Source organism: Hoylesella enoeca JCM 12259 (assembly GCF_000613405.1).
GTDB classification, from domain to species: Bacteria; Bacteroidota; Bacteroidia; order Bacteroidales; family Bacteroidaceae; genus Prevotella; species Prevotella enoeca.
In genome coordinates, this window is the sequence record NZ_BAIX01000016.1 from 1 (window position 1) to 44,926 (window position 44,926).

The 44,926-nt window shown below is 45.5% G+C and carries 38 protein-coding genes, 1 tRNA gene and 6 pseudogenes; 18 read left to right on the top strand and 27 right to left on the bottom strand.

Translation table 11 applies throughout. The features are described 5' to 3' along the window. Window positions 1-247: 247 nt before the first annotated feature. Window positions 248-676, bottom strand: coding sequence for a hypothetical protein (locus tag JCM12259_RS06495; protein ID WP_025065844.1), 429 nt, complete (start codon window positions 674-676; stop codon window positions 248-250). Next, complete coding sequence (locus JCM12259_RS06500) at window positions 660-998, bottom strand: FtsB family cell division protein (RefSeq protein WP_025065845.1); 339 nt, start codon at window positions 996-998, stop codon at window positions 660-662. The genes JCM12259_RS06495 and JCM12259_RS06500 overlap by 17 nt, the downstream gene beginning before the upstream one ends. Before the next feature lie 90 nt (window positions 999-1,088). Here JCM12259_RS06500 and JCM12259_RS06505 point away from each other — a divergent pair, with 90 nt between their 5' ends. Continuing rightward, window positions 1,089-2,873 carry a DNA polymerase III subunit gamma/tau gene (locus tag JCM12259_RS06505; protein WP_025065846.1) on the top strand — a complete coding sequence of 595 codons (1,785 nt, stop codon included), beginning with the start codon at window positions 1,089-1,091 and terminating at the stop codon, window positions 2,871-2,873. A gap of 183 nt (window positions 2,874-3,056) precedes the next feature. On the opposite strand, the gene JCM12259_RS06510 is transcribed toward JCM12259_RS06505, so the two are convergent. From JCM12259_RS06510 to JCM12259_RS06530, 5 genes are all read right to left on the bottom strand, one after another. After that, entirely contained in the window at window positions 3,057-5,303 is a 2,247-nt protein-coding gene (locus JCM12259_RS06510) for a cation:proton antiporter (RefSeq protein WP_025065847.1), read from the bottom strand. A gap of 47 nt (window positions 5,304-5,350) precedes the next feature. Further along, window positions 5,351-6,574, bottom strand: coding sequence for a peptidase T (gene pepT / locus JCM12259_RS06515; RefSeq protein WP_025065848.1), 1,224 nt, complete (start codon window positions 6,572-6,574; stop codon window positions 5,351-5,353). Between the two features lie 156 nt (window positions 6,575-6,730). Next, window positions 6,731-6,804: transfer RNA gene (locus JCM12259_RS06520), tRNA-Arg, on the bottom strand. A 366-nt stretch (window positions 6,805-7,170) separates the two neighbouring features. Next, complete coding sequence (gene trxB, locus JCM12259_RS06525; RefSeq protein WP_025065849.1) at window positions 7,171-8,118, bottom strand: thioredoxin-disulfide reductase; 948 nt, start codon at window positions 8,116-8,118, stop codon at window positions 7,171-7,173. Between the two features lie 177 nt (window positions 8,119-8,295). Further along, window positions 8,296-8,847, bottom strand: a complete 552-nt coding sequence (locus JCM12259_RS06530; protein ID WP_025065850.1) for a glutathione peroxidase — start codon at window positions 8,845-8,847, stop codon at window positions 8,296-8,298. Between the two features lie 218 nt (window positions 8,848-9,065). Between JCM12259_RS06530 and JCM12259_RS06535 the strand changes: the two genes are divergently transcribed. Then, the gene (locus JCM12259_RS06535) at window positions 9,066-9,611 is read left to right on the top strand and encodes a hypothetical protein (protein ID WP_025065851.1); all 546 of its coding nucleotides are present in this window, start codon (window positions 9,066-9,068) and stop codon (window positions 9,609-9,611) included. Between the two features lie 85 nt (window positions 9,612-9,696). Next, the gene (locus tag JCM12259_RS06540) at window positions 9,697-10,278 is read left to right on the top strand and encodes a hypothetical protein (protein WP_025065852.1); all 582 of its coding nucleotides are present in this window, start codon (window positions 9,697-9,699) and stop codon (window positions 10,276-10,278) included. A gap of 128 nt (window positions 10,279-10,406) precedes the next feature. Here the strand turns inward: JCM12259_RS06540 and JCM12259_RS06545 are convergent, their stop codons facing one another. From JCM12259_RS06545 to JCM12259_RS06565, 6 genes are all read right to left on the bottom strand, one after another. Then, window positions 10,407-11,318 carry a DNA/RNA non-specific endonuclease gene (locus JCM12259_RS06545; protein ID WP_234396571.1) on the bottom strand — a complete coding sequence of 304 codons (912 nt, stop codon included), beginning with the start codon at window positions 11,316-11,318 and terminating at the stop codon, window positions 10,407-10,409. A gap of 77 nt (window positions 11,319-11,395) precedes the next feature. Beyond that, window positions 11,396-11,647, bottom strand: a complete 252-nt coding sequence (locus tag JCM12259_RS06550) for a type B 50S ribosomal protein L31 (protein ID WP_025065854.1) — start codon at window positions 11,645-11,647, stop codon at window positions 11,396-11,398. 90 nt (window positions 11,648-11,737) lie between these two features. Next, window positions 11,738-13,066: a hypothetical protein gene (locus JCM12259_RS06555; protein ID WP_025065855.1), complete on the bottom strand. Its 1,329-nt coding sequence runs from the start codon at window positions 13,064-13,066 to the stop codon at window positions 11,738-11,740. A 37-nt stretch (window positions 13,067-13,103) separates the two neighbouring features. Beyond that, window positions 13,104-13,472 carry a choice-of-anchor J domain-containing protein gene (locus JCM12259_RS17270; RefSeq protein WP_036888669.1) on the bottom strand — a complete coding sequence of 123 codons (369 nt, stop codon included), beginning with the start codon at window positions 13,470-13,472 and terminating at the stop codon, window positions 13,104-13,106. Then, on the bottom strand, window positions 13,469-14,470 hold the full coding sequence (locus JCM12259_RS16150; RefSeq protein ID WP_234396572.1) for a DUF5689 domain-containing protein: 1,002 nt from the start codon (window positions 14,468-14,470) through the stop codon (window positions 13,469-13,471). The genes JCM12259_RS17270 and JCM12259_RS16150 overlap by 4 nt, the downstream gene beginning before the upstream one ends. Before the next feature lie 13 nt (window positions 14,471-14,483). Beyond that, complete coding sequence (locus tag JCM12259_RS06565) at window positions 14,484-17,048, bottom strand: TonB-dependent receptor (RefSeq protein ID WP_025065856.1); 2,565 nt, start codon at window positions 17,046-17,048, stop codon at window positions 14,484-14,486. 177 nt (window positions 17,049-17,225) lie between these two features. Here JCM12259_RS06565 and JCM12259_RS06570 point away from each other — a divergent pair, with 177 nt between their 5' ends. The 4 genes from JCM12259_RS06570 to JCM12259_RS06585 all read left to right on the top strand — a co-directional run bounded on the left by JCM12259_RS06570 (window position 17,226) and on the right by JCM12259_RS06585 (window position 20,057). Beyond that, window positions 17,226-18,275, top strand: coding sequence for an endonuclease/exonuclease/phosphatase family protein (locus tag JCM12259_RS06570; RefSeq protein ID WP_025065857.1), 1,050 nt, complete (start codon window positions 17,226-17,228; stop codon window positions 18,273-18,275). Further along, window positions 18,272-18,853, top strand: coding sequence for a uracil-DNA glycosylase family protein (locus JCM12259_RS06575; protein WP_025065858.1), 582 nt, complete (start codon window positions 18,272-18,274; stop codon window positions 18,851-18,853). Before JCM12259_RS06570 ends, JCM12259_RS06575 begins: the two co-directional genes overlap by 4 nt. Before the next feature lie 80 nt (window positions 18,854-18,933). Next, on the top strand, window positions 18,934-19,554 hold the full coding sequence (udk, locus tag JCM12259_RS14250) for a uridine kinase (RefSeq protein ID WP_036888671.1): 621 nt from the start codon (window positions 18,934-18,936) through the stop codon (window positions 19,552-19,554). Window positions 19,555-19,628: 74 nt separating this feature from the next. Next, window positions 19,629-20,057 carry a hypothetical protein gene (locus JCM12259_RS06585; protein WP_025065859.1) on the top strand — a complete coding sequence of 143 codons (429 nt, stop codon included), beginning with the start codon at window positions 19,629-19,631 and terminating at the stop codon, window positions 20,055-20,057. 431 nt (window positions 20,058-20,488) lie between these two features. On the opposite strand, the pseudogene JCM12259_RS14255 reads toward JCM12259_RS06585, so the two are convergent. The 8 genes and pseudogenes from JCM12259_RS14255 to JCM12259_RS06625 form a co-directional block, all read right to left on the bottom strand. Beyond that, window positions 20,489-21,669: pseudogene (locus JCM12259_RS14255) on the bottom strand (GDP-L-fucose synthase family protein). 6 nt (window positions 21,670-21,675) lie between these two features. Then, window positions 21,676-22,755, bottom strand: coding sequence for a GDP-mannose 4,6-dehydratase (gene gmd / locus JCM12259_RS06595; protein WP_025065860.1), 1,080 nt, complete (start codon window positions 22,753-22,755; stop codon window positions 21,676-21,678). Window positions 22,756-22,770: 15 nt separating this feature from the next. Beyond that, window positions 22,771-23,838, bottom strand: a complete 1,068-nt coding sequence (locus JCM12259_RS06600; protein WP_025065861.1) for a mannose-1-phosphate guanylyltransferase — start codon at window positions 23,836-23,838, stop codon at window positions 22,771-22,773. A gap of 447 nt (window positions 23,839-24,285) precedes the next feature. Continuing rightward, window positions 24,286-24,630: a hypothetical protein gene (locus JCM12259_RS06605; RefSeq protein WP_025065862.1), complete on the bottom strand. Its 345-nt coding sequence runs from the start codon at window positions 24,628-24,630 to the stop codon at window positions 24,286-24,288. Window positions 24,631-24,682: 52 nt separating this feature from the next. Continuing rightward, window positions 24,683-24,979, bottom strand: a complete 297-nt coding sequence (locus JCM12259_RS06610; protein ID WP_025065863.1) for a winged helix-turn-helix domain-containing protein — start codon at window positions 24,977-24,979, stop codon at window positions 24,683-24,685. A 144-nt stretch (window positions 24,980-25,123) separates the two neighbouring features. Continuing rightward, a complete protein-coding gene (aspS, locus tag JCM12259_RS06615; protein ID WP_025065864.1) occupies window positions 25,124-26,890 on the bottom strand; it encodes an aspartate--tRNA ligase in 1,767 nt (588 codons plus the stop codon). Between the two features lie 386 nt (window positions 26,891-27,276). Continuing rightward, window positions 27,277-27,789 carry a hypothetical protein gene (locus JCM12259_RS14260; protein WP_051559223.1) on the bottom strand — a complete coding sequence of 171 codons (513 nt, stop codon included), beginning with the start codon at window positions 27,787-27,789 and terminating at the stop codon, window positions 27,277-27,279. 72 nt (window positions 27,790-27,861) lie between these two features. Continuing rightward, entirely contained in the window at window positions 27,862-29,265 is a 1,404-nt protein-coding gene (locus JCM12259_RS06625; RefSeq protein WP_025065865.1) for a C10 family peptidase, read from the bottom strand. Between the two features lie 288 nt (window positions 29,266-29,553). On the opposite strand from JCM12259_RS06625, the pseudogene JCM12259_RS14265 reads away from it, so the two are divergent. Beyond that, window positions 29,554-29,944: pseudogene (locus tag JCM12259_RS14265) on the top strand (DUF1573 domain-containing protein). Between the two features lie 333 nt (window positions 29,945-30,277). Here the strand turns inward: JCM12259_RS14265 and xseB are convergent. Both xseB and xseA read right to left on the bottom strand, forming a co-directional pair. After that, window positions 30,278-30,481 (bottom strand): exodeoxyribonuclease VII small subunit, encoded by a 204-nt coding sequence (gene xseB, locus JCM12259_RS06640; protein WP_025065866.1) that lies wholly within the window; start codon window positions 30,479-30,481, stop codon window positions 30,278-30,280. Between the two features lie 20 nt (window positions 30,482-30,501). Next, window positions 30,502-31,811 (bottom strand): annotated as a pseudogene (gene xseA, locus JCM12259_RS14270) (exodeoxyribonuclease VII large subunit). A 130-nt stretch (window positions 31,812-31,941) separates the two neighbouring features. Between xseA and JCM12259_RS06650 the strand changes: the two are divergent. The 8 genes and pseudogenes from JCM12259_RS06650 (at window position 31,942) to JCM12259_RS06685 (ending at window position 38,448) form a co-directional block, all read left to right on the top strand. Further along, window positions 31,942-33,327, top strand: coding sequence for an MATE family efflux transporter (locus JCM12259_RS06650; protein ID WP_025065867.1), 1,386 nt, complete (start codon window positions 31,942-31,944; stop codon window positions 33,325-33,327). Beyond that, a pseudogene (locus tag JCM12259_RS14275) lies at window positions 33,302-33,927 on the top strand (cytidylate kinase-like family protein). The gene JCM12259_RS06650 and the pseudogene JCM12259_RS14275 overlap by 26 nt, the downstream one beginning before the upstream one ends. Then, on the top strand, window positions 33,924-34,409 hold the full coding sequence (locus tag JCM12259_RS14280) for a metallophosphoesterase family protein (protein WP_036888674.1): 486 nt from the start codon (window positions 33,924-33,926) through the stop codon (window positions 34,407-34,409). The pseudogene JCM12259_RS14275 and the gene JCM12259_RS14280 overlap by 4 nt, the downstream one beginning before the upstream one ends. Window positions 34,410-34,464: 55 nt before the next feature. Next, window positions 34,465-35,613, top strand: coding sequence for a dTDP-glucose 4,6-dehydratase (gene rfbB / locus JCM12259_RS06665; RefSeq protein ID WP_025065868.1), 1,149 nt, complete (start codon window positions 34,465-34,467; stop codon window positions 35,611-35,613). Then, entirely contained in the window at window positions 35,610-35,912 is a 303-nt protein-coding gene (locus JCM12259_RS06670; RefSeq protein WP_148299589.1) for a histidinol dehydrogenase, read from the top strand. Before rfbB ends, JCM12259_RS06670 begins: the two co-directional genes overlap by 4 nt. 19 nt (window positions 35,913-35,931) lie before the next feature. Further along, a pseudogene (locus tag JCM12259_RS14285) lies at window positions 35,932-36,335 on the top strand (sugar 3,4-ketoisomerase). Continuing rightward, window positions 36,328-37,269 carry a GNAT family N-acetyltransferase gene (locus tag JCM12259_RS06680; RefSeq protein ID WP_025065870.1) on the top strand — a complete coding sequence of 314 codons (942 nt, stop codon included), beginning with the start codon at window positions 36,328-36,330 and terminating at the stop codon, window positions 37,267-37,269. The pseudogene JCM12259_RS14285 and the gene JCM12259_RS06680 overlap by 8 nt, the downstream one beginning before the upstream one ends. 84 nt (window positions 37,270-37,353) lie before the next feature. Then, window positions 37,354-38,448, top strand: coding sequence for a DegT/DnrJ/EryC1/StrS family aminotransferase (locus JCM12259_RS06685; protein ID WP_025065871.1), 1,095 nt, complete (start codon window positions 37,354-37,356; stop codon window positions 38,446-38,448). A gap of 211 nt (window positions 38,449-38,659) precedes the next feature. Here the strand turns inward: JCM12259_RS06685 and JCM12259_RS06690 are convergent, their stop codons facing one another. The 4 genes from JCM12259_RS06690 to JCM12259_RS06700 are packed head-to-tail and all read right to left on the bottom strand — an operon-like array spanning window position 38,660 to window position 41,093. Then, the gene (locus JCM12259_RS06690; protein ID WP_025065872.1) at window positions 38,660-39,931 is read right to left on the bottom strand and encodes an outer membrane beta-barrel protein; all 1,272 of its coding nucleotides are present in this window, start codon (window positions 39,929-39,931) and stop codon (window positions 38,660-38,662) included. Next, a complete protein-coding gene (locus tag JCM12259_RS14290; protein ID WP_309546410.1) occupies window positions 39,928-40,314 on the bottom strand; it encodes an RNA polymerase sigma factor in 387 nt (128 codons plus the stop codon). The genes JCM12259_RS06690 and JCM12259_RS14290 overlap by 4 nt, the downstream gene beginning before the upstream one ends. Continuing rightward, window positions 40,311-40,469, bottom strand: a complete 159-nt coding sequence (locus JCM12259_RS17620; protein WP_309546411.1) for an RNA polymerase sigma factor — start codon at window positions 40,467-40,469, stop codon at window positions 40,311-40,313. The genes JCM12259_RS14290 and JCM12259_RS17620 overlap by 4 nt, the downstream gene beginning before the upstream one ends. After that, complete coding sequence (locus JCM12259_RS06700; protein WP_025065873.1) at window positions 40,470-41,093, bottom strand: hypothetical protein; 624 nt, start codon at window positions 41,091-41,093, stop codon at window positions 40,470-40,472. A 156-nt stretch (window positions 41,094-41,249) separates the two neighbouring features. Here JCM12259_RS06700 and JCM12259_RS06705 point away from each other — a divergent pair, with 156 nt between their 5' ends. Both JCM12259_RS06705 and JCM12259_RS14295 read left to right on the top strand, forming a co-directional pair. Further along, window positions 41,250-43,307 (top strand): DNA topoisomerase 3, encoded by a 2,058-nt coding sequence (locus JCM12259_RS06705; RefSeq protein WP_025065874.1) that lies wholly within the window; start codon window positions 41,250-41,252, stop codon window positions 43,305-43,307. A gap of 155 nt (window positions 43,308-43,462) precedes the next feature. Then, window positions 43,463-44,652 (top strand): annotated as a pseudogene (locus JCM12259_RS14295) (serpin family protein). The last annotated feature ends 274 nt before the right edge of the window (window positions 44,653-44,926 follow it).

Sequence of the window (44,926 nt, forward strand, 5' to 3'; positions counted from 1 at the left end):
CTTGGAAGCGCTGTTTTTCTGATTTTCGAGTTTTCCAACTACTTGGAAGCGTCGTTTTTCTGATTTTCGAGCTTGTGTGTGTTAAGACTTTTCCGAGATTTGCAAATATATGACTTTAAAGGGTGCAGAGAAGTCGGGAGGGGGCTTTGCATGGATGCGCTGCTGGTTATATTTGCTTTTGTTTTATCATATTCTCGCTCGTTCAGACTCCCAATCCCCTAACTTAGAGGGCGAAGGGAGCGAAAGCTCATAGCCCTTTTTCTTTCTTCAATTCGCTGCTGATCCGATGCGTGGTATAGATTTCGAGGAGGGCTGCAATGAGGAGCAACAAGACCCATTTGTTGTAAACATATTGTATGTAATTCATATAGCCAGAACCTCCGTGTCCTCCGAAGAGTGGCAAGAGAAACTGATAGGCTGAGTCGATCATCAGAAGGGCAGACAAGATAAAGAAGATATCGGCTATGGTCTGAATGCGTTTCAGGCGCTTGATCACGAAATTGTTGCCCGCATACAGTTGCATCGCTTGTATTACTGTGAACATCAATGTGCCTGTGGCAAAAAGCCAACACACGATCTTCTGCTGCCACATAAATACGTAACAGCCTGTTCCGATTACCATCAGTAGTCCTCCGATGAGGAAAATGGCACTTTGTATCTTATTTTGTTGTCTCATTGTTGTTATCTGTCGGTTGTTCGTCATCGCTCAGGACATAGATGTCTTCATCGTTGGCTTTCATAAAATAGCGTTCGCGTGCAATCTTCTCAATGGCTTTTGGATTGCGTTTCAGTTCGCGGAGTTTCGTTGAGTCGGTCTCGTGTTGCGCTTTGTATGCCTTGATTTGCTCTTTCAGTTCGCTGATCTGTAACTCGTATTGCACGCGTTTCATGAAACTGTTTTCATCGAGAAATCCAATGACGATCACACCAATAACTATCACAATCAAATATTTGTGACGGCCAATGAATCTCCAAAGAAAGCCCAAATGATAGTTCATTCCGATTTGATTTACGGCTGCAAAAGTAGGAAATAATATCGATAATGTCGAGTTTTTTACGTACTTTTGCCTCGAAAAATTCATTTCTATATGGACGAATACATTGTTTCTGCGCGCAAATACCGTCCGATGTCTTTTGATACTGTTGTTGGTCAGTCGGCTTTGACGACAACGTTGAAGAATGCGGTCAGGACCGGTAAATTGGCGCACGCTTATCTTTTCTGTGGCCCGAGAGGCGTTGGTAAGACCACGTGTGCCCGTATTTTCGCCAAAGCCATTAATTGTTTGACACCCACCGAAGATGGAGAGGCTTGCAATCATTGTGAGAGTTGCGAGGCTTTTAACGAACAGCGGTCTTACAATATCTTCGAACTTGATGCCGCAAGCAATAACTCTGTGGAGAACATCAAGGCTCTGATGGACCAGACCCGCATACCGCCGCAGGTGGGGAAATATAAGGTTTTCATTATTGATGAGGTGCACATGTTGTCTACGGCAGCGTTTAACGCTTTTCTGAAAACACTCGAAGAACCGCCGGCACATGTTATATTCATTCTCGCAACAACCGAGAAACATAAGATTTTGCCCACGATCCTCTCTCGTTGTCAGATTTATGATTTTGAGCGAATGACCGTTCAGGGCATCATCAATCATCTAAAAATGGTGGCCGAACGTGAGAACATCGCTTATGAAGAGGAAGCACTCAATGTGATTGCTGAAAAGGCCGATGGCGGAATGCGTGATGCGCTGTCGATATTCGATCAAGTGGCGAGTTTCAGCCAGAGCAATATCACTTATCAAAAGGTGATAGAAGATCTCAATGTGTTGGACAGTGACAATTATTTTCGTATCATTGATCTGGCTTTACAAAATCGGGTGAGCGATGTGATGGTGTTGCTCAACACGGTTATTGGTAAAGGATTCGATGGCGGAAATCTGATCACGGGTCTTGCAATGCACGTCCGCAATGTGCTGATGGCTAAGGATTCGGCAACACTTCCGCTGCTCGAAGTGAGCGAAAAACAGCGTAGTCGTTTTCAAGAACAAGCCGCGAAGTGTCCCACACAGTTTCTTTATAAAGCTTTGGAACTGATGAATCACTGCGATATCAACTATCGACAAAGCAGCAATAAACGCCTGTTGGTGGAGCTGACGCTGATTCAAGTGGCGCAGATCACGCAATCCGACGATACCGAGGGTGCGGGGCGTAGCCCCAAACGATTGAAATCCCTGTTTCAGAATTTAGTTCTTTCTCAACCGAAACCGGCTATACAGGTGGCCGGGGATGAGAAACCGACTGTGCATCAGACGAAGGCGGTGCAACACCGGGCAGACAATCCTCAGCCTTCCGCATCTCAATCCAATCCTCTGTCGATCTCACCGGCTCCGTCTCCTGCGGTCGGAGCGCGTCTGAATTTAGGTTCGATGGGACTGACGTTCAGTGATTTGAGGGGGCACACACCCTCAGTCACTCCCCAAGAAACCGTGGAAGACACGGCCATGGGCGAACATCAATCGTTCACGCAAGATGCTTTGGAATTGCAATGGATGATGATGTGTAACCGAATGCCGCAAGAAATGACCGGTCTTGCGGCCCGGATGAAGAACATGATACCCCGAATCACTACACTTCCGCATGTGGAAGTGGTGGTGGATAATGATTTGATCCTTGATGAAATCAGTAAGATTAAAGGAAAAATACGATTAACGCTGGTCCGGAATTTGCATAATGACGACATTCAACTCAATATTCGTTTGGCCGAAGGAGGCGAAGTGCGCAAGGTTTTGACCAAACGTGAACTCTTTGAGGAGATGAAACAGAAGAATCCCGCTATCGAAAAGTTGTGCGAATTGCTCAGTTTGGAATTATCTTAACGTGGTGAGTTTGATGCAAAATCTGTTTTAACAATGATCAAAGTCGCTACGTCGTTACGACAAACGTCACAATGACGCAACGGACAAGTCTTGTTTCTTCATTACCATTAATGCTGATATCTTTGAAATACACTGATCAAAAGACATTGATGAATTGATCAAGCTCACGTTAATCATGAAAAATTATTGGATGAGTCGGCGCAGTGCGTTCTCTTCTCCGACAATCCAAATGATGTCTCCTTGCTCGAAACGACGGGAAGGATCGATGAGAGCAAGGTTTTCTTGACCTTCTTCCACACCCACAACCATACAATTGTATTGGTCGCGAATGCCACTCTCGCGCAGCGTCTTGCCGATAAACGGACTGTCGGACGTGAGAATCAATTGGCGCAGTTTCATTTCGCGCTTCTCGATATCAGGATCTTCTGCAATCTGCTCACCTTTGAGAGCCTCACCGAAAGCACGCAATTGATCGTCGTTTCCGATGACTTGAATCTTGTCATTGGGGAAGATCACATTGCTGCCGCTGGGTATGTTGATGCGTTGCCGACCGCGAAGAATACTGCTGACATGCACACCAAAACGATTGCGAAACTGTAAATCACGAAGTGTTTTACCCGTCCACGCCGAATTTTCGGGCACATCGAAATCAGAAATATGGATGTCTCGATCTAAGAGATGACCTTCAAAAAGCGGTTTCTTACGACCTTTGACTTGCGCGGCAATGTCTCGCGAGCGAAGATTCTGTATGAAAACGCGCTCGAGCATGATGCTGCGGCGTTTCAATCCACGTGAAAGCACCATCAAGATAATGGCCGTTGCAGCAATACTGATCATCAGTGCGTTGGTGAATCGTGTGAGATAATTGCACACGTAAAAGACGAATGTAACAGCAATGATCACACGCACCAAGATCGTAAAAGTCAGTGGGAGTCGGTTGAGACGACTTTGTGTCCAAAGAGATTTAAACTCTTCGCTGTGGTTTTTCTTCATGACCATTGCCCGAAGAAACGGAGCAATGAAGGCGACAGTCAATACCCCGCACACGCCATTGGCCCACCAATGCGGCAAAATGTGACGAATAAACGGCAGAAAGAAAGTAAACATCAGCGCGATCACAGCTGCACTGAGAATAGAATAAACCAAAATATAAAGCAGCAGTTGTCGAAGGAGAGAACGCCAATTGTTGACTTCGGCTGCCGAAGAGTGATGGGCAGCACCGAGATGATTGAGTCTGCGGATCCATTTCTTCGACAATCGTCGCTCGATTTGATTGTAACAAGGCTCCGCAAAGCGTATCATATAAGGTGTGAGAAACGTTGTGATGACCGAAACTGCCACCACCACAGGATAGAGAAATCGCCCGATGACGCCGAGCGAGAGTCCGAGTGAGGCGATGATAAAAGCAAATTCGCCAATCTGCGCCATTGAGAACCCACATTTCATTGATGTTTTCAAAGGCTGACCGCTCAACATAAAGCCTGCCGTTCCAAATATTCCTTGTCCTAAGAGAATGGCAAGTATGAGGATACCGATGGGGAATGCGTATTCCATAAGGATCTTCGGGTCGACCAACATACCGACAGACACGAAGAAAATAGCACCGAAGAAGTTCTTCACCGGCTCTACAAGACGGATAATTTTATCTGCTTCGATCGTCTCGGCAAGAATACTTCCCATCACAAAAGCACCGAAAGCACTGCTGAATCCGACGGCCGACGAGAAAACGGCCATGGCACAACAGAGGCCTAAGGAGACGATAATCATTGTCTCATCGTTCATCAGTCGACGTGTGCGTCGAAATAGAATGGGAATAAGGAAAATGCCGATGACAAACCAAAGAACGAGAAAGAATACGATTTTCAAGATGATTCCAGCCATCTGTTCGCCGTTGGGACTCGATCCACCAGCCACCGCACTCAGCATCACCATCATCACAATGGCTAACACATCTTCGAGAATCAGCACGCTCATCACCAATCCTGCAAATCGTTGTTGGCGTAATCCCATATCGTCGAAAGCCTTATAGATGATGGTAGTAGATGACATGGCCAACATACCTCCGAGAAAAAGGCAGTCCATCCGACTCCAACCGAAAGCATGTCCGACGCTTGTTCCCAGCATCATCATGCAAAAGATAATCGTAAGTGCAGCGATCACGGGGGCCATTCCCATCTTGATGATCTTCTTGAAAGAGAAATCCAGTCCGAGCGAAAACAGCAAGAAGATTACGCCGATGTCTGCCCACGTCTGTATATCTGCCTCATCAATGACCGACATTGTATAAGGCATGTGAGGCGAAACGAGGAATCCCGCCACGATATATCCCAACACCAACGGCTGCTTGAGACGCTTGAAAATAAGCGTTACGCTTCCCGCAACGACCAAAATAAGTGCAAGATCTTTGACCAGATTCGGCAATTCGGCCATAAAAGAAAGGATAAAGCCACAGATCGAAGTGTCCGTGGCCGAATGAATTAATCGTTATAAGCAGCGGTGATTTCGCAAATCTTCGTGATCACCTGCACTGCTTTCTCCATCACTTGAATGGAAACAAACTCGTAAGGACCGTGGAAATTCACACCGCCGGCAAAGATATTGGGACAGGGAAGTCCCTTGAAACTGAGCTGCGCACCGTCAGTTCCACCGCGAATCGGTTCCACTTTCGGCGGAACACCGCATTGCTGCATCGCCTGCAACACGATTTCGATGACGTGCATATTGGGATCAATCTTCTCTTTCATGTTGTAATATTGATCCTTCAGCTCAACATTGACAGTTCCTTCGCCGTATTTCTCGTTCATTTTGCGGGCACATTCCTCGATGAAATCCTTGCGATCCTCAAACCGTTCACGGTCGTGATCGCGAATGATATAGGTGAGTTTAGCTTCTTCCGTTCGACTTTCGATGCCCAAAAGATGATAGAATCCCTCGTAACCTTCGGTCGATTCGGGAATCTCTGTATCGGGAATGAGTGCATTAAATTCGCAAGCCAGCCGATTGGCATTGATCATCTTACCTTTGGCATAACCTGTATGAACACTCACACCTTTAATATATACTTTAGCACCAGCTGCATTGAAGTTCTCGTATTCTAAATCGCCGAGATCTCCTCCATCAATGGTGTAAGCCCATTGGCAACCGAACCGCTCTACATCGAAATGGTGAGCGCCGCGCCCGATCTCCTCATCGGGATTGAATCCGATGCGTATATCGCCGTGTTTCACCTCGTTGTGATCGCGCAACCAACACATAGCCTGCATGATTTCGGCGATTCCCGCTTTGTCGTCGGCACCCAAAAGCGTGGTCCCATCGGTCACAATCAGATCTTCGCCCACGTGTGCACGCAGTTCGGGAAATTTTTCGGGCGACGACACAATGCCTGGCGACAGTTCGATATCACCGCCGTCATAGCTTTTCACAATGCGTGCTTTGATGTTTGCTCCGCTGCAATCAGGACTCGTATCATAGTGAGAAATAAATCCGATCGTGGGTATTTCTTTTTTCGTATTGGCCCGGAGTGTAGCATAAATATAGCCCATCTCGTCCATCTCTACATCGCTGAATCCTTCCGTTTCGAGTTCTTTTTTGAGATATTCGGCAAAGATCAACTGTTTCGAAGTGCTGGGCACGCTCTCCGAATCGTCGTTCGACTGGGTGTCGAATTGCGTGTAATTGATGAATCTTTCTGCTAATTCCATACAGTATTCGTATTTATTGGTTTTGAAATTCGGTTTAGACACATGGCTCGTTTCACCCGACTCCGACGTTGTCCGGACAAAAGTTGAAATGAGGTTTTGATTTCGACATCTTTTGTTCTTCGGCCGGAAGAAAGGAAGAACCTATGTCAAAGAGAGTGACCTCGGCGGGATTCAAACCCGCGATCTCAGGAACCGGAATCCTGCATTCTATTCAGCTGAACTACGAGGCCTTATCGGTTGCAAATTTAAGTATAAAAAATGATATGAGCAAATCTTTCTTTTAAAATGTCGATTGAGACTGAAACGAAGAGTTATTGATGGCAAGTGGGAATAGTCTTGCGACTCATCAAGAAACAAACCGGATGTGACATGCCTCGTGATTGACTGTTAAATGTCTTGCAACTGGTGCTTACTTGCAAAACAATTCACCGTTAAACGCACGCCGTTTAACAGTGAATGAGAAACGATCCCATCTCTGTTCTCTCTCCCGCAAGGAGCAAGAGATAGAATAGGGCAGTGCGGATTATATTGCGGTTGGTCACACAGCAAAAAATCCCCTCACCTTGTGAGCGAGGGGATAGGGATAAATGCTTTGTTCATTTATTAATCTCCGCCAGATAGCGTTCTGCTTCTAAAGCAGCCTTGCAACCGCTTCCTGCGGCTACGACAGCCTGCCGATAGACGCGATCGGCGCAATCTCCGGCCGCAAAAACACCGGCAATCTGAGTGCGGGGAGTGCCGTTGATGGTTTTGATATAGCCCACTTCGTCAAGGTCGAGCCAGTCTTTGAACACGTCAGTATTGGGTTTATGACCGATGGCAAGGAAAAAGCCGTCGATCGGGAGATCATATTTTTGCTCGTCGGCTTCGCCTTTTCGCTTGACAAGATGCGCTCCTTCGAGTCCGTTTTCACCGTAAAGACCAAGTGTGTTGTGCTCATAAAGGATCTCGATTTTCTCGTTTTCTTCCACCCGTTTTTTCATAACCTCGGAGGCACGAAGATACGGTTTGCGCACGATCATATAAACTTTGCTGCATAACCCAGCCAAATAAGTGGCCTCTTCGCAGGCTGTATCGCCGCCACCTACGACTGCAACGACTTTCTTGCGATAGAAAAAACCGTCGCAGGTGGCACATGCACTGACGCCCTGTCCATTGTATTTCTTCTCGTCTTCGAGGCCGAGATACTTGGCAGAAGCGCCTGTTGCGATGATCACGGTCTCTGCTTTGATCTCAATTCCACGGTCGGTGGTGAGCAGATAAGGCCGTTTACTGAGGTCGGCTTTGACGATTACGCCGTCTCGAATATCTGCACCGAAACGCTCGGCTTGCTTTCTCAGATCCATCATCATCTGATTGCCGTCCACCCCTTGGGGATAACCGGGGAAGTTTTCTACTTCTGTTGTTTGTGTGAGTTGGCCTCCCTGCTGCAGTCCGACATACTGAACGGGATTGAGATTAGCCCTTCCTGCATAAATGGCAGCTGTGTATCCTGCCGGTCCGCTACCGATAATTAGGCAGCGCGTGTATTCTTTTGAGTCCATTTTGAATATTGAATTATGAATATGGAAATATGAAATGATGCCTGCGGCATCGTGAATTTTGTATATAAAATGTGGAATGATTCATGTGAGGTGATGCTGAATTTATTCTCGATTTGTCATTACGTTCATGTCGTAAGCATCATTCCACATGGATCATTCCACATTGGTTGTTGTGTGTTATTTCAGTAATTCCTCGATTTCTCGAGCTATATTTTCGATCTTTTCAGTAGGTTCGAAGCGGGCAATAACCTGGCCTTTCTTGTTGATGAGGAATTTAGTGAAATTCCATTTGATGTCGTTCTTTTGCTTATAATCGGGGTCTGCCTCTGTCAACATCTTGTCTAAGATGGGCGCAATGGGATGACTCATATCCCAACCGGCAAATCCTTTCTGCTCCTTTAAGAACTTATAGAGCGGATCGGCATCGTCTCCGTTGACCTTGATCTTCTTGAATCGTGGAAATTCCGTACCGTAATTGAGTTTGCAAAACTCGTGAATCGACTCGTCGGTACCCGGTGCTTGTTGTCCAAATTGGTTGCAAGGGAAGTCTAATATTTCAAATCCTTGTGCGTGATATTTCTCATACAGCTTCTCCAATTCTTCGTACTGGGGAGTGAAACCGCATTTTGTGGCTGTGTTAACAATGAGGAGAACCTCTTCGGAGTACTCTTTCAGAGATACTTCTTTGTCCTTTCTGTCCTTAACAGAAAAATCATAAACTGTTTTCATTTTTATCTTTTCTTTTATTGATAACGTTGCAAAGATAGCAAATTTGGGTAAGAAGCAGTGGCTTGGTAATTGTAATTAAGCATATTTAGGGAAATCCCTTGGCTGGGTAGGAGTTGTCCTATACAGAAATATGTGAAACAGTTTGCCGGGCAGTTTTCTCTTTTCTATATTTGCAGCAGAAATAAACAAGCGTATAAACAAATTAAAACGGCAGAACAATGAAACAGATTTCGACTTTGATGGCGATGATGTTGGTGACATTGTTGTCATTCACTTTCACCTCATGTGATGAAGATTCCGATATAGCTTACACCTTGGAAGGGACGTGGAGAGGTAATATGTATGTTTCATCGACGTATAATGGCCGGACATATGATGCCACTTATTCGGAGATTTGCTTCTTGCGCGATCCTTACACTTATTCTTCGGGATCGGGTTATTGGATTGATTATTACCGAAATACAGGTTGGGGTAGGAACTATGTAGCCAATCATATCAATTGGACAGTGGATAATGGCACCATTGCTGTGTATTTTGTAGAGGAAGGAACATCGGTTATGATTCGTGATTATAGATTGAATGACAATTACTTTCAGGGTACGATCTATCATGGAACACAAATGGTGGATTTCAGTCTGACGCATGTTTCATCGCCTAATTGGAATGACTTTGATTACGGTTGGAGTTATTACGGGTATAGTCGGGCCGTAACAGACAGTGCCTCTGTGAGTGAACGACCTGTCAGATTCATTCGGTCGAAATAAGGAAATAACATTGGATGCAAGGTTTGGAAATGTTTCCGATAAGTATCATAAGCATAAGAATTTAAACATTCAACGTAAAATAGCAATGAGAAAGATGATAACATGGATGGCTGTTGCGGCTATAGCTGTGCTGCCATTGGCCCTGACGGGATGCGAAGAAGATCATTATTACCAGACGGATAATTACTATTATCACTATGGCAGAGATCAACAAGGACAAAATAATGATGATGATTTCTGGATTTCGATGGCTCAAACGATGGCCGGAAAATGGCGTGGCACACTGCGAGCTTATGAAGTTGACAAGAGCGGAAAGGCAGTAGACAGCGTCGATTTCAGCACAGACATCGAATTTATACAGCGTCATAGTCGTGCCATTGGCGGCACAGGAATGCAGTATGATTTTAAAAAAGGAAATCAATCCGACAATGCAGATTATGTGAGAGCATTCTCTTGGGAAATCGATCGGCAATCGGGAGATGTTTATCTCACCTATAAAGAGCAGAAAGGGGATTACAAGATGAGAATCCCTTATAAAGAACTGAATCTCAATGATCGTGTCTTCACAGGATTTCTCTATGCTGCCGATGGGGGAGAAGTGGATGATTTCTATTTCGAACGCTACTTAACAAATGCCAAACAGATGAAAATTGTATTTGAGGAATGATGTCGACAATTCGGTCGACTCGTGTGAAATAAAACAAGCCTGACAGTATTTTTCTGTCAGGCTTATCTGTTTGTGTGACGTATTTTACCTTTTCTTGTTCGCCGTTTTTTGTTTTTTCTCCGGCAGAGTTACCTCAAACCCCACGCTCGTTTGATGTTATCGACAGACAAATTCTCCACATGACTCTCGATATTATCCGGCAAATTGCAGAAAAAATCGATGTGAGTGAGGTTCTCTAATTCGTCTATACTCTTGACATAATCGCCTAAATTGCGCTTCTTTGCATATTTTTTGTGTTCAAACCAGAAGCCGAGCGCTTTATAACCAGCCTGATTTTTGCAGAGAATGGCAACAAAAAAATACTTTGGAACGGGGATCCGTGTGGTGCCTCTTGTGAGATATTGCAAAATAAGTCCATTGTCAATGGTGCCGCCTTTAACGACATAAAGCGTGTCGCGAAAGCTTGATGTATTCCAACTACGCACTTGTTCTTCCATCTGTTCCCATAAATAGTCCACTTGGTTGAACTCTTTGAACTGCGGTTGCATGTTGGTCAAGAAGAATGTTTGCCGATTGGCTTCCTTGGAATACTGTCGATCGGCCGACGGACAGATATGCCCGTGGTCGAATCCAGACCGATAATAAGGATCGGATTGCAGTTGGTAATCTGTGGGGAGCAGTTCGTCATTGGGATAACCACTGCTGGTATCATAACGACCGACGTGTCCGCCGCTATTGCTGTCATACATTTGATAGCACGACCAACGCTGAGCCGACAGTTGCGTGTCCCATTCCGTGGAATAGTTCACGCCGTATCGGTCATTTGTCTTATGCACAAGGACGATGCTATTGCCGCCTTTGAGTTTGGGAAACTCTAATCGCTTGACTTCTTGCGGGATGCGACCTGTTACGACATTGGCATTTTCATTGGTTGCAACTTGTGGCTTTTCACTGTTCGATTCACCGTTACATGCCGTGAGAAAAGCCGTTAATGAGCATGCGAAAGCTATCTTTTTGAAAACATCTATCATATAAGTCATATAAAAAAGTGCGGCCAACCGTATATGCAACTACGGTCGAACGCACTTTGATTCCAATAAATATATCTTGCTATATTCTATTTTTTGATCTTACCATAGCGGTTCATAAAGCGATCAACACGACCTGCCGTATCAACAAGTTTGCTCTTACCGGTGTAGAACGGGTGTGAAGTGCTTGAGATTTCAATCTTAACCACGGGGTAAGTCTCGCCTTCAAATTCTACTGTCTCTGTTGTTTTGCAAGTAGACTTTGTAAGGAACATATCGCCGTTGGACATATCTTTGAATACGACGGGGCGATAGTTTTCTGGGTGAATACCTTTTTTCATTTTTAATTTAATGTTTAATCTTGATTCTATTTTGTATGGGTTGCAAAATTACGAAGAATTTTATAGTCAACCAAATATTTCCCAATGTTTTTAGTTAGCATAGGTAATTGTGATCTTCTGCACGCGAAGCTGAACACCACCTCCGCTTGCTTCGGTAAAGACATTGGTGTAAACGGCTTTCACACCATCAAACTTGATGGTTGCTTTGGCATTACCCACATAATCGGTGTCTTTAAACGAATCGCAAGTAAATACAATTTTGGCGATTGCTTTCTTACCATTGATCGTGATGGTATTGTTTTTGTAGACGCGCACTCCTTTGGTTTTAGAATGAAATAAGGGAACATTTGTCTCCCCATTAGCATCAAAGGTGATAATCGTTCCATCCGTTAGAGTGAACGTCGTGACGGGTTTGTTATGTTCAAAACCTTGTTTTGCCAAATCCACTTCAATGGTTTCCGTGCTCGCAGTGACAGTTTTGTTGGTCATTGTGACCGTTTTTCCAGAGATGGTTACAACGTCGCCTGACGGTGTCGGAGGTGTAACGCCGCCTGAAGTCTGGCCGTTCAAAGAGTAGAGATATGTCTTGTTGGTAACCGACTCGGGTGTGTTGCCTTTGAAATTGATGAACGGCCCAAAGACCACTACATCGTCTCCCACCTTGAGATCCTTGTCGGATGTGAATTTCTGATTGCCCAATCCTTTCGAGCGGAAGATGTAAAGCTGATTATTGGCAGTGCCATCGTCTGAGATATAATAGGTTGCATTGCCATATCCTACATCTATTTTATTAATCGAAACAATCTTGCCTTTTACATACATATCGCTTGAATTGACATCGGCTTTAAGTGCTTTGATCACCTTTAAAGCGCCTGCCACATTGTAAGGATCAGTCTGTGTGCCGCTACCTTTGGGATCACCCTCAGACGAAGGATCGCCGGCTGTTTGGCCGTTGAGCGAATAGATGAAATTGCCTTGTGTAAACTCGTGCGTACCATTGAAGTCAATTAGTTTACCGCAAATGATCACGTCGTCGCCGGTCTTGATTTCTCCCTCTGCTTTAAACTTGTTTTTACCGAGTGCAAAACCACGAAACACTTTCAATTGATTATTAGCCGTTCCGTCATCAGATATGTTATAGGTGGCGTTTCCGTATTTAGCGGCATCCACTTCCTGTACGGATACAATCTTACCTTTCACATATACTTCTTGGTCTAAACCTGTTCCGGCTTTGATAAAGTTATGAGCAGCAGACACATTAAATGGGTCTGCTTTCGTTCCTGTTCCTTGTGGATCGGCTATTTGGGGCTTTTCCTCATTCTTGGTTGGGTAATTGTAAGGCGCCGGTACATCTTCACAACTGATGAAAGTCATGGCTGTCATAGCCAGCGCAAACATTGAATAAATGAACTTTTTCATATTGATATTCTTTTATTGATTGCAAATAATGATGTGATTATTCGATATTGAAGTCCTTGATTTCCCAAGTTCCTGCCGCAGTTGATGATCCCTTGTAAATGAAAGCCACCTGAATCTTGTTACCGGCATACTTCGTTATGTCGATACGTTGTGTGGCTCCGGGAGTCGAGAACGTTGTAAAGCCTTTCTCGGGTTTGGCCGGATAACCGATTTTCAAGGGCTCCCATTTACCTTTTTCTGTCTTAATGCAAACAGTGGCTTCATCTTCCAGCTTTCCGAAATAGGCATTGATGACTTGCTTGAAAGACAATGTTGCTTTCTTGATTTTGCTCAAATCGATAACAGGCGATATTAACCAACTCTCGGCGTCATTATTTTTACCACTGGCATAGGAGCCGGCTTTCATATAAGAAATGCCATTATAGGTAGCGTGCGACCACACTTGATTGAGCCTCCACTTAATTTTACATTATTGATCGTGAATTTTCCTTTTCCTTTGGCAAATGTTTCACTGAAATAAGCCAATACAGTCTTTTCTATATCGGCTGTTGATCGCACCAAAACTTGCCATGTGTTACGATAACGAGTGAAGATTCCGGTGAGATTAATAGTGTCTTTTGTCACTATCTCATTGGCAAAGTTAGCAAACGTGCTGGTACGGACCACTAAATTTCCAGTGCTGATATTCGTGTCCGAAGATAAATCTTTCAATTGCCGATTAACACTTCCGGCTTTGTCCTTCTGGCTCTTGGGGGCATAAACAACCTTACCGTCAGCACCAACAAAGGCTACTTTCTTGATTGTCATCAGTTTTCCGGCGTTAGATTCCAAGTATTTGGTATCGGCGATACGGCTTAAATCAAACTCTTCTGCTAATGATTGGGCCTTAGATGCGTTTGCTTCTCCGATGAGTTTGAAGTGTTCCTGCCATGTGAATCGATTCATTCGACCCACGGATTGTGCTCCTGTTGTGGCATTAGTGTATATACCTCCGAGTTGAGCCTGCTGTCCGTAACCTCCTATGATCAAGCCTTTGAGGTTGATAAGAATCTCTTGTCCCACGGGAAGATAACCGTGGAGACCAGTTGCACCGATACCGACGATCAAGGCACCAGTCTTATCTTGTACGGCAATTTGTTGATAGAGATTGCCTTGAATATCGTTACCCGTGACGATGACTTTCAGTTGTTGATCATCTGTTATCTCCTTATATCCGTTGCCGGAGATAGCAGCTTGATAAGCGTTTTTTAGTTGAGCGACTGTGATAACATTTGATTCCGTCAGGCTATTATTGCCCCATGGCGTTCCTTTTTGATCTAAGTCGGGACCTGCGTAGTCGCTTCCCATACAGGAAGCAAGCAAAGTGCCGACTGCTATCATTATAATATATGTCAGTCTTTTCATATCGTTGGAATTTTTAGAATCTGTAAGAAACCTGGAACATACCGATTGTTCCGAAGGCATAATACTTTTTAGGATTATGAAGGAAAGAGTAAGTGCGCATCTTATTGAGCGTACCGTCATCCTTAACCGTGTAATTGCTCCGGCTGTATTCATATCCGCCGGTTACGATTCGTTGATTATTGAGAATATTGTTGACAATGAGATTGAAATTGAGTTGTCCTTTGCGGAGACGAACAGATTTACCAATGCTACCCGACATCATCCATCCGCCATGCCCTTTGGCCTGTTCCGGCACGATGAAATTGCCTTCGTTGTCAATGCTGTGCATTGTTGTCAGTGTGCCTTGATAGCGGAAACTCGGCGTGTAAGATAGATAGATGCGATCGTAATAGTTCATATTCAGATCCACATACCAGCCGCTTTGATGGAAGCTCAGTCCGATGCTGCCGGCTGTAAGCGGCGTCCCCGATTCACGCATACCCTTGTTCATGACAATGTCTTTGGTCATTTTAGCCGAGGTTGAGTTCAAGTAAGCCACACGTGAGTTATTGATGTTCTTCGCTTCACTCCAAGTGCCGAGTGTTTTCAAGTCAAGATACGAGGTGAGTTTGAATCTCATACCTAATTCTACACCATAATATTCTTTCTTAATACCTGTCATGGAGACGTAAGTAAATGAGTTTACGTCGTCGAAGAAAAAGTTTTGCCACTCCGTTATGTGGTCTAATCGACTGTAATAACCACTCAGATTGGCGTGCAGCCACGCATTTTGGTATTGGTAGCTGATGTCGCTGCTCAGCACATGCTCGTCTTTCAAGTTAGAAACGAAATCATTATTCATTTCCGGTGAAACGAAAGCTGTTGTTGCTTGAGGAGCACGCCACTCGTAACCGATACCAAGTTTAAATACATGTCCGCGTCCAGCATCAAGTGTCACAGCACCTTTCCCACCGCCTTCACCGAACTTCGCACGACCGCTTCGACCGTAAGAATTTTCCGGGAAGAGACCATTACGCATGTAACCATAGCGGCTCATATCTGTGGCTCCGATCTTCCCGGCTACCATCAAATGCCATCTGCCTGTAGTAATAGCGTAATTGCTCCACACCAAGGCCTTGTGAAGAGTGATTCGATAATCATAACCAAACTTGTCTCCTTCATACACCAATTTACCCAAACGATTGGGACCGGCTGTGTTGAGATCATAATGGATAGCATCACTTGAAGCCGGATAATCGCCCAAAGCAAAAGTATTGATATTGTGGAAAGATTTTCCGCCCAAGAGATCATCCATCGTCTGATAGTGGCGACCTTCATTTTGACCTAGTACAAGGCCCACATTCCATACCTTATTCTTATTTATATGCGTGGTTAAAACAGAAGAAAGCGTAATTGTTGCATTATTGTTGTGCTTGGCCTGAACGTAATAGAGAGCATCGTTTCCGTTCTTTCCGGCCTGTTCGTTAGCCCAATAAAGGCGATCCCAATTGATTTGCCGATTGGCTTTCGATGCTGTCCAGTAGTCATAAGCTGCTTGCCAGTCGCTCAAAGCGGCAGCATTGGTGTTAGGATTAGTGGCATTGCGCTCTCCCCAAACATCATAGAAAGAACTTGGCATGTTCTTCCAATAATCGGGTTGAGGATTCTCTGCGTTGCTATAATTGAGTTTCGTACTCTTATATATACTGTATTTCCCGAAAAGTGAAGTGGTGAGCCGCATATCTTTATTGATGTCCCAATCCCATGTGAGGATAGCAGACGGTGCGAAATCATTGATCACTCGCGAGTTGCGTTTGTGTCCATTGAGATAGCCCCAATAAGGATTGTAATAATAATCATTGGCCAGCCAATAGGCCTCATCAGTCGAAGCACCTTGCGAGGTACGTTCTGTTGGGTTTCCCCAAGTGCTGAATGACAAGGAGTGTCCGTTGTTCCATTGCTTCTGAGCAGCAAAGAAATAAGAGAGCGCATTATAGAAAGTTCCCTCTGCATAACCGCGATTTGCCCAACGATAAGTGACATTTGCGGCTATCGCCCAGCCTTTGCTGTTGAATCCCGAAGCATACGTGTACATGCCACGTAGGGTGTAATTGCCATTCGAGCCAAGTAAAGAAACACGGTGACCAGCCGCCATATTACCAGCACGGAAGTTATAATTGTTGCTTCCACCCATGCCGGCTATGGCAAAGTTGCTGTTCTCGAAAGGCAATGCAAAATCTACATTGCGTGTCTGTTGATTGAGACCACCTATCATTGAATAGCGGAATTGTCCCGATTCCATGTCATTTACCGGCATTCCATTGATATAGATGTCGTTATACTTTGGGTTGAAAGCACGATAACGGAATCTTACCGGCGAGAACAGATACCCCACTTGTGATGCGTAGACGTTGGTATTGGAATTGAGAATAGTCACGTTTTGTGACATGTCGTCATCCTCTCCCAACTGCGATTCAGAGAAAGTGAAGGCCGATTCATCAATGGATTTGGCCGTCTGTTGCTGTGTTTTGGTGCTCTGAGCAAATGTCAGAGACGTATAACACAAGGCGATTACAGCTAATCTCAGCTTTTTCTGCATAGTTGAAAATGATTAATAATTATATTCTTTATGCTGCAAAGTAACAAAATAAGTTTTAAAAAAGAAAGACTTTTTATGAGAAAAATCATCAACAATGCCTTTTTATCGGATTATTTTACGACATTTGCATCTCAGATTCACTATCTTTGAGAAGTTTACTTAACAATGAAATACATGATGAAGAAGCATCTTTTTGCGATAGCCTTATCGCTGTTAGTCTCAATGTCGGCATCTGCCGAGAAGAAATTTGCTGTTTATGCCATCGGTTTTTATAACCAGGAGAATCTTTTCGACACATGTCACGATGCAGGAAAGAATGACTATGACTTTCTGCCAAACGGCTCTTATAAATGGGATGGGTTGAAATACACTCATAAACTTCGTAATATGGCGAGGGCACTTGCTGATATGGGGACAGATGTCTTGCCACAAGTGGGATGTGCCGTTATCGGACTCAGCGAGGTAGAAAACGATAAGGTATTGGATGATCTCACAGCGCAAGCTCCTTTGCATGCACGCGGATACAAATATATACACATCGAAGGGCCTGACCGACGCGGTATAGACTGTGCGCTGCTTTATAATCCTGCACTTTTCAAGGTGAAGTCTTCGCGCCTCATTCCTTATGTACAGGAGTTGGAGAAAGACAGCGCTTTCCATACACGCGGATTCCTCACGGTGAGCGGAGAGATGGCCGGTGAATCGTTGGCGGTGGTGGTTTGTCACTGGCCGAGTCGTTTCAGTATTCCGTTTTATCGAGAGTCGGCAGCCCGACAGGTGAAAGCGATCAAAGACTCGTTACTGAAAGAGAATCCGGCTTGTAAAGTCTTGGTGATGGGGGATATGAATGATGATCCCATTAATAAAAGTATGCACGAAGTGCTTGGGGCTAAAGCGAATATCGAGGATGTGAAGGCTGATGACATGTTTAATCCTTGGTATAATATCTTAGCTAAGGAAGGAAAGGGCACTTTGCAGTATCAAGGTTCATGGAATCTTTTCGATCAAATCGTGCTGACACCTAACTTGCTCAACAGAAAGGGACAGAAAGATTTCTCAACATTGAGATATTGGAAGAATCAAGTGTGTCGTTTCGATTATCTATTGCAGACAGAAGGAGCTTACAAAGGAGGCCCTAAGCGCACCACAGCAGGTGGTGTGTGGCTCGACGGATACAGCGATCACCTGCCGGTTGTGGTTTATCTTGTCAAGGAGCAGAATCAATGAAGGAGATAGAGACACATCCTTTCGAGCCGTTTATGCCCGAGAACGCTCGGATATTGATGCTGGGCACGTTCCCACCTGCACCGAAACGCTGGTGCATGGAGTTTTATTATCCTAATTTCCAAAATGACATGTGGCGTATCTTTGGCCTCATCTTTTTCCAGGATAAAGATTATTTTGTAGTCAAAGGCCGAAAGACGTTCGATATAGATAAGATTATTGCCTTGTTGAAAGAGCGGGGAATTGCTCTCTTTGATACGGCCTTGCGTGTCTGTCGCACCAAGAATACGGCTTCAGACAAGGATTTAGAGATTGTCCAGCAGTCTGACTTAGATGCCATGCTGCGACAGCTGAAATTGTGTCGTGCTATTGTCACCACGGGACAATTGGCCACATCGGTCGTCGTTGCCCATTTCGGTATCACCTCGCCCAAGGTTGGTCACTTTACAGACTTTGTCTTCGAGGGACGCCCCATGCGTCTTTATCGAATGCCGAGTAGTTCGCGAGCTTATCCGATGCGCGTGGAAAGCAAGGCCGAAATATACAAGAGTTTGTTACTGAGTGAGTTTGTGAGCATATAAGTTTATGTGGTCTTCACAATGACCTTATAAGCTCACAGATTCACCCATTCATAAAACGCATAAATCCATAAAACTCACTCATGACCATCATTGGAATTGCCGGTGGCACAGGTTCAGGTAAGACCACCGTTGTGAAGAAGATTGTAGAAACCCTGCCGCCGCATTATGTGGCGGTGGTCCCATTGGATTCGTATTACAACGATACGACTGGTATGACAGAAGAAGAACGGCATGCTATCAACTTTGACCATCCCGACGCTTTCGACTGGAAACTCTTGATCAAACAAGTCAATGATTTGCGCGAAGGCCGTGCCATTGAGCAACCCACCTATTCCTATCTGCAATGCAATCGATTGGCTGAGACGATCCATGTAGAACCGAAGCCCGTTATCATTATCGAGGGGATTATGACGCTGCTCAATAAGAAGTTGCGCGATGTCATGGACTTGAAGATCTTCGTGGATTGTGATCCCGATGAGCGACTGATTCGGAACATCCAGCGTGACACCATTGATCGCGGACGCACTGTCTCGATGGTCGTCGATCGTTATTTGCAGGTGCTCAAACCGATGCACGAACAGTTTATCGAGCCAACTAAGCGCTATGCCGATCTCATCATTCCGCAGGGTGGTGAGAATGTCAAGGGCATCGGCATCCTTTGTAAATATATCGAGGGACTATTTCCCAGCGATCAAGGATAGAAAAAACAATAATTTGCTTGCGTATTACGAATATTTTGTAACTTTGCAGCGTTTAAGATAAAAAATATAGAGTTATGAAGAAACTATTTTTGGCATCGTTGATGATGCTTTCGTTAAGCACGGCCTGCTCCAGCTTGACACAAGGAGACACCAAGATGGAGTCGATGAAGCAACAGCAGAAGGTTCTGAAACTTAACACGCAGTTGAATAAATTGAAAATAGAACACCAGAAGGCTGTTGACGAAACAGCACAATTGCAACAGAAGGCTGCCGAAGCCAACGCTGCTGCCAATGCTTCGTCTTATACTTCTTATTCCACGTCAGATGCGTCGGCCACGGCTAAAGCAGCCAAAGAACGTGCCAAGACGCTGAATAAAGTGAAGAAGGCCAACAATAAGTTGGCTGCCAGTCAGAAGAAGATTCAGAAGTTGGAGAAGAAGATCAATGAATTGAATGCTAAGTTGGCTAAACTGACCCAGAAGGTTAAGTTTGTCAACCAATAACGTACGTCCCTCCTCCATGTAGCTGATCGCTTGATCAGCCAGCACCTATCGGAGGAGCAAGAATAACAAATGACGAACTGCTTTGATGAGCAGTTCGTCATTTCTTGTTTATGTTTCCGTATGGCACACGAATGCGATCATCCGTTTTTCTCCGCCTTTCATTTATCATTCCGGCACAGGCTGCGTGAGCAGTAGTATAGTAGTCATCGACTGTCCGTATACCTCTCCTCGACTACCAGCATACTTCTCGTGCACCACCTATATACTGCTTCTCAAAACCCAACATAGGATTTTACCAAGAGTTGCGTTGGATTTCGCGATGAGCAATATAGATCTTTTCAAAAAGCTATATAGCTCTCCTCGAAGAGCTATATAGCTGATGATGGATGGGAAAATGTGAAAGGGGGATGCCTTGCTTGTCTGCAAAAGGCTCAGGCTATTGTTGTCGCGATGCTGTTACGATACCAATCGAACAGACGACAAACGCCTTCTTCGATCTCTACATGGTGAGTCCAACCGAGATCATGGAGTTTGCTCACATCGGTGAGTTTGCGCGGTGTGCCGTCAGGCTTGGTCGTATCAAACTCGATGGTTCCGTCAAACCCGATGGTTTGGGCTATCAAGACAGACAGATCGCGGATGGTGAGTTCTTTGCCCGTTCCCACATTGATGTGGCAATTGCGAATCTCTCCTAACGAAGGGATGGCTCCACCTCGTCTGTCTGAGGAATTACGATTGATGGCACCATCGGTCTTTCGACCATAGAACACGGAGGAATAATTGTCTATTCCGATAATATCTCTGAAGTCTACATGGAGCAGGATATGTGCGCTGGCATCGGCCATATCCTCGCTCCATAGAAATTCTCGCAGTGGATGACCTGTGCCCCAGAGCACCACCTTATTGTTGTAAATGCCATAATGAGCCAGCACGTGAAGTATCTCTTCGTGGGAATGGCTGCCCGTAATGCCCTCGACCGGTCGTTTGTTCATGTCTGCCTCGATTGATCGCCAATCTCCTTTTTTGATTAGATCGGCCAAATAAATCTTGCGCATCATTGCTGGCATGACGTGGCTGTTTTCCAAATGGAAATTATCGTTGGGGCCATAGAGATTGGTCGGCATCACCGCCACGTAGTTGGTGCCATATTGGAGATTGTAGCTCTCGCACATCTTCAGCCTGCGATTTTGGCAATGGCATACTCCTCGTTGGTGTATTCAAGCGGCGACGTGAGCAGTGCGTCTTCACGCATTGGTTGGGGAGCCGCCTTGGGATAAATACAGGTGGAGCCGAGGAAGAGCAGTTTCTGCACATCGTGTGCGAAACTCTCGCTGATGACATTGCATTGCATCTTCATATTTTGCATGATGAAATCGGCCCGATACAACGAGTTGGCCATGATTCCGCCGACAAATGCCGCAGCCAAAACCACGGCGTCGGGACGTTCTTTGTCGAAGAAATGTCGGACGTGTTGCTGATCGGTTAGGTCCAGTTCGTGATGTGTGCGCCCCACAAGGTTGTGATAGCCTCGGTCGAGCAGATTATTCCATATAGCCGAGCCGACCAGTCCGCGATGTCCGGCCACGTATATCTTTGAATCCTTGCTTAACATGGTTATCTATTCCGGGAGTTGCGCTTTGAGATACAACTTCTTGACAAATTTCATATCGTGCGCTACCATCAGCTTGACTAGTTCGGCAAAGGAAGTCTTGGTGGGATTCCAGCCCAATTGCTTGCGCGCTTTGGTCGGATCGCCAAGCAATTGCTCTACTTCACACGGGCGGAAATATTTCGGATCGACTTCCACCAGCACCTTGCCTGTGGCTGCATCTATACCTTTCTCTTCAATGCCTTGACCTTCCCAACGCAAATCGATGCCAGCCTCACGGAAAGCCAACGTGCAAAATTCGCGCACGGTGTGCATTTCGCCCGTAGCGATCACAAAGTCGTCGGGTTGGGGCTGTTGCAGGATCAGCCACATGCATTCCACATAATCCTTGGCATAGCCCCAGTCGCGCCGCGCATCCATGTTGCCAAGATATAACTTTTCTTGGAATCCTTGGGCAATTCGGCAAGCTGCCAACGTGATCTTACGGGTAACGAAATTCTCGCCACGGCGTTCGCTCTCATGATTGAACAGGATGCCGTTGCAACAATACATCCCGTAGCTCTCACGATAATTCTTCATGATCCAAAAACCGTAGAGTTTCGCCACCGCATAAGGTGAACGAGGATAAAAGGGTGTGGTTTCACGTTGCGGCACTTCTTGCACCTTGCCGTAAAGTTCGGATGTGGATGCCTGATAAATTCGGCATGTCTGATCAAGTCCGCAGATCCGCACGGCTTCCAATAGTCGTAATACGCCGACAGCATCTGTCTCGGCTGTGTATTCGGGCACATCGAATGAAACTTTCACATGGCTCTGTGCTGCTAAATTATAGATTTCGGTGGGTTGAATCTCGCGGATGATGCGAATAAGTGAGGAAGAATCTGTCATATCCGCCCAATGCAGATTGATCAAACGCTGCTTCTTCGTGTCGCGCACCCATTCATCTAAATATAAATGCTCTATACGACCGGTATTAAACGAAGATGAACGACGCAGAAGTCCATGGACCTCATATCCTTTTTCAATTAAAAACTCGGCCAAGTATGAACCATCTTGACCTGTTATACCTGTGATTAAAGCCGCTTTCATGTGCTTTAATTGATCTTATTTCGTTTCTATAAACTGTGTGATCTTTTGCTCTTCCGATAATTTGCAGACGAGTAAAGCATCGTCATATTCTGCTACAATGTAATCATCCAGTCCCTGAATGATGACTTTCTTTTCCTGTGTTGTGTGTACGATGCAATTATGGGAGTCATACATCGTGATGTTATCACCGATACTGCTGTTGCCGTAAAGGTCGTGTTTCGTCTGTGTCCAAAGGCTGCCCCATGTGCCGAGATCGCTCCATCCGAAATCTGCTGGACACACGAATATTTCCTCGGCTTTCTCCATAATGGCATAATCCACAGATATGTTTTCACACTCCGGATAGCGTTCGTCAATCAAAGCTTGTTCTTTATCTGTACCATAAATATTGAGCATGCTCTCGAAGATTTTGCTAATAGCAGGTTGGTACACCCGAAAGGCATTGACGATTGTGCTGACGCTCCAAATAAAAATACCTGCATTCCAAAAATAATTACTGTTGCTGATATACTTCTGAGCTGTCTGCAAATCCGGTTTCTCGCGAAATGAGTCCACGCGATAAATCTCTTTGTTGCGTGCTGATGTCGTACTCATATCCGCTTGAATATATCCATAACCCGTCTCTGGGCGTGTCGGTTTCATGCCTAACGTGAGAATGGCATCTGTTTCACTTGTAAATTGCAGACACATTGTTATCACACGGCGGAATCCGACAGGATCTGTGATAATGTGATCGCTCGGAGTTACTACGACATTGGCTTTTGGATCTTGCGCTTTGATGCGCCAACTGACATAAGCAATACATGGGGCCGTGTTTCGTCGACATGGTTCTGTTAGGATATGATCCACAGCAATCTCAGGTAGTTGTGCCTTGACAATATCTAAATATGCTTTATTGGTAACCACCCACACGTTATCGGATGCACAAACACCAGCAAAACGATCGAAAGTGAGTTGAAGTAAGGTTCGTCCGACACCCAAAACATCAATAAACTGTTTCGGATTCTCACTGGTACTCATTGGCCAGAAACGACTACCGACGCCCCCTGCCATAATAACTAAGTGATTGTTGCTCTGTGCCATATCATTTCGAGATTTCAAGAATTTACTTTGCAAAGATAGATTAAATGTTCCAAACAACAAAATAAAAGAAAGATGAAAGGTGTTTTAGATAAAGGAAACTCCTTGGCGGCTTCCATAAACAAGTGCCAAGTTTAACTATTCTTTCTTGAATCATATCTTTGGGCTTGACAAAACTGCTCGTTGTAGGGGTACAATCGATGGAAAACAGCGAAAACTGGTCTTCGTAGGCCTACGAAGATCAAAAAGCGAGAGAAACTGCTCGTCGTAGGGGTACAATCGATGGAAAACTGCGAGAACTGCTCGTCGTAGGCTACGACGAATCAATAACGATAAAAACAACTCGTAGTACCCCTATTATTTGCAATTTATTAAGAATTAAACCCCAAAGGTGGCTTCCCTTTTATTTAATCTGAACAGAAGTGCAGGCTGTTTTATCTGCACCGAACATCAGAATAGAGACAAAGATAGGTCTTCTTCCGAAGAAGTATGATCAATAAACGGATCGACAACAGATTCGTCTGCGAATTGAAATTGTATCATGAGCTGTTGTGTTTCTTTTGATTCAAGGTTCAGGCGATAGATTCCGCGCCGATCGGTCCGCATGATCACCGATTCGGGAATCTTGGAATTACTCGCCAAATAAGTGGCTACCGAACGATAAATCTCATCATAGCTCACTGCGCAAAACAGTGAATTGCAGGCATTGAATACGTGATAAGCAATCTTCCGAACCGAAAGACCTTCCTCGCCGGCCTCGGTGAGCACGCTGATAATTTCTCTTTTGTATTGCATAAATAAAAAAAGCCGCAGGCTGAATGTCTGCGGCTCTTTTCTGATTTCCTATTTAAGCAAGGACGATCTTGCTGTCCTCATTCTTGATCTTTCCCTCTTTGAAGAGCCATCCCATACCCAGAAGAACTTCCTCTGTACTGATTTTTGCTGCTTTTGCGATCTCTGCCACTGTCAGCGCTTTCGCTGCTGTTGCCAATGTCTGATAAACATCACCGGCTCTGAAACCTACACTCTCTGCATTGATCAGCACTTCCTCTTTCCTGGTCGTTGCTTTCTTCGCCACTGGTTTCTTAGTTGTTTCAGCTTTGGTTGCTGTGGTTTTCTTCGTCGTTTCTTTCTTTTCTGCCATAATACTACAAACTAAAATTATCCGTTTTTATTTGAAATGAATAACGATCTTTTATATTCTGCGACAAAATTACGACTTTATTTCTGCTTAATCTCCTCTTTATTGAGGAAAAACTGCATTTATCGAATACCAAGGTAATGATTTTCAGTTTTCTTGACTTAAATCAACACGAATCTGCAATTCGTCTAATTGTTTTTGATCGATTGATGATGGAGCATCCAACATCACATCGCGTCCACTGTTGTTTTTGGGAAATGCGATGCAATCCCGAATGGAATCGAGCCCGGCCACGATAGAAACAAATCGATCAAGACCGAATGCCAGTCCGGCGTGAGGCGGTGCTCCGTATTTGAATGCATTGATGAGAAAACCGAATTGAGCCATGGCTCGCTCTTCGGTAAAGCCCAAAATTTTAAACATTTTCTCTTGGAGTTGGCCGTCGTGGATACGCAAACTGCCTCCGCCCACTTCGATTCCGTTACATACAAAGTCATAAGCCTTGGCGCGAACCTGTTCTGGATGTGTGTCAAGTAGGGGTATGTCATCGGGGTTCGGCATCGTAAACGGATGGTGAGTAGCCATCAGCCGCTGTTCTTCATCGCTCCATTCAAAGAGCGGGAAGTCTACGATCCAAAGACATTCGAACTGATCTTTATTGCGCAAACCTAATCGATCGCCCATCTCCAAACGCAAAGCGCAGAGTTGAACACGTGTTCTGTTGGGCTTGTCTCCACTTAAAATCAAGACGAGATCACCGTCTTTGGCGCCCATTTTCTTTTTGACTTGGGAGAGAACTTCGGGTGAATAAAACTTGTCTATGCTACTTTTGACTGTTCCATCGGTATTGAATTTGATATAAACCAATCCCTTGGCGCCGATCTGCGGACGCTTGACAAACTCGGTGATCTCATCGAGTTGTTTCCGCGAATAGTTTGCACAACCTGGCACACAAATGCCACCGATGTATTCAGCGGTGTTGAACACGCCGAAATCTCCGGTCTCTTTCAACACATCCATCAACTCAACGAATTCCATCCCGAAGCGCAAATCAGGCTTATCGCTACCGAAACGGCGCATCGCTTCATGCCAAGTCATCTGTTGAAGTTTGGCCGGCAGTTTCACGCCACGCACCTCTTTAAATAAATGGCGGGCCATATCTTCGAAGAGACCGATCACATCTTCTTGGTCCACAAACGACATTTCACAATCGATTTGTGTAAATTCGGGTTGACGATCAGCTCGCAAATCCTCATCGCGGAAGCATTTGGCGATTTGGAAATAACGGTCGAATCCTGCCACCATCAGCAATTGTTTCAAAGTCTGCGGACTCTGAGGAAGTGCATAGAATTGTCCGGGATTCATCCGGGAAGGTACCACAAAGTCGCGCGCACCTTCCGGAGTGCTACCTATTAAAATTGGAGTCTCTACCTCGATGAAGTTCTGTGCATCTAAGAAATTGCGTATCAGGATCGTCATCCGATGTCGCAATTCGAGATTCTTACGTACAGATGGGCGGCGCAAATCTAAATAGCGGTACTTCATCCGAATATCATCGCCGCCGTCGGTGTTATCTTCAATCGTGAAAGGAGGTGTCAGACTGTCGCTTAAAAGATTCAGTTCGTGGGTCAGAATTTCAATCTCTCCTGTCGGAATATTGTTGTTTTTGCTCTGTCGTTCACTCACTTCACCCCTGATCTGAATGCAAAATTCGCGTCCCAATCGGTTGGCTTTGTCGCAGAGTTCTTTGTCATCGGCTTCGTTGAAGACCAATTGCGTGATGCCGTATCGATCTCTGAGATCCACAAAGGTCATTCCGCCCATCTTCCTGACACGCTGCACCCATCCCGCCAGTGTCACGTTTTTGCCGGCGTCGGAAAGGCGCAACTCGCCGCAAGTATTTGTTCTATACATCTTCTTTTAGCATTATTTCATCTGTCGTGCAAAATTACAACAATTTATCGAAAAGCCTCTTCAAAATCAAAAGTTTCATTGCCCTGTCAACGAATTATAGTAAAGTTTGCTGTTCATCAACAAATAGCATGTCTTAAATGATTATTCCAGAATCTTCTCCGGTAGGCATTCTTTCTTATATAGTAGTCCGACCGTGACACTACTCCCTATTTTCTCATCGTGAAGTCTGAGTGGTAATTCACAACTTTCATCACCTGGTAAAAGTGTGGAGAGGCTCAATTTATGTAAAACTTCAATCGCTTTATCCGACTTTTCAGATAGGCTGAATTCACGAACAAACTTTGAGTTATTGCTCTGCAAAAGCAAAATGATTGGTCTATTATCTTTTATAACGATGTCATAAGTGCCATGCACAAAGCCGGACCGACGTATCGATACTTTCTGAAAGCATAATTGCACATATAGAAAGAGCGCTTAGCATCTTCAATTAGAAAGATACCCGCGGGTCCTTTCCAATAAGGATCCGAACTTTTTGATTTCTCTAAACAGACATAAGGTGGAATGACTTTGACCATTAATTGCTGTACCTCCTTTGTCTGATTATCTACAAGAGTGATTGTTTCTACAAGCGGTTTACTTCCGGTAATATTTAGTTGTCCTAATTTCTTGGCATCTTCCATATTCCTGCTATATTCTACATCCAAATTTCCTGTATGTTTAACTGAAATATCACCACTGCCATTCTTGATAAATACAGTAATAGTATCGCCTTGGAATATCTCAAAATAGTCCTTTTCAAGTTTAAAAGGCAATACGATATTCTTATCGGGTGAAGACGAGCAGCCTGTCAATATAGGTAAGGCTAACCAATAAACAATCCAATAAAGTCTTGTTGCCATATTCGTAGGAAATTACACATGTAATACATGAGAATGAACTATATCATAGTTCTCTTAATAGAAGATATAGCTTTATTTCCTCCTTACACGAGGATATATATGGAGATTCTTATTATAGTTGCCATTAGCTGCTGTTTGGAATGTCAAATAAGTGTCATTTCTATCAACCATATAGTAACCGCTTTCATACCCTTTCCAACCAAAATTAGCGTGAATGTAGACATCATTTTTCTTGATTATAGCTTTTAGCATTGTAGAAATTGGTCGCCGTCTGATTTGGTATCCATCTAAAATCCAGCAATGACCGCCATTTTTTCCATCAGTACTCCGAGTTTCCTTTTCTTCATCCCCACCCACTAATACTGGATACTTATTATCCAAAGAGGCAATAATCATCGGGACGTACATATCATATCCTCTGTTTCTCCTATCTAAATCAAAAGTCAATCCCATTGTTTCGAGATAACTACGTGCATTTACAAAATTAGCTCCGCCCGATCCGTCTTCTGCATGCCATTCTGTTTTTATACCATAGGCGACATGTTTACATAAATAAGCAACTTGTTGTTTGACTTCTGTACTTGTATAGGAATCTATATAATAACGTTCTTTAATTAAAGGCCAATTAAGAGTATGACCATAGACAGAATGAATAGCCTCATAATGTGCGACGATTTGTGCTATAGCTGTTCCAACACATCCAACCTGTCTCATAACCTTTTCTTTACCATTTTGAATGGATCCCAATTCATTATTAAAAGGCGAAGATTGTCCCCATTCAGTTTGGAGTAAAGGTTCCACTTCTCTTATTAATGTTCCCGTTTCTGGTTGAGGAATCCATTCCCCACGGGTAAGATTTTCTCCTTTTACAACGATTTTTTCTTTTACATCATCATACGTGATTAGATCGGAATGAAAAGCGGTATGGAGTTTATTTAAAGTTTGTATTCTCAAAGAGTCTTTTAAGTATTCGTAGTGATATATTATTCTTGCAGTAGCAGCTTCTGAATTTTTTATCATCATGCTTGCAGCTTTATTTGATATGGTGTCGCTAAGGCTTCCTTTTTCAATGAAAGCAATGACAGAAGGACATCTCTCATCTCCCGAAACAAGAGCAAATCCTCCATCAACTTTGTTAGATAACTTGATCTGATATACTGGAATAGATATTGCTCCTTTTAGTTTACTTCTTGTTAGAAGATTATTAATGTAATACTTTTTTTCTACAATGGGAGAAATTTGGGAACTTCTCGTCATCGAGTTTTTCGCAAACTCCTGAACAGTCTGTATTGCCTGAGTTGCACTTATTTCTTTCGGATTATCAAAAGCAATACTAATGTATTCCTCTTCTGATAGTTGCAAGACATCGTTTTTTGATATACCCATTTGTTGTTCATCGTACTTGGAACAAGAAGTTAAACTTGTAAGTCCCACAAGGATTAATCCTAATCCTACCAGCATTGTTGTTGTTTTCATGTCAATTTGTTTATATTAATAATAATAGAAAATTATTGTGATCGTTTGTAACGATGATATATCATGATAACTGTGTACAAAGTTAGAAAAAATTGTGAGAAGTTCCAAATAATGAAAGCCTTTTTACAGCAAAGGAAGAGAAATCAAATAGCACTTGCAATTAATAGATGAATTGAATGTAAAATAATTTTATAAAAGCTATTATAATGCTAATTTCTTGTATATTTTATATTGTCCCATAGTCTTTTTAGTAACTTTGCCCTTGTATTCATATAAATATAAAGAGATATGAAGAAGTTTTTGAGTATAGCATTGATGCTATTCGCGTGCTTGACATACGCTTCGGCGCAGCAGCAGGCAGAGATTAAATTCGACAAAGTGACGCACGATTTCGGTACGTTTAGTGAAACCAACCCTGTCCAGGAGACGGTGTTCACGTTCACGAATGTAGCCAAGCACCGTTGATCATCAATCAGGCGGTTGCCAGTTGCGGCTGTGCGGTTCCCTCTTATACCAAAGAACCTATCAAGCCGGGACAAAAAGGACAGATCAAAGTGACCTATAACGGCAAGGGGAAATTCCCCGGTCACTTCAAGAAGAGCATCACGTGCGCACCAATGGCGTGCCTGAGATGACGCGTCTCTATATTGAAGGGGTTATGAAAGAGGCTTCTAAATAAGCCGATTAGGGACATTTTTCGCCTGTTGAGGCGATAAATGATGAAAGCCCGAGACTTGAATAGGATTCAGTCTCGGGCTTTTTATGGGGCGAATTGTCTTTTGTTGGTTTGCAAACAAGACGTTGTTTCCTGTCATCGCACTTGTATGCACGTTGTAATTAACGGTTAAACGTCATCTGACTAACGGTAAAATGCACGACAACTAACCGTTAGTTGCACGCCGTTGCACCGTTAGTCGGAATGCGGGGAGTAGACGGTTGCAAATCAATCATGTATAGGCCATCAACCAAAGGAAGGATATTATTGCACGAGATAATGCGCTGTCGTGCAGGCTCAATGACCAGTTGAATGTTTGTCCAGCAGTTTTTTGATTTCTCCGTCAGTCTTTGTCAGTTTGTCTTTACACAGTTTTATCAACTGCTGAGCAGTCTTCAGCTGCTCGCTGAGCGTATCAATATCAAGCTCATTGTTCTCCATTCGGGTTACGATATCTTCCAATCGGCGTACCGCATCTTCATATTTAATGTTCTGTTTCATATCCGTTCGATTTGTTTCTCTTATTTCACGACAGACCATATCGTGCCGTGAGCCACACGTGTTTCTATCTCGTCGCCCGACCGAAGACTGCGGGCATCGCGCACGGAACGACCGTTGTGCAAGGTGATACTGTACCCGCGGTTGAGCAATTGCACAGGATCGACGGCCTCGACACGCTGTGCAAGCAAGGCCATTCGATGTTGCTCAACTGTGATCAGGCGTTCGGCGGCGGATGGCAAGACGTTGGATAGCGTGTCAAGATGATGGTTGGCGGCGGCGATATGTTGTCCGACGGCATGCGTGAGGGCTGTAAACAAGTTGTCGATGCGGGCTTCCTGTTGCGTCTTGACCACTGAAAACAGCATCGGAATCGTACTTGCGAGTCGGTCAATGCGTATGCGTTCGATCTCCAAACGTTGTCGAACAGTGCGCGTCACAGCGTCTTGCGCCTCGCCGATACGTTGCAACACGGCGGCCAAATGGTCTATAAGAAGAGTCGCTGCGGCCGTAGGCGTCTTCACACTTGTATGAGCAACGAGATCGAGTACGCTCTCATCGCGCTCGTGTCCGATGCCGGTGATGATCGGAAGTGGGAAGTTGGCCACATTTTCAGCCAACTCTAATGTATCGAATCCGCTCAATTCGCTCGTGGCTCCGCCTCCGCGGATGATCACGACAGCGTCGAACGCATCGACATCAGCATTGATACGGTCAAGTGCCGCTATCACACTGCGTTCTACTTGTTCGCCCTGCATCACGGCAGAAAATAATTGTACGGCGAAGCGCAACCCGTAATCATTGTGCATAAGTTGGTTACAGAAGTCGCCATAGCCCGCTGCATTCTCACTGGAAATCACTGCAATGCGCTGTGTAAACATAGGAAGCGACAATTCTCTCTGCAATTCCAAGACTCCCTCCTGCCGTAAAATACGAATGATTTCTTGTCTTCTGCGCGCCAAATCGCCCATTGTAAATCGCGGATCGATATCGGTAACAATCCACGAAAAGCCGTAAGCCTCGTGGAAATCGGCGTGCACCCGCAGCAGCACTTTCAGCCCGGCACACAGCCGTCGGCCCGTCATCCGCTCGAAATAAGGGCCGACCAGCATCCAGCGCGACCGCCAGCACTTGGCTGAAGCACGGGCAACGGGTGTATGAGTCGACACATCTTTCTGCACCAACTCCATATAACAATGCCCTCGTACTTCCCTTACCTCGCAAGTTCGGCCTCTACCCAATATTCATCCGGCATCGAAACTTCGATCGTTTCACGCACAAGCAGATTGAGTTCATATAATGATAGTTGCGGAGTTTGTTCTTGATCGGTCATCTTTTTACCCTCTTTTTCCTATTAAATTGTGCAAAGTTACGATATAAAATCTGTTTTATAGACGTTTCTCTCTGTGTATTATGCTGTTCTGAGAAATTTTGTTTATATTTGCAGCGTAATCAAAACAGGAATGGATCACAAACAGGCGACTTTGGAATTGGGTACCCAACCCGTTGGCAAACTGTTGATGCAATATTCCGTTCCAGCCATTATTGCGATGACGGCAGCGTCGTTATATAATATGGTGGACAGTATTTTCATCGGCCAGGGGGTAGGTGCGATGGCCATTTCAGGGCTTGCCATCACATTCCCTTTTATGAATTTGACGAGCGCTTTCGGTGCAGCCATCGGCATTGGAGCCTCTACCTGCCTTTCGGTTAAGTTAGGACAGAAAGACTATTCCACTGCACAGCGAATCTTAGGAAATACGTTTACGCTGAATCTTATCATCGGATTGTCACTTACATTGGTGTGTCTCCTTTTCCTAAATCCTATTCTTCGCTTCTTCGGAGCAAGCGACCAAACCATCGTTTATGCGCGAGACTATATGGAAGTGATTCTTGCCGGTAACGCAATCTCGCATATGTACTTCGGTCTTAACGCTGTATTGCGGGCGGCAAGCAAGCCTCGGCAGGCTATGTTTGCTACCATTTTCACCGTCGCTTTCAATGCTGTGCTCGACCCGTTGTTCATTTTCGGACTCGAACTCGGCATTCGCGGTGCGGCGTATGCAACCATTTTATCGCAAGCCGTGGCGCTCACGTGGCAACTGAAACTATTCAGCAACAAGGCCGAACTCATCCATTTCAAACGCGGAACATTCCGACTGCGACGCGATTTGGTGCGGAATATCATCGGGGTCGGTATGTCTCCCTTTGCAATGAACGTTTGTGCGTGTGTCGTTGTTATTTTTATCAATACCGGACTGGTGCAATACGGCGGCGATTTGGCCGTCGGCGCCTATGGTATTGCCAACAAAGTGGCTTTCATTTTCGTGATGATCACGATGGGAGTCAATCAAGGAATGCAACCGATTGCAGGTTACAATTACGGTTCGCAACAATTAGACAGGCTGTTGCGCGTACTCAAACTAAGCGTCATTGCAGGCACGGTGGTGATGACAAGCGGCTTTTTGCTGGCGACGTTAGCACCTTACCCTTGTGCAAGACTGTTCACTTCGGACAAGACTTTAATTGCAATGTCTATCCGAGGAATACGCATCGTAATGCTGAGTTTCCCCATTGTGGGCTGCCAAATGGTCATCACCAACTTCTTTCAGAGCATCGGTAAGGCACGCATCAGTATGTTTCTGTCGCTGTCCAGACAACTTTTGTTTCTCATTCCGATGCTGATTATCCTGCCGAAACATTTCGGCGTAGACGGTGTTTGGATCTCGATGCCGATGGCCGATACTGTTTCGGCCGGCGTTGCAATAGCGATGATGACCGTATATATGCGTAAATTCAATAGACAACATAAACAGTTGACCGATGAACGACAAGAATTTAATCATTAATGTGGGCCGACAGCTCGGCAGCGGAGGCCGAAGCATTGCGCGATTGTTGGCCGATGAGTTCGCATGTAAGTTCTATGATCGCGAGCTTCTTAACTTAGCGGCCAAAGAAAGCGGTTTTAGTGAGAAGTTCTTTGAGCAAAACGACGAAAATAAAGGATTCTTAAAGTCGCGCTTCCACATACATATTCCTTATATGCCCGACGCCAACTTCTACAACGATAAGTCTCACAGGAGAGTTTGTTTCAGTTTCAGAGCGATGCAATTCGCAAGGCAGCCGATGCGGGTTCGTGTGTGTTCGTAGGGCGATGCGCCGACTATGTGTTGCGCGATTACCGCAATGTGGTGAATATTTTTATCACAGCCGATACACAAAAACGCATAGAACGCATAGCCGAACGTCACGCCTGCGACGCGAAAACAGCCGAACGATTGGTCAATTCGATTGAGAGTGGTCGCTCCTCTTATTATAATTATTACACGGGTAAACGTTGGGGCTTCAGCGATTCGTATGATCTCTGTATCAATTCGAGTCTGCTCGGCATCAAAGAAACAGCTCGATATCTGGCTGATTTTATCCGAAAGCGAATGCAACGACAATGAAAAGATTAGGCATTATCAGCGATACGCACGGTTATTGGGATGAGAAGTATCTGCATTACTTAGAACCTTGCGACGAGATTTGGCACGCCGGCGATATCGGTTCGACAGAAGTGGCAGATCGGTTGGCTGCCTTTCGCCCGCTCAAAGCCGTCTATGGCAATTGCGACGGGGGCGATTTAAGACTGATGTTTAAGCCTCGACTGCGTTGGAAATGCGAAGACATAGACGTGCTGATGACGCATATCGGCGGTTATCCGGGGCATTACGACCCTGCAATTCAGAGCACACTGTATGCTGCTCCGCCGCAACTCTTCGTCTGCGGACACTCTCATATCTTGAAGATTCAGTATGACAAAACCCTCCGTTTGCTGCATATCAACCCGGGAGCAGCAGGTATTCAGGGTTGGCATAAAGACCGAACGCTGGTTCGTTTGACCATTGAGGGCAACCGATTCACTGATTGCGAGGTGGTAACTTTATAATTGAGAGTTTCACAAACAAAATCATTTACATTGACAACAACATAAAAACAACGATATGAAAACGTATTTAGTCACGGGCGCAGCAGGTTTTATCGGCGCCAATTTCATTAAATACCTGCTTGAAAAGAAGTACAAGAACGACAACATCCGCATCATCGTGCTTGATGCTTTGACCTATGCGGGCAACCTCGGAACCATCAAAAACAACATCGATGACAAACGATGCTTCTTCGTTCGAGGCGATATCCGCGATCGCGAATTGGTTGACAAGCTCTTCAAAGACTACGATCCCGACTTCGTTGTAAACTTTGCGGCCGAGAGTCACGTAGACAGAAGCATTGAAGATCCGCAGCTTTTCCTCTCCGTTAACATCTTAGGCACGCAGAATCTGATGGACGCTGCCCGCCGTGCTTGGGTCAACGGGAAAGATGCCCAGGGCTATCCCACGTGGCGAGAAGGCAAGCGTTATCACCAGGTTTCAACCGATGAGGTCTACGGGAGTCTCGGTTCCACAGGCTATTTTACCGAAGAAACGCCACTGTGTCCGCATAGTCCGTACAGTGCTTCAAAAACAAGTGCTGACCTGTTTGTAATGGCTTATCACGACACTTACCATCTCCCGGTAAGCATCACACGGTGTTCCAACAACTACGGACCCTACCATTTCCCTGAGAAGCTTATCCCGTTGATCATCAACAACATTCTTGCCGGCAAGCCATTACCCGTTTACGGCAAGGGCGAAAACATCAGAGACTGGCTCTATGTGGATGATCACTGCAAGGCAATAGACCTTGTTGTACGCGAGGGAAAGGCCGGACAAATATACAATGTGGGCGGACATAACGAGATGAAAAACATAGATATCGTGAAGCTTACCATCAAAACGATTCGCGAAATGATGGAAAACGATAAGTCGTTGCGCACTGTCTTGAAGAAAAAAGAACTCGGTGCCGACGGCGAAATACGCATAGACTGGATTAACAACGACCTGATTACTTTCGTTGCCGACCGCCTGGGCCACGACCAACGCTATGCAATCGACCCCACAAAAATCAAGAATGAGCTGGGTTGGTACCCCGAAACCAAGTTCGCCGACGGCATCGTGAAAACCATCCGATGGAATCTCGAGCACCAAAATTGGATTGCCGAGGTAACCAGCGGCGACTATCAGAAGTATTACGAACAAATGTACGGCAACCGTTGATGGACGCTTTAACGGCCGAAATGCACGCCGTGCTGATGCACTTGGGCCAGAATCCCGGGTGCATCAGTCATCGAATGGAACATTACATCGAGCACATCTTCCACCTATTGCCTGCCGATCACGAGACGATCGCACTGCAATATTTCGGCATTTTTGGGAAAACAGCAGTACCGTTAGACCGTTTGGCCGAGACAAACGGGTACAGTCTCGAAACAATGGCGATGCAAATCGAAACCGATCTACGCCGCTTAGCCGTTACGCCCGAGTGGCAAATGGTACGCCAACTTATTCAATTCTAAGGGTAAACAACTGCAAGAAATGCGTTTAGGACAACTCATAGACCTACCGAAAATCATCGACCCGCGCGGCAATCTCACCGTTGTCGAGGGATATGGCAGTCTTCCTTTCGACATACGGCGGGCTTACTGGGTTTATGATGTACCCGGAGGCGAAAGCGAGGAGGGCACGCTCATCGCCGGCTTCGCCAATTATTGGTGGCTATCAGCGGGTCGTTTACCGTGACATTGGACAACGGACACGCCCGCCACTCTTATCTTTTGAACCACCCTTATCAAGGTCTTCTGATCGAAACAGGTATCTGGCGCACCTTAGACGACTTCTCATCGGGTGCCGTTTGCCTTGTTCTCGCTTCAGAACCATTTGCAGAAGACGATTACATCCGCGATTATTCGGACTTTCTGAAATATGTCGCCAATGTTTGAGGTAGTTCGATACACACCCGAAAAAGCCGACGAATGGAATACGTTCACGGCCCGATCTCGAAACGGAACATTTCTTTTCGATCGACGATATATGGACTATCACAGCGCCAGATATCACGATCACTCGCTGATGATTTATGACCGTGGTCGTCTTGTAGCCTTATTTCCGGCCAACGAAACGGTCGACGGCCGACTGATCTCGCACGAGGGCCTTACCTACGGCGGATTAATCGTGGGTCGAAAAACCATTACCGACACTGTGATCAACGCCTTTTCGACCCTCGAAAAGTATCTCATCACGGCACGTTTACAGGTTGTTATCTACAAGGCTGTGCCCCGAATCTATCACGATATACCTTCGGAGGAAGATCTGTATGTGCTTACACAGATCTGCAAAGCACGTCTCATAGGGCGCGATCTCTCGTCAGTCGTCGAACTCAGAAGCCGTATTCGTTTCACCGAACTGCGTCGACGCGGCACCCGAAAAGCCCAAGCTGCGGGTATTTCCATTGCTGAGAGCGATGATATCGATACATTTTGGCAGATTCTCGACAACAATCTCACCCGTAAATACGGTGTACATCCCGTGCATTCGGCTTCCGAACTACACCTGCTGAAACATCGTTTTCCCTCTCAGATTCGTTTGTTTATGGCGCGCGAGGGGCAAGAGACAGTGGCGGGAACCGTTGTTTATGTCTGCCGCGACACCATTCACGCTCAATATATAGCAGCATCGGCACGCGGCAAGCAGACAGGCGCACTCGATTTGTTGTTCGCCCGCCTGCTCGACGACGACTTTCGCGAGGCCCGATATTTCGATTTCGGCCGGTCGACAGAGACACTGGGGCAAATGCTCAACCGCGGTCTGATCTTTCAAAAAGAAGGATTCGGCGCACGCGGCATATGCTATGACACGTACGAATGGTATTTATGAAACTGTCATTCACCGCAAAACCATCAATTTTTCATCACTAATCCCTCATCATACATCGTAATCCTCCTCATCTGTCATCCATCAATGATCCCCTATTTAGATCTCAAACGCATCAACGCACAGTATGTCGACGAGCTGAACAAAGCCCTTTCGACCGTAGCAAATAGCGGTCGTTATCTGCAAGGCGAGGCCGTTTCGCTATTTGAAAAGCACTATGCCGCCTACATTGGAACCCGTCATTGCATCGGATGCGGCAACGGATTAGATGCACTCACACTGATTCTGCGTGCCTATATAGCACTCGGCGAGATGCAACCAGGCGATGAAATCATCGTTCCGGCCAATACATTCATCGCATCGATACTGGCTATCAGTGCCGCAGGATTGACTCCACGACTCGTCGAACCCACGCTCGACACGCTCCAAATCGACGACACACGCATCGCCGAAGCCATCAATACGCGGACACGCGGACTGATGATCGTGCACCTTTACGGCCGTTGTGCCTATACCGAACACATCCGAAAGCTGTGCGATCAGCATCATCTGCGCCTGATCGAAGATAATGCGCAGGCACACGGATGCCGTTACGCCAACCGCCGAACAGGCTCATTGGGCGACGCATCAGGGCATAGCTTCTACCCAGGAAAGAATCTCGGGGCGCTGGGTGACGGCGGAGCGGTGACGACTGACGATGACCAGCTGGCCGAAACCATACGCTCGTTGGGCAATTACGGTAGCAGTAGCAAGTATATTTACCCTTTTCGCGGCATCAACAGTCGGTTAGACGAACTTCAAGCAGCTGTTCTCGACGTCAAATTACGGTATCTCGACGAGGCTAACGACCGTCGTCGCCGACTCGCCGAACAATATATTGCCTGCATTCACAACACTCATCTTCGCATTCCGAACTCTCCGAGCGACTGCGTTTATCATATTTTCCCCGTCTTTTCTACCCGTCGCGACGATTTGCAAAAGCATTTGGCGGCTTGCGGTATAGAAACACTCATCCATTATCCCATACCTCCTCATCGGCAGGATTGTTACCCGTCGTTGCATCATCTATCGCTGCCCATAACCGAACAGATTCATCGCGAGGAGCTGAGTCTGCCCCTCCATCCGGCTCTGACGGATGAAGAGACCAATCACATCATCGATGCCGTCAATGCATTTCGATAGAAACAGCAGAATCGTGGCGAGTAAACAAGTATGAAAAAGATTGACAAAAGAGCTTTCTCCGAATATTAATTTCTAAGTCGGAAAAGTTCATTCACAAAGCAAGAAACAACCGTTTTCTCTTTCGTTTTCATCTGTCAGCAACACAAAAGCCGTTTTTCATCATTCCGAATACAGTTAATCGAAAAATGGAAAACAGCCTTTCACACCTCTTTTATATTCCTTTAACGTTAATACGCAAACCTACCTGCACGCTGAAGTTAAGCGGTGTTTCTTTGAACACATTGCGAACGCGACTTCTGTTATCGAAATAATACTTTACACCGGGCTCTGCATAAATGCCCACTTGGGGAAAAACATCGTATTGAACGCCCACGGACGCACCGGCAGACCATTGTACACGATCTTTATCCATTGGCTGTGGGTTGCCCTCAGTGGCAATATTCGCCTTGACATTGATATCGGCTTCACCGCCCAAAGAGACATAAGTCTTAACGTGTTTGATACCCCACACATTATAATGAGCCGTCAACGGAACGCCGACATAATGCAATGTCTGAACGTTTTTCACCTGTTCGGTCCCCATAATGTGTACGAAGTCGGAACGAACCTTGGTATAGGTCACACCCGTCGATACTGACCAACGACGCGACAGACCGTAACGCACCGACAAACCGAACGATATCGGCTGGTGATGATGCTCCTTTTCGCCATAATCAGTAAGGTAAATCGGGGCACGTTTGGCATAAGACATCTCGGCAAGATCATTATTTCCGCTTACCGATTCGCTCATCAGCACACCATTGGAATTGGCTTGTCCGATGACAGCATTAGACGCATAGGCCATTAGGTCTAACTTGGAATGACGAACTTGGGATGCGGAAGGGCGCGTATGGAATAAAGAATTGTTATTTGGACGAGATGAGGTTGAAGCAGAAGTAGGATGCTCCCGCACGACGCCCTGTGTTCGGGCATTCTCGTTACGACTGTCAGAAGTCTGGCGATCGGCCGTTACTTGCGTTGCATTTAACGTCTTTTCGTCGGGTAATTGACCGTTAGTCACGTCGTGATTAACGGCATCTTGCGTTGCATCCAATTCACGATCGGAAGTGGCGAAAGCGATGAGAGACTTCGCTTTCACAAGTTGTCTCTCACCAATATTCGCTTGATAGTCAGAAATTGAGTTATCTTTGATGGTCTCAACAGCCCTTTCCGCAAGCGGTGTAGGATGCTGTACCTTATTTGCAAAACGGTTCTCTGCGGAGCGATAAGCAGAGCGATAGACGTAAATCCCGCCTAAAACGAGACAGAGCAGTGCTGCAGCTACGGCAGCAATGCGCGTCATCGGCAAGATGCGAGCACGCCGCCGGGTCTCGGCCTGACGGTCGAGCATCCGCTCAATATCCTGCCACAAATCGTCCGGGGCAGCCTCTTCATAGTCTGCCAAACGGTCGTGCAGTCGTTGTGTCCAGTCTTTTTTGCTCATATCTCGTTGTTTTTTAAATATTCATTGATCATTTTCCGCAATATCCTTTTGGCTCTCGAAAACTGCGATGCAGACGAGTTTTCTCTGATTCCCAACCTTTCGGCAATCTCTTTATGACTCATCTGCTCGAAGACATACATATTGATCACCGATCGATAACCCACAGGTAGCTGGCCTATCATTCCTGTCAACACATCGGGCGGAATCTGCTGTACGCCGGGATCGTCGTCATCGGAATCTTCGGGAATATCATCCGTGTAACAGAATCGCTGATTGCGCCGTAAGAAATCTAATGCTTCATTAGCCACAATACGGGCTATCCAGCCTCTGACAGACCCCTCGCCGCGATACTCGAAACGACCGATCGAGGTGAATATCTTCACAAAACAGTCCTGTAAAACATCGCGCAGATCTTCCCGATCGGTATATATCTCAAGCCGACAGCCGTTGCATAGCCGGAATATCGGTCGTACAGCCGCCGCATTGCAGCCCTGTCGCCCCGCCGAATATCGTCTAACAGTACCTGTTCTGCGTTCACTTATTTACTGCTTTCCTTTCTTTTCGTGCCCGTAAAGACCAGACTCAGTTCCGGAACAGGCCTGCGTAGACTGACGCGCTGCTGTGTTTCCTGTCCATCGGGTAGTGTGACAGGATCCTCTAAATAACTGTCGGTAACGGAGTTGACTTTGATTTTGATGACAAATGAGTTGGTGTATCTGTTGTATATCGCTACAGGATTCTTGTCGATGGCGTAAGTCGACGTGAAAATGGTATCTCGTGCCACATAGCGAAAGTTATAATCGGATTTGTCGAAAGTGAAATAATAACTGTCATGAGACACTCCGTTGACGATGTAATGCATTGGGAGACCATAGTCTTCTTCTTTGATCGAGAAATGACTCACGATCGATTCCGGGTAAAAATGCTCGATGATATAGTTTCGCGGCATATTGTTGATGTCGACATAAGCCCCAACATAGAGGCTGGCAGAGTCGGCTTGTTCGCCGTTTACAGTCCAATAGCCATCGTAATCGCCTGAATATAACTCTCGTCCGATTTGAGTTCTCTGCGTCAGCAAATCCTCTTCATTATTGGCCATACATGCATTGAACACGCAGACAGCCAGTGAAACGATGGTGACGAATATGCAAATCCTCTTCATCTTCTATTTGATACTTTTTTACCTTTATAACTGCAAATATAGGAAATCTTGCAGCAATCAGGCTTGTTTTTATGCTTAAATGCAAATCAGAATGGAGATTTGGGATATTGAAAGGATTTTCTTACCTTTGCATTCCCGAACAACGACACGGTAAGAATGATTGTTTGCATAGCAGAGAAACCCAGTGTAGCCAGAGATATTGCACACGTTTTGGGAGCGACAAGCACCCACGACGGATATATGGAAGGCAATGGCTATCAAGTAACGTGGACTTTCGGTCATCTGTGTACACTGAAAGAACCGAACGACTATATGCCCAACTGGAAACATTGGAGCCTTGCCGCTCTGCCGATGATTCCCCCGCGGTTTGGCATTAAACTGATAGACGACGAACGGATACGCCGGCAATTTGCCGTGATCAAACGCCTGATGCAGGCCGCAGACGGCATTATCAACTGCGGAGATGCCGGCCAGGAGGGTGAATTGATTCAACGCTGGGTGATGCAGAAGGCGCAAATTAAATGTCCGGTCAAGCGACTTTGGATTTCATCGCTTACCGAAGATGCCATCAAACAAGGCTTCGATACGCTCAAAGATCAATCCGAATATCGGCCGCTTTATTTGGCGGGGCTTAGCAGAGCGATTGGCGACTGGATTCTCGGAATGAATGCCACACGTCTATATACGTTGAAATACGGGCAGAACAGACAGGTGTTGAGTGTCGGTCGCGTGCAGACTCCCACGCTGGCACTTATCGTTCAGCGCCAAAAAGAGATAGATGGCTTCAAGCCCGAGCCTTATTGGGTGCTCTCCACGATTTACCGCGATACGCTGTTCACGGCCGTCAAAGGGAGGTTCAGCAACAAGGAGGATGGTGAAAAGGCTTTCGCCGGCATTGCCGGAAAACCCTTTGAGATAACAGACATTACGAAGAAGAAAGGCTCGGAGGCGCCTCCGCACTTGTTTGATCTCACGTCTTTGCAGGTAGAATGCAACAAGAAATTCAGCTATTCGGCTGAGACCACACTCAATCTGATACAGAGCCTTTATGAGAAAAAGTTCACGACATATCCCCGCGTAGATACACAATATTTGAGCGACGATATCTACCCCAAATGTCCCAGCATCTTACGGGGATTGCGCGGATATGAAACGTGGATACAACCACTCATCGACCGACCACTCATCAAAAGTAAAAAGGTGTTCGATACATCCAAAGTTACAGACCACCACGCAATTATTCCCACAGGTGTTCCGATACAGAATCTTACCGATATGGAACGGAACGTTTATGATTTGATTACCCGCCGCTTTGTCAGCGTGTTTTATCCAGATTGCAAGTTCGCCACAACGACCGTATTTGGGGCCGTTGACAAGACCGAGTTTAAAGTCAGCGGTAAAGAGATTCTTGCCCCGGGATGGCGCATTGTATATGAAAAAGAGCAGCAAGTGCAAGACGATGATGAGACCAAAAAGAGTGACGAGGAGCGCACATTGCCCACATTCACAAAGGGAGAAAGCGGTCAGCACACGCCAACATTGACTGAAAAGCAGACCACACCACCCAAATACTACACCGAGGCCACATTACTCCGCGCAATGGAAACGGCAGGAAAATTCGTAGAAGACGAAGCCTTGCGCAGCGCCCTGAAAGAGAACGGCATCGGCAGACCCTCATCGCGCGCCTCGATCATTGAAACGCTCTTCAAGCGCCACTACATCAAACGCGAACGAAAGAATCTGTTGGCCACACCGACAGGCATCGAACTCATCGATACCATTCACGAAGAGTTGCTGAAGAGTTGCGAGTTAACGGGTATTTGGGAAAAGAAACTGCGCGACATTGAGCATCAGAGATATGACGCCAATCAATTTATCAATGAATTGAAAGCACAGATTACAGAGATCGTCAACGGCGTCTTACGGGATAACAGTAATCGCCGCGTCACCGTAACAACCGAAGAAGACTTGAAGAAAAAGATGGCCAAGAAAGCTGCATCAACCGCTCGCAGCTCATCATCGAAACCGAAGAAGAAGTCCCGAACAAAAGAAACACCTCCGCACTCGCTCCCAGCCGACGACAGCATCATCGGTAAGCCCTGTCCCGTTTGTGGCCAAGGCATCATCCTCAAAGGTCGCACTGCCTACGGATGCAGCAATTGGAAGAATGACTGCACATTCAAATTACCATTCGGGAAAGGTATCGGACAGTAATTAGGAAATCTTTCCATCTTTCCATTTTTTTCATCTTTTTTCGTTATCCGTGCAAGATTTACAGAGTTTTTTGTTTCTCTAATAAACAACTTTAAACTCACTCAAAAATGAAAAAGCTATTGATGAATTCCTGCGTAGCGCTCACCGCAGCGACTATGCTCATTGCCTGTGACAAAAACGACAATCCGACACCGGGAATTAAATACAATCCGGGGAAAATAACATTGTCAGCCGCACAACAACAAAATGTTAACGGAAACAACGGATTTGTCCTGCGACTGTTCAATCAGGTTGCTTCTGCATCTGATAAAAGCTTTGTTCTCTCTCCGATCAGTCTCACTTACACGCTTGCAATGCTCAACAACGGAGCAGCAGGCGAAACACAGCGCGAAATAACCAAGGGCTTAGGATTTGGCGAAACGACGCCAACTGCTGTCAATGCATTGTGCAACAAACTGATTACCGAGCTCCGAAGCTCGATAAATCTACCCGAATCGATATTGCCAATGCCGTGGTCGTTAACGAAAAGTATAAACTATTGCCTGGCTTTACAAGTACGGTTACCAAAGATTATGGCGCACTTGCGGTCAACAAAGATTTCACTTCACCGGCCACACTGACTTATATAAACGACTGGTGTAAGACTAAAACACAAGGAATGATTCCTCAAATAATAGACAAGGTCAATCCCAAAGCATTGACTTATCTGCTGAATGCCATATATTTTAAGGGCCGTTGGCTGGAAAAATTTAATAAAAACAATACACGTGAGACTACCTTCACCACAGAGAAAAACGTTAAGACCAAAGTGCAGATGATGCACCAAAAAGCAGGTTTCCGCTATAATGAAAATGCTATTTGTCAAACCTTAATACTTCCTTACGGCAATGGGTCTTACCAAATGGTGGTTCTTCTGCCCCGAGAAGGTAAAAAGATAACCGATGTTTTAAACAGTTTAAATGCCGAGAAATGGACTGACAATATCAAAAAATGTCACAATACGAAAGTCAATCTATCGCTCCCACGCTTCACAACAACTTATAACCAGCAGCTGAACAGCATTGTACAAGCACTGGGTATGTCTCTGATCTTCAATACAACGAAAGCAGACTTCTCTCGATTGAGTACTACTCCAAGTTATGTTTCTCGTATTTTGCAAAACGCAAAAATAGAAGTAGACGAGCAAGGAACTAAGGCAGCAGCTGCCACAGTTGTTGAAAATGGGCTCACTGCTATTGGTCCAGAATCAGAAGTCGTGTTCAAGGCCGATCACCCTTTCATCTACGCGATTACCGAATACAGTACCGGAACTATCTATTTTATGGGTGCTTATCAGGGAGATTGATTCTCCTCGTATCACATGTTGACGCCCCTGCGCAAGCCGATAACAGCCTGTGCAGGGGCATTTTCAGCCGTTCACGAAGCGTTAGTTACATGAAGATTCCATACATTTTTTAAATTTTCTTTGCTCGTTTAAAAAAGTTTCCTTACCTTTGCCGCCGATTCTTCGCCTTCGCCCCCTAAGTTAGGGGGATGGGGGTCTGAACAAGCGAGAGACCGATCAAAAAGAACAAACGAGAAGTATGATTAAACAAGCAAATATAACCAGCAGCACGGCG

Coding starts and splice junctions, on each gene's coding strand:
- JCM12259_RS06625 (WP_025065865.1), bottom strand. CDS start 29,265: ATGAAAACAACAACAATGCTGGTAGGATTAGGATTAATCCTTGTGGGA.
- udk (WP_036888671.1), top strand. CDS start 18,934: ATGACCATCATTGGAATTGCCGGTGGCACAGGTTCAGGTAAGACCACC.
- JCM12259_RS06700 (WP_025065873.1), bottom strand. CDS start 41,093: ATGAAGAGGATTTGCATATTCGTCACCATCGTTTCACTGGCTGTCTGC.
- JCM12259_RS06705 (WP_025065874.1), top strand. CDS start 41,250: ATGATTGTTTGCATAGCAGAGAAACCCAGTGTAGCCAGAGATATTGCA.
- JCM12259_RS06530 (WP_025065850.1), bottom strand. CDS start 8,847: ATGAAAACAGTTTATGATTTTTCTGTTAAGGACAGAAAGGACAAAGAA.
- aspS (WP_025065864.1), bottom strand. CDS start 26,890: ATGTATAGAACAAATACTTGCGGCGAGTTGCGCCTTTCCGACGCCGGC.
- JCM12259_RS06610 (WP_025065863.1), bottom strand. CDS start 24,979: ATGGCAGAAAAGAAAGAAACGACGAAGAAAACCACAGCAACCAAAGCT.
- JCM12259_RS06680 (WP_025065870.1), top strand. CDS start 36,328: ATGTTTGAGGTAGTTCGATACACACCCGAAAAAGCCGACGAATGGAAT.
- JCM12259_RS06550 (WP_025065854.1), bottom strand. CDS start 11,647: ATGAAAAAAGGTATTCACCCAGAAAACTATCGCCCCGTCGTATTCAAA.
- pepT (WP_025065848.1), bottom strand. CDS start 6,574: ATGGAATTAGCAGAAAGATTCATCAATTACACGCAATTCGACACCCAG.
- JCM12259_RS06565 (WP_025065856.1), bottom strand. CDS start 17,048: ATGCAGAAAAAGCTGAGATTAGCTGTAATCGCCTTGTGTTATACGTCT.
- gmd (WP_025065860.1), bottom strand. CDS start 22,755: ATGAAAGCGGCTTTAATCACAGGTATAACAGGTCAAGATGGTTCATAC.
- JCM12259_RS06545 (WP_234396571.1), bottom strand. CDS start 11,318: ATGACTTATATGATAGATGTTTTCAAAAAGATAGCTTTCGCATGCTCA.
- JCM12259_RS06605 (WP_025065862.1), bottom strand. CDS start 24,630: ATGCAATACAAAAGAGAAATTATCAGCGTGCTCACCGAGGCCGGCGAG.
- JCM12259_RS17270 (WP_036888669.1), bottom strand. CDS start 13,472: ATGAAAGCCGGCTCCTATGCCAGTGGTAAAAATAATGACGCCGAGAGT.
- JCM12259_RS06535 (WP_025065851.1), top strand. CDS start 9,066: ATGAAACAGATTTCGACTTTGATGGCGATGATGTTGGTGACATTGTTG.
- JCM12259_RS14280 (WP_036888674.1), top strand. CDS start 33,924: ATGAAAAGATTAGGCATTATCAGCGATACGCACGGTTATTGGGATGAG.
- JCM12259_RS06570 (WP_025065857.1), top strand. CDS start 17,226: ATGAAGAAGCATCTTTTTGCGATAGCCTTATCGCTGTTAGTCTCAATG.
- JCM12259_RS06500 (WP_025065845.1), bottom strand. CDS start 998: ATGAACTATCATTTGGGCTTTCTTTGGAGATTCATTGGCCGTCACAAA.
- JCM12259_RS06600 (WP_025065861.1), bottom strand. CDS start 23,838: ATGGCACAGAGCAACAATCACTTAGTTATTATGGCAGGGGGCGTCGGT.
- JCM12259_RS06510 (WP_025065847.1), bottom strand. CDS start 5,303: ATGGCCGAATTGCCGAATCTGGTCAAAGATCTTGCACTTATTTTGGTC.
- rfbB (WP_025065868.1), top strand. CDS start 34,465: ATGAAAACGTATTTAGTCACGGGCGCAGCAGGTTTTATCGGCGCCAAT.
- JCM12259_RS16150 (WP_234396572.1), bottom strand. CDS start 14,470: ATGAAAAGACTGACATATATTATAATGATAGCAGTCGGCACTTTGCTT.
- JCM12259_RS06585 (WP_025065859.1), top strand. CDS start 19,629: ATGAAGAAACTATTTTTGGCATCGTTGATGATGCTTTCGTTAAGCACG.
- JCM12259_RS06575 (WP_025065858.1), top strand. CDS start 18,272: ATGAAGGAGATAGAGACACATCCTTTCGAGCCGTTTATGCCCGAGAAC.
- xseB (WP_025065866.1), bottom strand. CDS start 30,481: ATGAAACAGAACATTAAATATGAAGATGCGGTACGCCGATTGGAAGAT.
- JCM12259_RS06505 (WP_025065846.1), top strand. CDS start 1,089: ATGGACGAATACATTGTTTCTGCGCGCAAATACCGTCCGATGTCTTTT.
- trxB (WP_025065849.1), bottom strand. CDS start 8,118: ATGGACTCAAAAGAATACACGCGCTGCCTAATTATCGGTAGCGGACCG.
- JCM12259_RS06690 (WP_025065872.1), bottom strand. CDS start 39,931: ATGAGCAAAAAAGACTGGACACAACGACTGCACGACCGTTTGGCAGAC.
- JCM12259_RS06495 (WP_025065844.1), bottom strand. CDS start 676: ATGAGACAACAAAATAAGATACAAAGTGCCATTTTCCTCATCGGAGGA.
- JCM12259_RS14260 (WP_051559223.1), bottom strand. CDS start 27,789: ATGGCAACAAGACTTTATTGGATTGTTTATTGGTTAGCCTTACCTATA.
- JCM12259_RS06650 (WP_025065867.1), top strand. CDS start 31,942: ATGGATCACAAACAGGCGACTTTGGAATTGGGTACCCAACCCGTTGGC.
- JCM12259_RS06555 (WP_025065855.1), bottom strand. CDS start 13,066: ATGAAAAAGTTCATTTATTCAATGTTTGCGCTGGCTATGACAGCCATG.
- JCM12259_RS06540 (WP_025065852.1), top strand. CDS start 9,697: ATGAGAAAGATGATAACATGGATGGCTGTTGCGGCTATAGCTGTGCTG.
- JCM12259_RS06685 (WP_025065871.1), top strand. CDS start 37,354: ATGATCCCCTATTTAGATCTCAAACGCATCAACGCACAGTATGTCGAC.